Annotated in this window: 48 protein-coding genes, 2 tRNA genes and 1 other RNA gene (1 of these 51 running past the window's edge); 20 read left to right on the top strand and 31 right to left on the bottom strand. The window is 55.6% G+C overall.

Features of this window, described 5'->3' with window-relative positions; translation table 11 throughout:
- Window positions 1-30: 30 nt before the first annotated feature.
- The 7 genes from DWX58_RS00725 to DWX58_RS00695 all read right to left on the bottom strand — a co-directional run bounded on the left by DWX58_RS00725 (window position 31) and on the right by DWX58_RS00695 (window position 5,674).
- Window positions 31-1,368 carry an MATE family efflux transporter gene (locus DWX58_RS00725; RefSeq protein WP_279229843.1) on the bottom strand — a complete coding sequence of 446 codons (1,338 nt, stop codon included), beginning with the start codon at window positions 1,366-1,368 and terminating at the stop codon, window positions 31-33.
- A gap of 179 nt (window positions 1,369-1,547) precedes the next feature.
- The gene (locus DWX58_RS00720) at window positions 1,548-1,892 is read right to left on the bottom strand and encodes a YbaB/EbfC family nucleoid-associated protein (protein WP_118640896.1); all 345 of its coding nucleotides are present in this window, start codon (window positions 1,890-1,892) and stop codon (window positions 1,548-1,550) included.
- 28 nt (window positions 1,893-1,920) lie between these two features.
- On the bottom strand, window positions 1,921-3,690 hold the full coding sequence (gene dnaX, locus DWX58_RS00715; protein ID WP_118640894.1) for a DNA polymerase III subunit gamma/tau: 1,770 nt from the start codon (window positions 3,688-3,690) through the stop codon (window positions 1,921-1,923).
- Window positions 3,691-3,742: 52 nt separating this feature from the next.
- Window positions 3,743-4,007, bottom strand: an RNA gene (ffs, locus tag DWX58_RS00710) — signal recognition particle sRNA large type.
- A gap of 94 nt (window positions 4,008-4,101) precedes the next feature.
- Entirely contained in the window at window positions 4,102-4,734 is a 633-nt protein-coding gene (locus tag DWX58_RS00705; RefSeq protein WP_118640892.1) for a hypothetical protein, read from the bottom strand.
- Window positions 4,731-5,255, bottom strand: coding sequence for a hypothetical protein (locus DWX58_RS00700; RefSeq protein ID WP_118640890.1), 525 nt, complete (start codon window positions 5,253-5,255; stop codon window positions 4,731-4,733). The genes DWX58_RS00705 and DWX58_RS00700 overlap by 4 nt, the downstream gene beginning before the upstream one ends.
- Window positions 5,252-5,674 (bottom strand): hypothetical protein, encoded by a 423-nt coding sequence (locus DWX58_RS00695; protein ID WP_118640888.1) that lies wholly within the window; start codon window positions 5,672-5,674, stop codon window positions 5,252-5,254. Before DWX58_RS00695 ends, DWX58_RS00700 begins: the two co-directional genes overlap by 4 nt.
- A gap of 546 nt (window positions 5,675-6,220) precedes the next feature.
- Between DWX58_RS00695 and DWX58_RS00690 the strand changes: the two genes are divergently transcribed.
- Together DWX58_RS00690 and DWX58_RS00680 are read left to right on the top strand one after the other, a co-directional pair.
- Window positions 6,221-6,296: transfer RNA gene (locus DWX58_RS00690), tRNA-Ala, on the top strand.
- 1,494 nt (window positions 6,297-7,790) lie between these two features.
- Window positions 7,791-8,729: a site-specific integrase gene (locus DWX58_RS00680; RefSeq protein WP_158579175.1), complete on the top strand. Its 939-nt coding sequence runs from the start codon at window positions 7,791-7,793 to the stop codon at window positions 8,727-8,729.
- Window positions 8,730-8,767: 38 nt separating this feature from the next.
- Here DWX58_RS00680 and DWX58_RS00675 read toward each other — a convergent pair whose 3' ends face one another.
- Entirely contained in the window at window positions 8,768-8,971 is a 204-nt protein-coding gene (locus DWX58_RS00675; RefSeq protein WP_087387833.1) for a hypothetical protein, read from the bottom strand.
- A gap of 413 nt (window positions 8,972-9,384) precedes the next feature.
- Here DWX58_RS00675 and DWX58_RS00670 point away from each other — a divergent pair, with 413 nt between their 5' ends.
- From DWX58_RS00670 to DWX58_RS00660, 4 genes are all read left to right on the top strand, one after another.
- On the top strand, window positions 9,385-10,284 hold the full coding sequence (locus DWX58_RS00670; RefSeq protein ID WP_118640882.1) for a hypothetical protein: 900 nt from the start codon (window positions 9,385-9,387) through the stop codon (window positions 10,282-10,284).
- A 1-nt stretch (window position 10,285) separates the two neighbouring features.
- A complete protein-coding gene (locus tag DWX58_RS00665) occupies window positions 10,286-11,104 on the top strand; it encodes a hypothetical protein (RefSeq protein WP_147382206.1) in 819 nt (272 codons plus the stop codon).
- Between the two features lie 270 nt (window positions 11,105-11,374).
- Entirely contained in the window at window positions 11,375-11,566 is a 192-nt protein-coding gene (locus DWX58_RS15050) for a hypothetical protein (RefSeq protein ID WP_147382205.1), read from the top strand.
- Entirely contained in the window at window positions 11,517-13,082 is a 1,566-nt protein-coding gene (locus tag DWX58_RS00660) for a recombinase family protein (RefSeq protein WP_118640878.1), read from the top strand. Before DWX58_RS15050 ends, DWX58_RS00660 begins: the two co-directional genes overlap by 50 nt.
- A gap of 42 nt (window positions 13,083-13,124) precedes the next feature.
- Here the strand turns inward: DWX58_RS00660 and DWX58_RS00655 are convergent, their stop codons facing one another.
- The gene (locus DWX58_RS00655) at window positions 13,125-13,367 is read right to left on the bottom strand and encodes a helix-turn-helix transcriptional regulator (protein WP_087387841.1); all 243 of its coding nucleotides are present in this window, start codon (window positions 13,365-13,367) and stop codon (window positions 13,125-13,127) included.
- 130 nt (window positions 13,368-13,497) lie between these two features.
- Between DWX58_RS00655 and DWX58_RS00650 the strand changes: the two genes are divergently transcribed.
- The 8 genes from DWX58_RS00650 to DWX58_RS00620 all read left to right on the top strand — a co-directional run bounded on the left by DWX58_RS00650 (window position 13,498) and on the right by DWX58_RS00620 (window position 21,811).
- Window positions 13,498-13,953: an SLOG family protein gene (locus tag DWX58_RS00650; protein WP_118640876.1), complete on the top strand. Its 456-nt coding sequence runs from the start codon at window positions 13,498-13,500 to the stop codon at window positions 13,951-13,953.
- A 110-nt stretch (window positions 13,954-14,063) separates the two neighbouring features.
- Window positions 14,064-15,650: a class I SAM-dependent DNA methyltransferase gene (locus DWX58_RS00645; RefSeq protein WP_118640874.1), complete on the top strand. Its 1,587-nt coding sequence runs from the start codon at window positions 14,064-14,066 to the stop codon at window positions 15,648-15,650.
- Window positions 15,650-16,780 carry a restriction endonuclease subunit S gene (locus DWX58_RS00640; protein WP_118640872.1) on the top strand — a complete coding sequence of 377 codons (1,131 nt, stop codon included), beginning with the start codon at window positions 15,650-15,652 and terminating at the stop codon, window positions 16,778-16,780. The genes DWX58_RS00645 and DWX58_RS00640 overlap by 1 nt, the downstream gene beginning before the upstream one ends.
- A 4-nt stretch (window positions 16,781-16,784) precedes the next feature.
- Entirely contained in the window at window positions 16,785-16,970 is a 186-nt protein-coding gene (locus DWX58_RS00635; protein ID WP_118640870.1) for a hypothetical protein, read from the top strand.
- Window positions 16,963-17,565 carry a hypothetical protein gene (locus tag DWX58_RS00630; protein WP_118640868.1) on the top strand — a complete coding sequence of 201 codons (603 nt, stop codon included), beginning with the start codon at window positions 16,963-16,965 and terminating at the stop codon, window positions 17,563-17,565. The genes DWX58_RS00635 and DWX58_RS00630 overlap by 8 nt, the downstream gene beginning before the upstream one ends.
- A 12-nt stretch (window positions 17,566-17,577) precedes the next feature.
- Complete coding sequence (locus DWX58_RS00625; protein WP_118640866.1) at window positions 17,578-20,952, top strand: DEAD/DEAH box helicase family protein; 3,375 nt, start codon at window positions 17,578-17,580, stop codon at window positions 20,950-20,952.
- 25 nt (window positions 20,953-20,977) lie between these two features.
- Window positions 20,978-21,709 (top strand): hypothetical protein, encoded by a 732-nt coding sequence (locus DWX58_RS15045; RefSeq protein WP_147382203.1) that lies wholly within the window; start codon window positions 20,978-20,980, stop codon window positions 21,707-21,709.
- A 21-nt stretch (window positions 21,710-21,730) separates the two neighbouring features.
- Window positions 21,731-21,811: transfer RNA gene (locus DWX58_RS00620), tRNA-Ala, on the top strand.
- Window positions 21,812-22,187: 376 nt separating this feature from the next.
- Here DWX58_RS00620 and DWX58_RS00615 read toward each other — a convergent pair.
- The 14 genes from DWX58_RS00615 to DWX58_RS15040 form a co-directional block, all read right to left on the bottom strand.
- On the bottom strand, window positions 22,188-22,571 hold the full coding sequence (locus DWX58_RS00615) for a hypothetical protein (RefSeq protein WP_147382202.1): 384 nt from the start codon (window positions 22,569-22,571) through the stop codon (window positions 22,188-22,190).
- 101 nt (window positions 22,572-22,672) lie between these two features.
- Window positions 22,673-22,858: a hypothetical protein gene (locus DWX58_RS00610; RefSeq protein ID WP_147382201.1), complete on the bottom strand. Its 186-nt coding sequence runs from the start codon at window positions 22,856-22,858 to the stop codon at window positions 22,673-22,675.
- A gap of 10 nt (window positions 22,859-22,868) precedes the next feature.
- Complete coding sequence (locus DWX58_RS00605) at window positions 22,869-23,210, bottom strand: hypothetical protein (protein WP_118640860.1); 342 nt, start codon at window positions 23,208-23,210, stop codon at window positions 22,869-22,871.
- 16 nt (window positions 23,211-23,226) lie between these two features.
- Window positions 23,227-23,622 carry a hypothetical protein gene (locus DWX58_RS00600; protein WP_118640858.1) on the bottom strand — a complete coding sequence of 132 codons (396 nt, stop codon included), beginning with the start codon at window positions 23,620-23,622 and terminating at the stop codon, window positions 23,227-23,229.
- Window positions 23,623-23,649: 27 nt separating this feature from the next.
- Complete coding sequence (locus tag DWX58_RS15480; protein ID WP_118640856.1) at window positions 23,650-23,880, bottom strand: PF20097 family protein; 231 nt, start codon at window positions 23,878-23,880, stop codon at window positions 23,650-23,652.
- Window positions 23,877-24,272 carry a hypothetical protein gene (locus DWX58_RS00590; RefSeq protein ID WP_118640854.1) on the bottom strand — a complete coding sequence of 132 codons (396 nt, stop codon included), beginning with the start codon at window positions 24,270-24,272 and terminating at the stop codon, window positions 23,877-23,879. Before DWX58_RS00590 ends, DWX58_RS15480 begins: the two co-directional genes overlap by 4 nt.
- 9 nt (window positions 24,273-24,281) lie before the next feature.
- Window positions 24,282-24,920: a hypothetical protein gene (locus DWX58_RS00585; RefSeq protein WP_118640852.1), complete on the bottom strand. Its 639-nt coding sequence runs from the start codon at window positions 24,918-24,920 to the stop codon at window positions 24,282-24,284.
- A gap of 554 nt (window positions 24,921-25,474) precedes the next feature.
- Window positions 25,475-26,017 carry a TlpA disulfide reductase family protein gene (locus DWX58_RS00580; protein WP_118640850.1) on the bottom strand — a complete coding sequence of 181 codons (543 nt, stop codon included), beginning with the start codon at window positions 26,015-26,017 and terminating at the stop codon, window positions 25,475-25,477.
- The gene (locus DWX58_RS00575; protein ID WP_118640848.1) at window positions 26,001-26,879 is read right to left on the bottom strand and encodes a 4Fe-4S binding protein; all 879 of its coding nucleotides are present in this window, start codon (window positions 26,877-26,879) and stop codon (window positions 26,001-26,003) included. Before DWX58_RS00575 ends, DWX58_RS00580 begins: the two co-directional genes overlap by 17 nt.
- Entirely contained in the window at window positions 26,872-27,009 is a 138-nt protein-coding gene (locus DWX58_RS15810; RefSeq protein ID WP_279229842.1) for a CD1871A family CXXC motif-containing protein, read from the bottom strand. Before DWX58_RS15810 ends, DWX58_RS00575 begins: the two co-directional genes overlap by 8 nt.
- Window positions 27,006-27,683: a hypothetical protein gene (locus DWX58_RS00570; RefSeq protein WP_118640846.1), complete on the bottom strand. Its 678-nt coding sequence runs from the start codon at window positions 27,681-27,683 to the stop codon at window positions 27,006-27,008. Before DWX58_RS00570 ends, DWX58_RS15810 begins: the two co-directional genes overlap by 4 nt.
- Before the next feature lie 65 nt (window positions 27,684-27,748).
- Window positions 27,749-28,849 (bottom strand): HAMP domain-containing sensor histidine kinase, encoded by a 1,101-nt coding sequence (locus DWX58_RS00565; protein ID WP_118640844.1) that lies wholly within the window; start codon window positions 28,847-28,849, stop codon window positions 27,749-27,751.
- Window positions 28,843-29,592: a response regulator gene (locus tag DWX58_RS00560; RefSeq protein WP_347559141.1), complete on the bottom strand. Its 750-nt coding sequence runs from the start codon at window positions 29,590-29,592 to the stop codon at window positions 28,843-28,845. The genes DWX58_RS00565 and DWX58_RS00560 overlap by 7 nt, the downstream gene beginning before the upstream one ends.
- Entirely contained in the window at window positions 29,589-29,903 is a 315-nt protein-coding gene (locus DWX58_RS15040) for a hypothetical protein (RefSeq protein WP_147382200.1), read from the bottom strand. The genes DWX58_RS00560 and DWX58_RS15040 overlap by 4 nt, the downstream gene beginning before the upstream one ends.
- A 93-nt stretch (window positions 29,904-29,996) precedes the next feature.
- Here DWX58_RS15040 and DWX58_RS00555 point away from each other — a divergent pair, with 93 nt between their 5' ends.
- Window positions 29,997-33,137 (top strand): S-layer homology domain-containing protein, encoded by a 3,141-nt coding sequence (locus tag DWX58_RS00555; RefSeq protein ID WP_118640842.1) that lies wholly within the window; start codon window positions 29,997-29,999, stop codon window positions 33,135-33,137.
- A gap of 207 nt (window positions 33,138-33,344) precedes the next feature.
- Here DWX58_RS00555 and DWX58_RS00550 read toward each other — a convergent pair whose 3' ends face one another.
- Genes DWX58_RS00550 through DWX58_RS00540 form a run of 3 tightly spaced genes read right to left on the bottom strand, consistent with a single transcriptional unit; the run spans window position 33,345 to window position 35,928 of the window.
- Window positions 33,345-35,264, bottom strand: coding sequence for a heavy metal translocating P-type ATPase (locus tag DWX58_RS00550; protein ID WP_118640840.1), 1,920 nt, complete (start codon window positions 35,262-35,264; stop codon window positions 33,345-33,347).
- A gap of 48 nt (window positions 35,265-35,312) precedes the next feature.
- Window positions 35,313-35,534 (bottom strand): cation transporter, encoded by a 222-nt coding sequence (locus tag DWX58_RS00545; protein WP_118640838.1) that lies wholly within the window; start codon window positions 35,532-35,534, stop codon window positions 35,313-35,315.
- Window positions 35,535-35,565: 31 nt separating this feature from the next.
- A complete protein-coding gene (locus DWX58_RS00540) occupies window positions 35,566-35,928 on the bottom strand; it encodes a metalloregulator ArsR/SmtB family transcription factor (RefSeq protein ID WP_118640836.1) in 363 nt (120 codons plus the stop codon).
- 203 nt (window positions 35,929-36,131) lie between these two features.
- Here DWX58_RS00540 and DWX58_RS00535 point away from each other — a divergent pair, with 203 nt between their 5' ends.
- The 5 genes from DWX58_RS00535 to DWX58_RS00515 all read left to right on the top strand — a co-directional run bounded on the left by DWX58_RS00535 (window position 36,132) and on the right by DWX58_RS00515 (window position 41,818).
- Window positions 36,132-36,683: a nitroreductase family protein gene (locus DWX58_RS00535; RefSeq protein ID WP_118640834.1), complete on the top strand. Its 552-nt coding sequence runs from the start codon at window positions 36,132-36,134 to the stop codon at window positions 36,681-36,683.
- A gap of 91 nt (window positions 36,684-36,774) precedes the next feature.
- On the top strand, window positions 36,775-37,761 hold the full coding sequence (locus DWX58_RS00530) for an Ig-like domain-containing protein (RefSeq protein ID WP_118640832.1): 987 nt from the start codon (window positions 36,775-36,777) through the stop codon (window positions 37,759-37,761).
- 95 nt (window positions 37,762-37,856) lie between these two features.
- Complete coding sequence (locus tag DWX58_RS00525) at window positions 37,857-39,260, top strand: MBOAT family O-acyltransferase (RefSeq protein WP_118640830.1); 1,404 nt, start codon at window positions 37,857-37,859, stop codon at window positions 39,258-39,260.
- A gap of 15 nt (window positions 39,261-39,275) precedes the next feature.
- A complete protein-coding gene (locus DWX58_RS00520) occupies window positions 39,276-40,394 on the top strand; it encodes a DHHW family protein (protein WP_118640828.1) in 1,119 nt (372 codons plus the stop codon).
- Between the two features lie 89 nt (window positions 40,395-40,483).
- On the top strand, window positions 40,484-41,818 hold the full coding sequence (locus tag DWX58_RS00515) for an HD domain-containing protein (RefSeq protein WP_118640826.1): 1,335 nt from the start codon (window positions 40,484-40,486) through the stop codon (window positions 41,816-41,818).
- 50 nt (window positions 41,819-41,868) lie between these two features.
- Here the strand turns inward: DWX58_RS00515 and DWX58_RS00510 are convergent, their stop codons facing one another.
- The 5 genes from DWX58_RS00510 to DWX58_RS00490 all read right to left on the bottom strand — a co-directional run.
- On the bottom strand, window positions 41,869-43,257 hold the full coding sequence (locus tag DWX58_RS00510; protein WP_118640824.1) for a sodium:alanine symporter family protein: 1,389 nt from the start codon (window positions 43,255-43,257) through the stop codon (window positions 41,869-41,871).
- Between the two features lie 190 nt (window positions 43,258-43,447).
- On the bottom strand, window positions 43,448-43,804 hold the full coding sequence (locus DWX58_RS00505; protein WP_118640822.1) for a Smr/MutS family protein: 357 nt from the start codon (window positions 43,802-43,804) through the stop codon (window positions 43,448-43,450).
- Window positions 43,785-44,360, bottom strand: coding sequence for a DUF308 domain-containing protein (locus DWX58_RS00500; RefSeq protein WP_118640820.1), 576 nt, complete (start codon window positions 44,358-44,360; stop codon window positions 43,785-43,787). Before DWX58_RS00500 ends, DWX58_RS00505 begins: the two co-directional genes overlap by 20 nt.
- Window positions 44,357-45,961: an amidohydrolase gene (locus DWX58_RS00495; RefSeq protein WP_118640818.1), complete on the bottom strand. Its 1,605-nt coding sequence runs from the start codon at window positions 45,959-45,961 to the stop codon at window positions 44,357-44,359. The genes DWX58_RS00500 and DWX58_RS00495 overlap by 4 nt, the downstream gene beginning before the upstream one ends.
- Window positions 45,962-46,144: 183 nt before the next feature.
- Window positions 46,145-46,585: the 3' portion of an NAD-dependent protein deacylase gene (locus DWX58_RS00490; protein WP_118640816.1), read on the bottom strand. It continues 285 nt past the right edge of the window; only the last 441 of its 726 coding nucleotides appear in the window; its start codon lies off the right edge, out of view; the stop codon is at window positions 46,145-46,147.

The following is a 46,585-nucleotide window of genomic DNA, read 5'->3' as shown; positions in this document are numbered from 1 at the left end:
CCTGCCCCCCTTTCTTAATAGATTGGGGCCTTATGTCCGCCCGATTCCCTGTTCCTCCCGGCGGAACTCCCTCAGGAAGTAGTAAAGCAGCATGGAGGCCGAGACGACAAAGGCAATCAGGTCCGAGGTGGCCTGGGTCAGCTCCAGCCCCGTCAGGCCGAATTTGGCCGGGAGCAGGAACACCAGGGGAATAAAGAACAGTCCCTGCCGACTCACTGCCAGCAGAGAGGCCCGCCAATACTTCCCCACCGACTGAAACAGCATGTTGGCAAATACCAGCACTGCCCCCAAAGGCAGGGTGATACACTGGTAGCGGAAGGCCCGGGTGCCGATGTCGATGACCTGGGGATCGTCCCGGAAGAAGGCAACGATCTGAGGGGCAAACACTGCCCCCAGCGCGGCCATCACGGTCAGGATCACCGTGCAGAAGCGAATGGAAAACAGGGCCGCCTGCTTCACCCGGTCGTAGCGCCCCGCGCCGTAGTTATAGCCTACCACCGGCTGCATCCCCTGGCCGAAACCGATGATGGCGGAGAGTAGGAAGTTGAACACCTTAGTCACGATAGCCATGGCAGCCACCGCCGCGTCCCCGTATACCCCGGCGTTAAAATTCAGGGACACCGTAGACAGGCTGGACATGCCCTGGCGGAAGAAAGAGGGCATGCCGCTGGCAAATATGGTGAGATAGGTGCGTGGGGACCGGGATATGCACCGCGGAGACACCTTGATGTCGCTCTGGCCCAGCAGGAAAAAAGAAGCCAGAATGCACATACTGACACACTGGCTGAGCAGGGTGGCAAGGCCCGCTCCCCCGATGCCCAGGTCCAGCCCAAAAATAAAAATGGGGTCCAGCACCATATTCAGAATGCCACCGGTTCCCAAGCCAATCACAGATCGGTTGGCTTTTCCCTGCCAGCGCAGCAGATTGTTTAGCGAAAAGGCCACACACATCACCGGCGCGCCCATGAGAATATAGGTGGCGTAATCCAGGGCGTAGGGATAGATGGTGGGCGTGGCCCCCAGCAGCCACACCAGTTTATCCAGAAAGGCAAGGCCCAAAGCGGCCAGGGCGCTGCCGCAGGCAATGGCGGTCACCACGGCGCTGGAGGCATATTCCGCCGCCTGCTGTCCGTGGTTCTGCCCCAAAAGGCGGGAGGAGACGCTTCCCACTCCCATACCGATGGTAAACCCCACCGCCTGGATAATCGCCATGACGGAAAAGACAATGCCCACCGCGCCTGATGCGCTGGTGTTGATCTGGGACACAAAATAGGTGTCCGCCATATTGTAAATGGAGGTAATCATCATACTGACAATGGTAGGAACGGCTAATGTCAGTATGAGCCTGGGAACTGGTGTCTCCAGCATCCGTTTCCGCTGGTCTGGATGAAATTTCGTGTGGTGATGCAGCTGCATATACTTCTCGTTTTCTCTCTCCCAGTGTATATCTTCCTTTATTTGTTCAATCAGCAAGACTATTGTAACGCTAAATCAAAAAAGCTGCAAGCCATTCAAAAATGGCTTGCAGCTTTTTCCGCAATAAACACTCAGAAGGGCAGACCCAATCCGCCGGTGAGCTTGGACATGGTGTCCGCCGCGTCCCCGTCGGCCGCCCGCATGGCCTCGTTCACAGCGGCCACGATCATATCCTGGAGCATCTCCACGTCCTCGGGGTCCACCGCCTCGGGGTCAATGGTCAGCGCCTTGAGCTCATGCTTACCATTCACGGTGGCAGATACCACGCCGCCGCCTGCGGCAGCCTGATACTCCTTCTCCTGCAGCTCCTGCTGCATGCGCATCATGTCCTGCTGCATCTTCTGGGCCTGCTTGAGCATGTTCATGTTCATGCCGCCCATGCCGGGCATTCCCCGGCCGCCAAAGCCTTTTGCCATCGGTCAAAACTCCTTTTCCAGATTTCATTTATTGGATCACAATGTTATCGTACTGTTCCCCAAAGGCCAACAGCTCATCCAGCGCGTCTGCCGCGGGGACAGGCTCCTGGGGCTGCTCCACCGGACGGGATACCGGCTGGGCCGGTGCCTCAGGCTCCGGAGCCTTTCCGGTCACCACGCTCACCCGGGCCTGGCCGCCAAAGGCGGCCTCCGCCGCCTGCTTCAGGCCATCCAGCACCGCAGGCTTGTTCAGCATAGAACGGGTAAATTCCGTATCCACCCACAGAGTGAGTATGCCATTTTTCCAGACGCCGGTCACCTTGGCGGGGTTATTCAGGTAAGGGGTCACAGAGGGTGGCACCTTTCCCCGCAGTCCCGCCACAAAGGAGGGCCAAAAGGCCCAGTCCTCTCCCCCGCTGATGGCAGGGGCCTCCGCCGGGCGCTGGGGCTGGGAAGCCGGAGGTTCCGGCTCCTTCACCGGCTCAGGGGCCGCAGCCTTCTGCTGCACCTGAGGCCGGGGCTCCACATCCCAGGGCGGAACGTCCTCCGCCACAGGTCTGGAGGGCGCCGGAGCGGGTTCTGCCGCGGGCTTCCGCACCGGCGCAGGGCGCTGGGCCGATGCGGCCTGGGTCGCCGGGGCCGGGACAGCGGCGGCGCCGGCCAGACGTGCCTCCAGGTTCGCCACCCGGGCAGACAGTCCAGCAAAGGAGGCATCCAGGCTCTCATCACACATGCGGATGAGGCACAGCTCGGCATCCGTACGGCGGTTGCTGCTGCGGGCCAGCTCTGCCCCCGTTTTCTGCAGCAGCTCCAGCATCTGCAACAGCCGCTGGGCGGAGAGCTGCTCCCCCAGGGCGCGCATGGTTCCTTCGTCATAGCCTCCGGTGAGCAGCGCGCCACAGCCTCTGGGGGCCGTCTTCCGCAGCAGCAGGTCCCGGGCCAGGGCGGACAGCTCCCCCAGGACAGAGCCCACATCCTTGCCGTTTCCGTAGAGACGGCCCAGGGTCTCCAGCGCCCCGGCGGTGTCCCGCTTAGCGGCCTGCTCCATGAGGGCGGCGGTCTCCAGATTGCCCGCCAGGCCCAGTGTATTCAAAATTTCCTGTTCGTCCACCCGGTTCCCGCTTCCGGAGCACTGGTCCAGCAGGGACAGAGCGTCCCGAAGCCCGCCGTCCGCCAGCCGGGCCAGCAGCGTAGCCCCTTCCGTGGTCAGGTCAATGCCCTCCTGCTCCGCCACATACTCCAGCCGCTGGGCAATCTGTCCGGGCAGAATGCGCTTGAAGGAGAACTGCTGGCACCGGGACTTGATGGTAGCCGGCACCTTATGAAGCTCCGTGGTAGCCAGGATAAACAGCAGATGGGCGGGGGGCTCCTCCAGAATCTTCAGCAGAGCGTTGAAGGCGGGGGTGGAGAGCATGTGCACCTCGTCCACGATGTACACCCGCTTGCGCACGGCAGCGGGGGTGTACACCGCCTCATCCCGCAGGGCCCGGACTTGATCCACGCCGTTATTGGAGGCGGCATCCAGCTCCAGCACATCCAGGATGGAGCCGTTCTCAATGCCCAGGCAGGCGGGGCACTGGTTGCAGGGATTTCCGTTCTGAGGGTTCTGACAGTTCACCGCCCGGGCCAGAATCTTGGCGCAGGTGGTCTTGCCCGTTCCCCGGGTTCCGGTAAACAGGTAGGCATGGGACAGCCGATCGCCGGAAACCTGCCGCTTCAGGGTGTCAGTGATATGGGACTGGCCCACCACATCGTCAAATGTGCGGGGTCTCCACTTGCGATATAGGGCCTGGTACATCAAATCACCTCATCATTGTCTCATCTGTAAAAGAATTCGGCGCAAAGCAAGGCCGCACACCGACCTTTGAAGCGCACAATATGCCCGTTACCTGAACAGCCGGCTCAAAAACAGTACCCCCGCGGCACACGCGGTGGGCCGCTTAGTGCTGCTCGGTTCCCCGCCTGACACGGTTCACGGAGCCACGTTGCGCGGGACCGGTTTATCATCGCTGCTTATTCAGGTCAGACGACACATCCTGCGTCCGGGGGCCGGGATTCATCCCCGCTGTAGCGGATTGCGGGTACAGGGCACCGCTATCTCCCCAACTAGTGCGGCCTTACTTTGCGCCGAAACGTAAAGCAGGGCTTTCATATTGTACTACATCTCCCGCCAATGTTCAATGAAAATTTTTTATTTCTCTTCTCCGCCTCAGCTTGACAGGAGTCCCAGCTCCGCCAGCCGGTCCGAGAGCTTCGCGTACACCTCCAGCATCTCCCTCTGCGCCCCCTGGGGCTGGGATTCCAGCCGTACCAGATCAATCCGATGCATGATGTGACTGGCTACCGCCTGCTTTTCCACTGAAATGGCGTTGCAGATCAGATCCAGCTGCGCGTCTCCCTCCACAGGCTCCAGGTAGAGGAAAAAATAATCGTAAACGGTATCCCCCTCCTGCTCAATGGCCTGGGCCGGCAGCGTAATGTCCACCCCACAGCCCTTCCAGTCATCCTGAATGGGCAAGGTTGCCATTTGGTACAGTTCTTCCCCGTCATAGGAAATAGCGGTCACGGCGTGCAGGCTCCCGTGGGTCACCTGAAGGCGGAGAGAGGGGGCCGCGATCGTCTGCTCACTTCCATCCACCGCAAGTTCGTATACATAATGGGTGTCCACCGCCTGGAGCATGTAGGACAGCGGCTCCGCCCGCTGGGCCCGCGCCTCTTCACTCCGGGCAATGCGCAGCTGGCTCCAGGTAAAAAGCAGCCCCAATATGGTCCCCACAATCGTCACATAAAGCTCCAGCCGGCTCAGCGCCCGGAACCCATCTGTTTGTTCTCTCTCTTTCATATCGCTTCATACTCCATCATGCGCTTTTGCAGCAAATTATAAGCATCATAAGTATGGGCCCGATTCCACCGGTAGGACGCACCCACTTCCTCGATGGTGCCTCCGCCCAGAAGTCCATATGCCATTTTGCGGGCATCCGGCTCCATTCTTCCCAAATAATCGTAAAAGCAGACGCTGTTCTGGAAATCACTGTGGGGCGCTTGAATCAACTCCCCTCTGGTCAGCGGCACCTCCTCACTGATGGGTTGGTCCAGAGAATCCACTCTGTAGCGGGACATATAGATGTAGTCCCGCTCCTTGATCAGGCTGTCCCATATGATCAGATAGGCCCGCTTCCACCCATAAAAGGAGCGATGGGAAAACAGCTCCGGCGCATCCCGATACACAGACAAGAAGGCCGCCCAGCCGCACTGGTTCAGATCCGGATCGTCCTCCGGCAACCGCAAACGGTGACAGATATCCCAAATAAATCCATCGATCAGCCTGCACTCTCTGGCCGAAAAACCTCGTTTCCGTTTCATCGAGCCTTTCTCCCTCCTCGCCCCTTACTGCTGCGTACCAACTGCTCCACAGACGGCGGCTCCGGCAGCTCCTGACACCGGCCAACCCAGGCTCTGTGCGCTTCATTCCATTTCATTATGTAGACGGCCGGCAGCTCAATCTCCTCCGCCTGCAGAAGCCCAGCCAATTCCCGATGGGTCACATAGGCACTTTTTTCCGAAAAATGAATGTTTGGGGTTTCGTCCATCAGAAATACCAGAAAACGATAATCCGGGCTGGTTCGCACACAGACATCCCAACGTCCTTCCATTCGCTCTGTCATCGCTTTGTTCAGCGCAACCCGACCAGACGCCGAAATCCGAACCTGCGGAATCTCATCATTGCGCCGCAGCGGCGGAATATCCTGAAGAGTGTCAAAATTTACTTCAAATTCATCCATAAATATCCTTCCTCTCCCAAATTATATTTTCCAACATATTGTATCGACTTTTTATTCATTTACATAGATTGAATTTTCCCATGTTTTTACCTGTTTTTGTCCGAAATATGGTCTATAAGGCTAATTTATTTTTTCTTGCACGTGTTATATAGTAGAATATTACATTTTTCTTTAAATGGATTTTTTTGAATAAATATTCCATTTAATTACAATCTTTGAGTTGTTCTTTATTTCGCAGCTTCATCTATCGTTCCCTTTTCCACAAATCCGCCGTTATAACCATCTGCTTTATCTCTCACCTTTTTCACCCCTTATCGTAAATCATCTCAGCTGCTCTCTGTCTCTCTCCTGTCCATAATTTCACACTGCACCTGTCCAAAAATAAAATCAATGGAACAATCATTTTAGGGGCTTTACAATCTCAAAAAATCTGCTATAATAAAAGGGCTGTAAGTTATTCGGAATAATTGAATATGGGCCTATAGCTCAGTTGGGAGCGCAAGCTGTCCGCTGCACAGGCCCCGTAGAAAAAGTAAATAAACACATGGGGGCGTAGCTCAGTTGGGAGAGCGTACGGTTCGCATCCGTAAGGTCAAGGGTTCGAATCCCTCCGTCTCCACCAGAAAAGGCCGTGAAATCATAGATTTCGCGGCCTTTTTGCAACTTTTGAGAGATGTTTGTGGGCCTGCAGCCCGAGCATTTCAGCGTAAAATGGCAAAAATGCTCACCGTCCGGTTCGCATCCTGATTTATTGTACACACAAAACTCGATTTGCTTTCTCCTCATGCCTGTGTTATCCTAAATATGGCTCCAGTTCACGCTGTTACAGCACTTGCGTGGACGGGACTATTTTCCCCCGTGGGTTCCAGAGTGTCCCACGGGGTTTTCTTTTTCCGGGGATATGTTCCCGCCCTGCAAACGGGTCATACAGCGGTCAGACCCCGTAAAAAACACGGGGTTGGGCCGGAAACCCCGTAATAAACACGGGGTTTTGAGCAAAATCTCATCGACGAATTCTGAAATTTCTAACTTTTTCCGATTATTACGGGGCGGTTTCCGAAGATTACGGGGTTTTTGGAACTATTACGGGGTTGTGGAAATTATGACCCCGTGTTTATTACGGGGTATTTGATTTTAAAACGGAGAATTACGGAGAAAAAATGAGCATTACGGGGTATTTGAGAGGATTACGGGGTTTTTATGAATATAACCCCGTAATCTTCGAAGATTTCGGGGTACAGTCCCTGTCGCATGATTTCCCACAGCGCACACTCTCATATATCCCTACAACACACGCAGCCCCCTCTCCCTACGGGAGAGGGGGCGCTTTATTTTATCCGCTCATCTTCGTTCCCGGCAAATGAAATTTTGATGGCATCGACTTATTACATAATAAAGAATAGAGAGGTTTATTGATGAAAGGAGGTAAAAAATGGTCCTGTTCACAGGAGTCTGCTTTTTGCTGGCGTTCGTGGTACGTACGAGACCCGTCGCACGGCGAAAGGCAAAAGTGCTGTACATCCGCATTGACAACGCGGATGGTGGTCGAGCGAAAATGAAGTCGCATCCAACGCGGAAAGCGGGAGCGGCCGATATTCGCAAGCCACACCAAAAAAGGACAGAAGGTGCAAAGCAGAGTACCGGTCCACGGCGCGCGTACCAAATGGCCGGACGGCATTGGTATGCCACTGTGAGATCTCCTCCAGCGAGGGGAGGCCTCAGCGCCGTGGCATCGTACGACACTCCGCTTTCCGCATCGATGGAGGTTATATTTTGGAGATAAACCAAAATATAACCGACCATCGCGATATTTTTGAAAATTTCTTCTATATGAGTCGTTGGGCCATGCCCGTCGCACGTGCGACACCTCATATAGCGGATGCTATACGCATCCGAAAAAGTTCCGAAAAACCTTTGAAAATCACTTTCTGTCTACGGCGGAGCTGCCCGCGGGTTAGTCTTTCCCCCTCGCCGGTTTGTCAGGCGGGGTCAAAAAAAGGATGTTGAGAAACGCAGCGCAATCAGTTGAACGAAACGGCGGGTCGAAATCCCCGGCGCCGGAGGGCGCGAGATCATGGGGAGAAGTGCGCCCATCGGACAGAAAGGAGTTTTCTATATGGGAAGAAAAGAAGGCGGGAGCCTCTTTCATCAGATGATAAACGCGCCGGATGTGTTTATCTACAGCCATCGAACTGACAAGGATGGCAACGCCATGGCGGTCAGCGACCAGACCAGAAAGAATTATCAAAACTGGCTCCATAAGTCGGCGGACTATTTCAAAGGCCTGGGCATTCGCCGGCTCTCTGACATCGACAAGGAGAAAATACAGGCGTACGCCGATTATCTGAAAGCGAACGGCAAGACGGCGTCTACCATTCACAGCTATCTGTCGCCGCTCTGCAAGGCAACGGGCGTGGAACTGGCAGAAATCGAAAAGCCCATACGCCACGCCAGCGAGTTTATCCGCAGCAGCGGGGTCGGCAAGGCCGATGGAGGCCGTCCCGCCGAGCTGAACGCCATGATTGGGCTTCGGGAGGATGAGCTGCGCCAGCTGCGGGGCAGCGACATCAAAGAGCGGAACGGCAACACCAGTGTCATCGTCCGCCGGGGCAAGGGTGGTAAATATCAGGAGCAGAAGGTGCTGCCGGAGGATGTAGCGGCGGTCCGGAAGTTCTTCGACGGTTCCGAGCATAAGGTGTTTCGGATGCATGAATTTGTCAGCGGCTTTGACTATCACGGGCAGCGCCGCGAACACGCGTACAAAATGCTGGTATACTATACGGAGCGCCTGAGGACAGAGCCGGGGTATCGGAAGAAGCTCTACAAAGAACTGGCGGACCAGTGGCACCGCAACAACAAGAAACATCGGGACAAGCTGGAACCCCTCTCCTTCTTCGATAAGCCCTACATTTTGCGCGGCAAGAATCGCGCACTGGCCATTGCTCAGGGAAAACCTATCGTGCTGGACCGTCTGGCCCTGCGGGCAGTGAGCATTCTGCATCTGGCCCACTGGCGGGACAAGGTGACGGTGCAGAGCTACTATTTCAGCCGTTAAAAAATGTCGTCCCACCACAGCCGGGCAGGACGCCAATATCATTCCTCTTCTTTTGTATCGCGCTTATCCCGTTCCATGGTTTCGGAGATTGCCCGACGAACAAAGGTATTCAGGGATTCATTTTGGGATGCTGCGTGTGCTGCAATCACATCCTTTTCTCCCTGTGGGACGCGAATCTGCAGATTATCAAATTTTTGATGATACTTTTTGCTCGCCCGCAGTTGAGCCTCTGTTTGTGCCACAGCTACACCCCCTCATTCCTGTCATTTTCCGCTATATAAAGTATACTTGCTGCGGAGAATTCTGCCAAGATATATGTGTATGCACATATTCAACAAATCAACTGCGAAATATTTGGCGATATTGCACCCTTGATATGTGCATACACATATATTATGCTGTACTCAGAAAGCAAAACAGTACGGCAGCATAAGGGAGCGCCAACTCCCTTATGCCTGCGCAGGTGATTAGGCCACCTACACAACGGATGACTCCGCACCGCAGGGATAGTATACCCTTTTTTGCCGCATATGGCAAGAAGGACTACCCTTGCGGCAGGAGAAAATCCAATGCTCTGGAATCCTCCGGGTACCGTGTAGGCACACGCCTGCACGGTACTTTTTGTTTTCCAACAAATTAAAGGAGGAATTCCCTTATGAAAAACGAATCAGTAAACCCCATCGCCGTTGCTCAAAATCTTGTGACGGCAAAGACCCCCGAGGAACTGCAGGAGGCCATAAAGGCGATTCACTGCAACTGTCTGACCCAACCGGTAGATGCAATTCGCAAAATCGCCAAGCATCTGGAGACGGTCACCAAGGCAAATCTCATGGACCGTGTGCGTGAGGAAGTAAAGAACGGCGGCTGCGCAGAAAATGCTTCTGTGGCGCTGGAGGACGCAGAAAATCTCGTCAATCCCGTTCTCCCCGCCCCCATTTTCAGCGCCAAGGCCCGTCGGTTGTCGCTGGATGTGAAGTGTCTGTCCTCTCTGGGGGACTACTGCAATCAGCGGGTGCAGATGCTGGACGGTATTCAGCATCTCACTGGCGAGGAAGCAGAAGCCATTTCCGGGCGTCTGGCAGAGCGTCTTGGTGATTTGCTCATCTTCGAGGTGCTGGTAGATAACACCGACGGCGACAAGGTTCTGGCCCGTCAGGTTCGGCTGTGGCAGATGCTCCATGTGGCCCGCGAGGAGGGTCAGATGCAGCTGGCGCCCTATTTTCTGGCGCTGGACGAGGACGACAATGTGCAGTCGCTGCTGCCCTGCTGCATCCCCATGGGCGCCCCTGCCAAGGTGTTTTACAGCTGCGCCGGTATTCTCAAGGCGCTGGCTTATCAGAAGGATGTGTGGGAGTATGACGCTCTGGTGAACGCTCTGCATGAGAAGGTACAGACGGAGGTGCTGCAGCGCGTTAGCCGTGGCAAGGACGATGAGGACACGCGGCTGATGGAAGAACTCTTCTCCCTGCTGCGTGTGGTCGTGAACAGCCACAGCCCCGCTGTCTGGAATTATCCCCGCTTTGAAGAAATCAAGAAGAAGCTGGAGGGTAACTGATATGGATTTGATGACCTATCCAACCTTGCGTACCCTTTCCCGTATTCTGACCACCGCCCCTCAGGGGCGGCAGGTCGGCGCGGTACTGGACAAGATGCATAGTTGGCAGGCGACGACGCCTCACACGAATGCGATGCTGATTCCCACCCTTCGATATGAGGTCTATGAAGCATTGAACGCCGATGCGGCGGCGTTGGAACTGCGCTATATGGTATCCCCCGCCCTTCACGCGGCGCGGCACGCCGCCAATGTGCTGGACGAGCTGCGGGAGGGTACGGGATGTTATCAGCCCACCTGGGACGAGGAAACGCTTCAGACGTTTCCAGAGGAGACCCGGGAGCGTTGGCTGGACAGTTTTGAGCGCGACGAGGACGCTGAGGATTTGGTCATGGAGACGCTGGCTGTTCTCATGGCCCAGACGCACAATTATCCGCTTTCTCTGGAACTGACGCAGTATCTGGTAACATATACGCTGGCGGTGGAGCTGAGCAAGGTGCAGCCCGAGGCACATCCCCGCAAGGAGACAGCCCGCTGCATCAAACTGGCCAAGTATCTCACTCCCTGGGAGCGTCCTCACACCATCGACTACATCTGCCACAAAGACGGGGAGGTTTTCCTGTTGGACGGTGAGATCGACAAGGGTACCTGCGAGGACTATCTGGACGCCATCCGTCAGGCGGAGAAATCTGTGCCTCACGATGATTTGAATCGCTATCTCAGCGACCGCACCGCTCAGCCCTGCTTCGACTTTGAACTGGAAAAAGCGGTTCATATCTGGCTGGGCGATGAGTACAAGCGCCGGGGCGTTCCGGTGGAGTAAGTAAAACCGTTTGGGTGTTCCGCAAAGCGCCTTGCGGAACACCCATTTTGCTGCCTGATGCCGTTTGAAATTTTGGTGAGGTGCTTTTCTACCATAACTATAGGTGAGGAGAGTTTTCTCCATCACCATGAGCCGCAGAGACTTATACCAAAACAAGAATTCTAAATACAACCAACAACCCTTTCCGATTTATTCTATCTATCAATTAAAAATTCTCAACGTATTCTAAAGATTTGAAAATTGACCTTTCCTGCGGCGGAAAGGACGATTATGGAAAAGAAGCAACTGACCATTCAGGGGTGTCGTGTGCAGCTGGAATTTCCTGCACAGACGCCGGTGGACGTGCATACCCATCTCAGCACGATTTTGACGGAACTTGCCTTGGCGCAGGCGGAGAAAGGAGGTGAGACCCATGAAACGGGTGATATGTCTGTACCGGGTATCGACCATGAAGCAGGTTGAAGATAACGACCTCCCCATGCAGCGGGAGGCGTGCCGGGCCTTCGCGGCCCAGCATCCGGACTGGAAGATTATTGACGAGAAGTATGAAAAAGGCGTCTCCGGCTTTAAGATTCGGGGTAAGGACCGGGACGCCGTGGCAGAGCTGTTGGTAGACGCGGAGGGCGGAACCTTTGATGTGCTCCTGGTCTATATGATGGACCGCCTGGGGCGCATTGCGGATGATACGCCGGTTATCGCCAAAACCATTGCTTCCTGTGGCGTGGAAATCTGGAGCGTCATGGAAGGACAGCAGCATTTCGATACCCAAAGCGACCATCTGATGAACTACATCCGCAGCTGGGCGGCAGAGTGCGAGAGCGTCAAGACCTCCATGCGGACCAAAACCCGCCTGGCACAAATTGTTCTGGAGGGACGTTTCCGGGGTGGGAAGGCGCCCTATGGCTACCGTCTGGAAAAGCAGGGGCGCAAAAATGCCCGCGGACATGAGGTCTATGAGATCCTCGTGAACGAAGAGGAGGCGCCTGTGGTAGCGCATATCTTTGCGCTGTCGGCGCTCAACGGCTACGGCAGCCGGAAAATTGCCACGGCGCTGACGGAGGAAGGTTATCGGAACCGGAATGGAAAACCGTTTCATCCTTCCACCATTCAGAATATGCTGAAGAATGTGCTCTACACCGGCGTACTCCGCAGCGGAGAGTCCCGGTCGGAAGTCTTTCCCCATCTGCAAATTATCCCGGAAATGGTGTATAACCATGTACAAGCACAGATTCAGCAGCATCGCAGCGACTACGAGGGTTCCCGGCTTTCGCCGGTGGCGCGAAACGGTCAGGCGCTGCTCTCCGGCAATGTGTTCTGCGGCACCTGCGGCGGGCGGCTCATCTCCACCACAGTGCGGAGTACGCATCACCCTACCAAGAGCGAAAATCCCCGGGTGCCCATTTACCGCTGCTACAATCGCATTCAGCACAAGGAGCTGTGCGACGGACAAAGTACATATCGGGCAGATAGGGTAGATGCGGTGGTGGAGACAGCGGTCTGCCAGATTCTGGACCGTATCCGTGTCATCGACCAGAAGGACTATCTGAAAAAGCGCCGCCAACAGGAGCTGAACGCCGCCCGCGTCAAGCTGCGTCAGCTGGAGAGTGCGTATAACAAAGCCGTAGAGGAGCGTAAACAGCTGAGCAGTCATATGGTGGATGTACTGGAAGGCAAAAGCCCTTTTACAGCCGAAGATTTGAAGGAACGCATGGATGAAGCCAAGGCAATGGCGGAGGAATTTGCGCAGCAGATGGAGGCGCAGAAGGTGCTGCTGCGGGAAACCCAGTTGCGGCAGGAGGCTGTCGAGGAGCATTTTCAGCAGCTCAAGGGCTACGCTCAGGTTTATCAGGATGCGACCATGGAGGAGAAGCGCCGTATCGTTTCGGCCCTCATCGAGCGCGTGACCGTCTCTCGGGGGTATGAGATTCATATTCAGTTCCGTGTGGGGCTGGATGTGCTTGACAATTTGGATGACTAAACAGCAAGCCGCCGGTGCGTTGCACCGGCGGCTTTTTTGCATTTATTTGATTTCCTGCTCCAGAGCATCAAACTCCGGTGTGGAGAAAAATTCCCCCAGCGTGATTTCCAGACCATCACACAGCTTCTTAATGGTGACGGTACCCGGATTCTGGCTCTCACCGTTCAGAATGCTTTTGACCGTGGCCTGGGGTACAGCGGCAAGATTGCTCAAACCGTTCGGCGTCAGACCGCGTTCCTCGCACAATTGTTTAATTCGGAATACAATTGCTTCCCGTGTATCCATCGCCTACTCCTTAGTGACATATCGTCTTTTCCATATGATATGTCATCCCGGATTGGCATATTAGTGATGTTTCACTAACTCGAAAATTTGTGGTAATATAGTGATAAATCACTAATTTGGAGGTAGTACGATGGACAAAGAAAAGACCTGCTGTGTCACGGGGCATCGTGATATTCCAGCAGAACAAATGGACAGAATTCAGAAATTGCTGCGTCAAGAGATTCTGGCAGCTATTGAGGACGGCTACACCCATTTCATCAGCGGCTTCGCCGCCGGGGCGGATTTGCTCTTTGCGGACATTGTAGCGGAGCTGAAGGAGATCTACCTCATCACCCTGGAGGCGGCTATCCCCTACCCCGGACGCATGAAAACACCGGATGAAACCTTTCAAAGGCTCATCCGGTGCTGCGATACGGTGAAAATTCACTCCGATGTGTATTCCAAAGGCTGCTATATGCGCCGCAACCGCTATATGGTGGACCAATCTCAGCGGGTGGTTGCCGTCTACGACGGCCGGCCCACCGGCGGCACCGCCGTCACCGTGCGCTATGCCAGTGGGAAAGATGTGCGGGTGTTGTGGAGATAGCTGCCAATTAGCAACTCATTCTTGCGGTAAGCGCCATCATACGATAAAATGGAATATCATAGAAAATGCTCGGAGATTCTGTTGAAAACCGGGCGGCAGGAGGAACACATATGGTCACAGGCGCCATTAAGAATAAAGTGGATAAAATCTGGACGGACATCTGGGCGAGCGGTGTCACCAACCCGCTGACGGTCATCGAACAGCTGACCTATCTCATGTTCATCCGCTCTCTGGATGAAAAAGAGCTGGAGACTGAGGAATTTGAGAATCTGAGCGGCGAGAAGCTGGACAAGATTTTCCCCCAGTCCGCCGTGGGTCAGTCCATGCGCTGGAGCAAGTTCAAAAATGACGACCCCCGGGCGATTTACGACGTGATTTCCCAGCGGGTCTTCCCTGCCATCAAAAATATGAAACACGGCCACTTGCCTGACTTCAACCAGCAGGGCGAACTGGTGGAAATCGAGGAGGAGGCAAACGGCGAAGAAAATACCGCCTTTGCCCGCTATATGAGCGACGCCATGTTCCTCATCCCCACGCCCCAGGTGCTGCAAAAAATCATCACCGGTCTGGACGACCTCTATGAGCACGACCTGACGGGTCTGGATATGCAGGGCGATTTGTACGAGTATATGCTGAGCAAGCTGTCCACCGCGGGCCAGAACGGTCAGTTCCGCACCCCCAAGCATATTCGGGAGATGATGGTGGAGCTGCTGCAGCCCACGCCGGAGGACACCATCTGCGACCCAGCCTGTGGTACGGCGGGCTTTCTGGTGTCGGCAGCGGAGTATGTCCGGAGCCACTATGAGAGCACTATGACCAGCGAGCAGTGGGAGCATTTTGCCGGCCCCATGTTCACCGGCTTTGACACCGACCGGACCATGCTGCGCATCTCCGCCATGAATCTGATGCTCCACTCCATCAGCCGCCCGGAGATCGACTACAAGGACAGCGTATCCAAGCAGAACGAGATTCGGGACAAGTTCACCATGTGCCTGGCCAATCCCCCTTTCAAGGGCACCGTGGACGCCGAAAGCATCCACGACAATCTGAAAGCCGTCACCAATACCAAAAAGACCGAGCTGCTGTTTCTGGCCCTGTTCCTGCGGATGCTGAAAAAGGGCGGTCAGTGCGCCTGCATCGTGCCGGACGGCGTGCTGTTCGGCTCCTCCAAAGCCCACAAGGCCATTCGGAGGGAGCTGGTGGAGAACCATCAGCTGCGGGCGATCATCTCCATGCCCTCCGGCGTGTTCAAACCCTACGCCGGTGTGTCCACGGCGGTGCTGGTGTTCACCAAGACCGGCGCGGGCGGCACGGAAAACGTGTGGTTCTACGACATGAAGGCCGACGGTTTTTCTCTGGACGATAAGCGCAGCGAGATTGCGGACAACGACATTCCCGACATCATCGAGCGGTTCCACAATCTGGATAGGGAGGCCGACCGGCAGCGCACGGAGCAGAGCTTCTTTGTGCCGAAGCAGGAGATTGCCGACAATGACTATGACCTGTCCATCAACAAGTACAAGAAAGTGGAATATGTGCCGGTGGAGTATCCCTCTACGCAGGAAATTATGAAGGATATTGTCGCCACGGAGTCGGAGATTCAGAAGGGCATCAAATTGCTGTGGTCCGATTTGGAAGGAACCCCTTGGTCTGAACTGGAAGGAAAGACCTGGGCGGAGCTGGAGGGGATGCTGTGATGGCGAGATTGGACGAAATATTTCATTTGCAGATGGGAAAAACACCGTCTCGAAACAACGCTGATTACTGGACTGATGGACAGTATGATTGGGTATCTATTGCTGATTTAGGCACTTACTCCAAATATGTAGAAGCTACAAAAGAGAAGATTTCTGCGTCTGCTGTCCGCGAAAGTGGAATAAAAAGTGTTCCAGCTAACACCGTTATTATGAGTTTCAAACTTTCGTTGGGAAAAACCGCTATCACACAAGCACCCGTATATACTAACGAGGCAATCATGGCATTTATTCCAACCGGGAAATACGCAGTGTTACCGGACTATTTTTATCATTTGTTTTCTGCAAAGGATTGGACAAAAGGGACAAACCGTGCAGTTATGGGTACAACATTAAATAAATCAACACTTGGTGCAGTCACCATAACAGTTCCTCCCTTGGACGAACAGCGCAGAATTGCGGCGGTGCTGGACAAGGTCAGCGACCTGATTGCCAAACGCCGTCAGCAGCTGGACAAGCTGGATGAGCTGGTCAAAGCGCGGTTTGTGGAGATGTTTGGAGACCCACAAGATAACGAAAAAAACTGGAACATGAGAACGTTTAAAGAAATTTGTACAGTGCGACAGGGACTACAAATACCGATTTCCAAACGATTAACACATTTTGAAGAAAGCTGTTATGAATATATTACAGTTGCGTATTTACATGGAGTAAAGGATAAAGAATATATTAAGAATCCCAAAAGTACAGTTATATGCACTAAAGACGATATTTTAATGACCCGTACTGGAAATACCGGGATGGTAATTACCAATGTTGCAGGGGTGTTTCATAATAACTTTTTCCTTATTGATTTTGATCGAGATAAATATATCAAAGAATTCTTGGTTGAGTATTTAAATTTGGATTTAATACAAACAGAGCTCAAAAAACGAGCCGGTATATCAACAATTCCAGATTTAAATCATAGTGAATTTTATAAAATTGCAATATATGAACCCCCAATTGACCTACAAAACCAATTTGCTGCCTTTGTCAAGCAAATAGAAAAATCAAAAGCCACCATCAACCGCAGCCTTGAAAAGCTGGAAACGCTGAAAAAGTCGCTGATGCAGGAGTATTTTGGAGGATAGGTAAATGACACAAGAACAAGAAAAATATATGGAAGCCAAACATGACGCCCTCAAAGCCGCAAAATCATTTAATGAGTTAACCCCGCAGCAGAGGGAACAATTAGCAAAAGAACTTTTGGGCGCAGAAGTTTTTGCTGCAATGTGCAATATGATGCGGCAGTATTTTGTTGGAGGAACGTCTAATGGATGAAATTATTCTTCACGATTTTGAGGAGCCAAATCCTGATTGCCAATTTAACTATCTACTTGATACTGCGGCAGTCAATCGGTTTGCAGAACACAGAGACTGGATTGATATAGCAGAGAAATCACTTGAATTGGGGTTTCATTACTATAAAACAGCCAATCAAGATTATGAATTATCCGGTCGAGGCGCTAAAACTTACGACGCAAACTGTATACCCCATGTCAAAATCACTGACAATTTTAGGGCAAAAATGATAGCATTTGACGAGATACTAAAGCGTCTAAAAGTTAAACGTTTATCAAGTATAGCGTCCCTCATGAAAGGCCACTGGCTTTTAGACGGCACATATCGAATCCTCGATGATAAAAGCAAAGTGGGCGAGATGACAAAAGAAATATTTCAGTTTGATGAAAAAACTAGAGCAGAAAAGCCTTTTGCCCAACACTATGATGCTATGTCGGCAGAAGCTGCCATGTATCATGGATGTACTCTGGTGAGTGATGACAAGAATCTACGAAATATCGTTAATAAATATTTTCCCGAAAGAGCGATACCAACGAAAGACTTAATTGATTATATCCAGGCGCAATTAAGATAAGGAGGTCACACCATGACCAACTTCTCCTTCCTCCAATGCAAAACCGAATACGCCCTCTTTGCCCCGGCGTGCGTGGAGGCGGAGAAGATTTTTGCCTCCGCTCCGGCACTGTGCGCCGTGGGGTGCCGCAAGGCGCTGGAGCTGGCGGTGAAGTGGGTCTATGCCGCCGACACCACTATGAAGCTGCCCTACAAGGACAATCTCCAGTCCCTCATCCACGAGCCGTCCTTCCGCTTTGCCGTGGACTCCAACACCTGGGGCAAGTTTCCCTTCATCATCAAGCTGGGCAATCTGGCGGTACATACGGAGCGCAGCGTGCAGAAGAGCGATGCCCTGGCGGCGCTCCGGGGCCTCTTTGAGTTCGTGGAGTGGATCGACTACTGCTATGGCAGCGACTACCAGGAGCGCAAGTTTGACCCCTCCCTCATTCCCTCCGAACAGGTGGAAGTGGACGCCGCCAAGGTCAAGGAGCAGGAGAGCCTACTGGACGAAAAAGAGGCCCAAATCGAGGCATTGCGCAAGCAAATCGAAGAGATGGCCGCCCAGTACACGGCAGCCAAGGAGCAGCACCAAAAGGCACGCACTTTCCAGCCGGAGGACCTCTCCGAGTTCAAGACCCGGAAAATCTACATCGACGTGGATATGAAGCAAATGGGCTGGAAATTCGACGGCCCCGACGCCAATGTGCGGGAGGAGTACGAGGTGGAGGGCATGGCCGGCGTGCCGGGTCAGCCCGGCTACTGCGACTATGTGCTCTTCGGCAAGGACGGTCTGCCCCTGGCGGTGGTGGAAGCCAAGCGGTCGAGCAAGGACCCCAACATCGGGCGCAAGCAGGCGGTTTTATACGCCGATTGCTTGGAGCGGAAGTTTGGCCGCCGCCCCATGATGTTCACCACAAACGGCTTTGAGACCTATTTCTGGGACGACCAGAGCGGCCCTCAGCGGAAGGTCAGCGGCATTTTCAGCAAGGACGATTTGCAGAAGCTGATGAACCGCCGGGAGGAGCGGCAGAACCTGGACGACATCCCCATCGACGACAAAATCACCGACCGCTACTATCAGAAAGAGGCCATCCGGGCCGTCTGCGGTCAGGTACAGAAGGGGTTCCGAAAGCATCTGCTGGTCATGGCCACCGGCACCGGCAAGACCCGGACAGCCTCCAGCCTGACCGATGTACTGAGCCGGGGCAAATGGGTCACCAACATCCTGTTTCTGGCCGACCGCACCGCTTTGGTGAAGCAGGCCAAGGACGATTTCAAGAACTATCTGCCCGATATGTCCCTGTGCAATCTCTGCTCCAACAGGGATGACCGAAATGCCCGCATTGTGTTTTCCACCTATCCTACGATTTTGAACGCCATTGATGATACGAAATCCAAGGACGGGCGGCAGCTTTTCACCCCGGCCCACTTCGACCTCATCATCATTGACGAGAGCCACCGGAGCATTTTCAAGAAATACCGGGCGATTTTCGAGTATTTTGACGCCCTGATGGTGGGCCTCACCGCCACGCCCAAGACCGACGTGGACCGCAACACCTACGACTTTTTCGAGATGGAGCACGGCGTGCCTACCTACGCCTACGACTACGAGACGGCGGTCCATCAAGACCATGTGCTGGTGCCCTACTACAACTATGAGGTCAAGACCAAGTTTCTGGAGGAGGGCATCACATACGACGACCTGTCCGAGGAGGACAAGGAGCGCTATGAGGATGATTTCATCGAGGATGGCATGATGCCGGAGTTCATCCCCTCGGCGGCACTGAATAAGTTTGTGTTCAACGAGCTGACGGTGGACACGGTGCTCCAGGATCTCATGGAGCGGGGCATCCAGGTGGCCGGCGGCGACCGACTGGGCAAAACCATCATCTTTGCTCAGAACAAGCGCCACGCGGAGTTCATTCTGGAGCGGTTCAACAAGCTCTATCCCCATTATCACGGGAAGTTTGCCCAGCGGGTTATCTGCGATGATGCCTACGCCCAGACTATCATTGACGACTTCAAGCAGGCGGAGAAGGAGCCTCACATCGCCGTATCCGTGGACATGATGGACACGGGCATCGACGTGCCGGAGTGCGTCAATCTGGTGTTTTTCAAGAAGGTGCGTTCCAAGGCGAAGTTCTGGCAGATGATTGGCCGAGGTACCCGGCTGTGCAAAGGACTCGCCTGCATCGACCAGATTGACGGGGAATACACAGACAAGCGCCGTTTTCTGATTTTTGACTACTGTGGCAACTTTGAGTATTTCCGGGAGCACAAAGAGGGCTATGAAACCCAGGAGACGAAAACTCTGTCGGAGAACATCTTCGGCAAGCAGGTAAAAATCGCCATGGCCCTCCAGGAGAGCGCCTTTGCCGGAGAGGACTATCAGGCGTGGCGGGATGAGCTGGTACAGTCCTGCCATGGGCAGGTTGCTGAGTTGCAACCGGAACTGATTTCCGTGAAGCTGCGGATGCAGTATGTGGAGAAGTTCAAAAAGCCGGAGGCGTTTGCCTGCATCAGTGAGAGCGATAAGGGTGAGCTGCTGGAGCATATTGCGCCCCTGGTTCGGCTGAACGACACCGATGAGTTTGCCAAGCGCTTTGACAACTTCATGTATGGTCTGATTCTCGCCAGCATGGAGCAGCTGCCGGCGTTTCGCTATGCCCAGCGGCAACTGCGGGACACCGCCGCCCTTCTGGAGCGCAAGGTCAGCATCCCTCAGGTGAAAAATAAGCTGGATGTGATTCGGGAGGTTCAGGGCGACACCTTCTGGGAGGCGAGCGATATCCTGCGCTTCGAGTGGGCACGGAAGGAACTGCGGGATCTCATCAAATTCCTGGATGAGGGCGGCGGAGAACAGAAGCGCATCGTCACCAAGCTCACCGACCCGGTCATTGACCGGCAGGAGGGCTCCCCTCTGGATGCCGCCTATGACTTTGAGGACTACCGTGCCAAGGTCAACCGCTATGTGAATGAGCACGGGGACACCTTGGCCATTTACAAACTGACCCACAACATCCCGCTGTCCGTGGGCGACTATCAGGAGCTGGAACGAGTGCTGACCAGTGAGCTGGGCAACAAAGAGGACTATGCCCGTGAGTTTGGCGACACACCATTTGGACTCCTGGTACGAAAAATTGCCAAGCTGGACCACGACGCAGCCATGCAGGCCTTTTCTGCATTTATCAATGACCAGTCTTTGAACCAGAACCAGATTGCTTTCCTGCATAAAGTCATCAATCATATTGAGCTGAATGGATACATGGAAAGCGTAGCGGTGCTGACCAAGCCGCCCTTCGATAAACCCATTAGCTTCTTGAAACTGTTCGATGCCAAAACCCGGGACTCCATCGTCGAGGCCATCAATCAGGTGCGGGAAAACGCCGTGGAAGTGACGGCGTAGTTTATCATGTTTATTGGAGATAATTATGAGCCGCAAACACAAACATACTCATCCACGCACCATCAAATTAAATGCCACATTTCACGCGCCCAAAGCTGGGACCTATAAATACGAAGGGAATATTTACTCAAAGAAATTCAGAATTTTGGGCGAAGATGGGGATGCAGTCCCACTGGAAAACATTCATATTGAACTGAGCCGTAGCCGAGAATCATGCGAAAGAAAAGGCGCTAAAATCCTTTGTAATATTCCACATATGCAGACCGCGTCATTATCGCCGAACGAAGCCTTGCTCACTTTTGATTACGTGTATGCGGTAGATACTAACACAAAATGCGTAGATGGAAGCTGGCTGTCCGCTGGATGCGTATGCTACCTTGCCAGCTGCCAAAAAATTGAGACACAGTATAGACATGAATTCTCATTAATACGGCAGGTTACCTCTACAAATACATTCTGTCGGTATCAAATGGAGCAACACGTTTGGAACGACACAATCGCTTTTATACAAACAATCGTACCTTCTGACTGTACTGTAGCTCTTGTTGTAGATTGTGACCTGGAAAACATTCAGAAATACAACGAACGTTTACTAAAAATCAGAGATGCTGCATATCTTCCTGAGAATTTCACATTAATCTACGCTTCAGCAGACAACAAGGATACTATTGCAAATAAAATGATTTCCTTTTGTGATTCCTGTGCAAAAGAAGCTTTAGCCAAACTAATATCTCAAAAAAAGCAAGAGAGCGAGTAAGCGTTTCCATATCTATCTTCCGGGCCTGTGCAACGCCCATCCCGGGAGAGCGTACGGTTCGCATCCGTAAGGTCGTCGGTTCGATCCCGATTAGGTCCACCAAGAACGGAAATCGCCGCAGTGAAAACTGCGGCGATTTCTCATTTGACCATAAAAATACCACAGACGGATTTCTGTTTTGACCACTCGATGGGCACTTCCTTTCGGGAGTGCCCGCTTTTTGTTTACAGTCCCACAATTCCTGAGTCCCCGACGGCACAGAAGCGATTTGCTGATCCCAGTTCTCGGAGTTATCATTCAAGGCAGAGCAAACCGGCCCAAGAAAAGTCTCAGGCCGGTTCATGTATTTATGGTGCATATTATTTTTGCTGGGTAAAGGACATAAGCATTGACTTTTGCTTTAATTATAATATTTTCTCTAAAATGATATAATTAAAATGGCCTATGATAAAATGACACCCCATTGACCAGTTTCATTTCAGTCCCAAGCATTGAATACGATCTCGCCCACCGTTTGCGGATTCCAATAGCGGATCTGCTCCAGTTCTTCCGGGCTCAGCTCCCCGCACAGGCCGCTCCAGTCCTGGTTCAGCTCGGCAAGGCTCAGAAAGCGCGCCGGGTCTTCCGACAGTTGGAGCCATTCCGGCTGGCCAGCCAGAACAAATCCGCCGGAGGCATCCCGCTGGGCAAAGGCTGCATAGGGGTAATGGACGTTTCGCAACACAAAGATGGACTGGCCATATCTGCTGATTTTGGCAGAATAGAAGTTTCTTGGGTATGTATCTGTGTCCAATTCTGTCACATTCCCGCCATTTTCCATGGCAATGGAGTAGCACATCTGGCAGAACGCTTTTTCGTCCAAATGCGGCGGCGGAGCGGTGTCTGTGCCCCAAAATCCTGTAATTCCTTTCGGAAGTATCATTTTCATCGTCCTCTATTTGCGGTTGTGTTCTTGAACATTCTTCAAACAAGCCTTTTTGTGATAACCTCATCCACCGGTTCCAGTTCCTTCTCCAGTACACATTGCAGATCCCACAGCATTTGGGGTTCTTCTTCGCCCTCAACAGTCAGTTTCCCTGTAGACTCCCAGCGGCAAAGAATTCTGTAAAGAGTGAGGGCTTCGTGCTCATTTAATTCAATCTTCATCATTCTATCTCCATCAGCGCATTAGGTCATCTATGTAGTTACCGTCAAGGTCAAAAATCGCGGTATAAATTGCCACAAAATCGCCCTCATCATCATAGATGTCCATACTGAACGCAATGCAGAGCAAGGGCGTGTCATACATATAATTTTTCTCAAATGCGGCAATTTTCCGCTTAAACTGATAGGTTTTCGCCACACTCCGGTAATCTGCTCGCATTTCTTTCTGAAAATCCTCCGGATTATCATCGTACCAATTTTTCAGGTACCTCATCATGCACTGCTTGGTTTTCTCAAATATCTCATACTTTTCAAGGTAATCATCAAACGGCAACCCGTTCAGCAACATCTCGCTCATGACATACAATTCTCCTTTAGTCTCCCAGGCCGGACAATCCGTATCCATGCTCCATGGCTACATCACATACATGACCCAATTTATCCGCAAAACGCCGGATCTTTGGGAAGGACAGGCCATATTGCTGGATCACTCTGTTTTCTTCTGTGCCGTGTTCCTCAAGCCACTTGACGATGGATTGCGAAAAAGTCTTGATTGCCGGAACCTGGTCCGCTTCCAGTTGGATTTCCCTGTATGGATCGAATTGATAATAGTATGTATAGTTTGTGAGTTCGTCTCTGATATCGTACAGGAAGTGGCCTATTTCTTCCGGTTCTGATACCTCGTGATCTTCCATCCTTTTTTCGGGGTCCATCGACGCAATCTCAAACGCATGGTTAAGGTCTTTGGCTGCATATATGTCAAGTGCCATAATTTCTTTGCTCCTCTCAGTCTGTGTTTATTCCTTACTGTCTACCCACATCAGGACCTTTCTGCACCTGGGGCAGTGCCACGCCGGGCACTCCGCCAGGGTCGACGGAATGGTAATGGTCTGCCGGGTGAGCAATCCCGCAATTCCCTTTTTCCTCTTCTCTGTCTCTGAGGTAAACTCATACCAACTTTCAAAACCAGCACCAACGCACCCCGCTGTGCCTTGCTCCATCTCAGCGCCACAATCTAAACAGTTCATAGTTCAATGCCCTCGCTTTCCGGCTCCTCAAACGGCAGCCTGATCGGATAAAAGTCCAGCACAAAGTGCTCCTCATCCATTTTTGTATTTGGATGGCAGTCTGAGCGGCCAAAGGTCACATCCCCGATCCGGTGGGTGAAGTCCTCCGCGCAGCTTCCAAAGGCCACATACTGACAGCCGCAATATTCCAGGTATCCGTTCTCGTCCAGCTCCAGCGGCATAGTCTCAAAGGGCTTTTCAATATCCACCCCCAGGGAGTCCAGATAGCGGGCCACCTCAGGATAAGCCGTCTTCACCCTGGCGCAGTAGTTTTGGCAGTAGCCGCAGTTACAGAGGCTCTCAGGGCCACGACTACTGTAATAGGCTCTTGTTTTTTCAATATCTGCTTCCATAGCCTTTCCTCACACCAGAAGCCACTTCTGACCGTCCGGCATTTGGCGAAGGTTTCCCGGTATCCGCTCCAGTACTTCCCCGGTATCATAATCCCGCACCAGAACCTCCTCCCGGTAGTCCGGGTCCTCATACCAAGCCGAAGTATACAGCCTGTTTCCTTCCAGAAACTCAAAAAACTCATGGTCCTCTATCGCAAAGTCCCTACGTTCCGGCCAGATGATCTGAAACTGATTGTCATGGGCTGACCGGGTCAGCATAAGCGGTGAGGCCTCCAGCATGAGATTGTAGCAGTCCTCCACAATCGAGAGAGGCAGCACTGCCAGCGGCTCAGTGGTTTCCTCTGCTTCATGGAAGGTCAGAAGACGAATCTCTTCCTTTGGAAAATCTACCATCAGCAGTACCACCCGCCCGTCGTGATACACCGGTCTTCCAAGATATTGCCCCGACTTTGTGCGTACCGGCTCATAGACCATGCCCTCCGGGCAGTGGACCAGGACAAGCCGGTTTTTCGCAATGGGATGACCGCTGCGGAACAGCTCCTCTGCCTCGTATAAATCGTTGCTGACATAGTCGGCACCCCAGTACCATTTGCTGCTGCCAGGCAGCGGCTCCAGATTGGTAATCCCATTTGTGATGATGCACTTCATATCATATCCTCCGGCTATATCTTGATGAAGTTCTGAGATTATATCACAGTGAATGGAGGATGCTCATGAACATTCTCTTAAGGTTTCTTAATCTTTGGGCGCAAAATTCCTCCTTTTGTTTAAAGTCTCCCAATTCCTGAGCCGTGTACAGCACAGAAATGACTTGCTTAATCCTGTCCATAGAGGTACAATGCATAGCGGAATGAAAAACGCTCCCCGTCTCTGTCGGCGAAAGACACCGGCAAGGGCTGGGGAGCGTTTCTGACCGCAGAAATACTACAGACGGATTTCTGTTTTGACCGCTCAAAGGGTGCCCCTTCTCAGGAGCACCCTTCTTTTGTTTGTGTGGCTCAATTTTTGAGCTAGGGCTATCCTAGCCTCTTGAACTACTATAATTCTCTTCCCTATGCGGGATTGACTTTGGAATGATACCCAGAACCACATTGTGGGGCAAGGGTCTCTTTTTATCCTTACATTTCAATTGATCAATAAAGCCGCCAGAAGCAGCATCTTTTTAGTATGCTTCCGGCGGCTTTTTCACCCCGTCAACGCTTTTATTTAATGTTGCGGATCTGATCAATCCTGCTTTGCAGAGTGTCCATCTGGTCTTTCACGTTTCCAATCAGGGGAGCACCAATGATATTTCCTTCGCCGTCCACCACATAAGTGGTAGGATAGCCGGTAATATCAGCGATAAAATCTTTATAAAAATCATGTTCTGGATCAGGAGAAATATTCTGATAGGTTACACCCTTCTCTTTCAAAATGCTCTTGGCCAGTTCCAATTGCTCCTCATTTTCACCTGAATCCGCCCCAACGCCGATCAAATTGATATTATCCTTCTGAAACTCCTGATACATTTCCTCCAGTTCGGGCATTTCTGCAATACAGGTACCACAACCATTGTTCCAGAAGTTAACAATGGTGACATCGTAATCTGCAAAAATATCATTGGTGATGGTATTACCTTCCGTGTCCGCCTCCGAAAATTCCGGGAATGGGGTCTTGGACACCAGATCCTGCTTCTGAGAGCCGCAGCCCGTCAAAACGGCTGCACTCATTGCCAAAAGCAGGCACAGACTAACAATTCTTTTCATATGCTTCTACCTTCTCTCTGTCTGTTGATTTCAAGGAAAAAGTCCTGCTGATCGCCTGATGGGGGCAAGTGCGGATACAATCCCCGCACCGAATACATTCTGCATGGTTCGGTGTGCGGAATACATCCACATCCATGTTGCACACCTTGCCGCAAGCACCGCAGGAAGTACATCTGTCTGCGTCAACATGGAACCGGTAAAGGGACACCTTGTTCAGCAGGGCGTAAAACGCGCCCAATGGACAGATCCACTTGCAGAACGGGCGATAAAAAAACACAGAAAGCACCACAATGCCAAGCAAAATACAGCTTTTCCATGTGAACAGTTCTCCAAGGCTGGCACGGATACCCGCATCAGACATGGACAGTGGGATGCCGCCTTCCAGGATACCGGCCGGACAAATATATTTACAGAAAAACGGATCGCCCAGTCCCACCTCATTCACAATCGTCATGGGCAAAACGATTACGAACACAACCAGAATGACATATTTGAGGTAGGTGAGGAAATGCAGCTTTTTTGTGCTGAATTTTTTGGTTGGAATCTTATGCAGCAGCTCCTGAAACCACCCAAACGGGCACAGGAAACCGCACACGACACGTCCCAGCAGCACCCCCATCAAAATTAAGAATCCTACGATGTAATAGGCAAACTGGAATTTTGAAGAGCCGATTACAGCCTGCAAAGAACCAATGGGACAGGAGGCGGCAGCCGCGGGGCAAGAGTAGCAGTTCAGGCCGGGGACGCAGACAATTTTGGAACTGCCCTTGTGAATCTTCCCCTGAAAAAAGTTCAGGAAAAATGGGTTGGAGGCAACAGTCGCTGCCAGATGGAATTTCCAGCGGTGTTTATTCTTAGCCAATGCCTACACACTCCAAGCACAAATTGATCCCCTTACTCAAAACTGTTGCCGCCTCTCCCCGCAAAATGCCGGCTCCGATCATAACCATTGCTGCCGCCAGAAGAAATAAAGGGGCTTTGCGAAGGTTCATCCCATCACCGCCATCCCACCGCTTTCACCATCGGCTCCGCTGGCCATCTCTTTTTGCATCTCCACAAAGCTGGCTGCGGAATCTGCAAGAGCTTCGCTCTCTACTGCGGAGCTCCATGCCGAGAGGAAGGAGGCGTTCACGCACCAGGAGGACGCATTGGGCTGTCCCTCGATCATTTCCGCGTAATTGCCGACGGCAACCTTCAGGGAATCGTTGTAATGAATCACAGGAAACGGCGCGCCCTCAAACTGTTCGTTTCCATCCTGGCTTTTGGTGCAAACCAGAATTTCCGCCCCGTTTTCCTTTACCCCCTCGTAACCGTCAACCAACGCCTGATAGAACGACTCTGCCCCAGGGTCGTCCGGGTCAAGGAAAACAAACAAGGTGACATCTGCCATCTGCTCCCGGGTAAACTCCTCTCCAGAGAGGGTTGTGGTAGAAAACTCCCCAATAGCACCCGCTTCCGTTTTACTTGCGGCGGGAACACTCTGCTGCTGCTCATACTCGTCCGCCCACTCCTGGGTGACCCAACCCTTGTCCACCGCGTCCTCAACGGTCAGGCTTCCATTTTCAATGGCCTGCTCGACCTCGTCCAGACTGGGTTTCTGGCTGCCGCAGGCTGCCAGGGACAGTGCACATGCCAACGCCAACATAAGAATGGTCAACCGTTTCATAAAAAGAACTCCTTCTGCTGTTTGATTTGCAGAAGGAGTATAGCATATCCCATATAAAGCCGCTGTTAAGACGAAAAGATGATCTCAAATATACTGCCGCAAGGCTGATTGGCGCGAACCATGATTTTGGCATGATGGCGCTCCAAAATTTTTTTGCACACGGCAAGCCCTAATCCGCTCCCGCCAACAGTCCGGCTTCTGGATTGATCCACCCGAAAAAACGGTTCAAACACGGTGTTGCGGTAATCTTCCGGGATGCCTTCCCCCTGATCGGCGACCCACACCTTCAGAAAATCCCGCTCCTGTCGGAACGTGATGGAGATCACCGTTTGTGGCGGGCTGTATTTCACGGCATTTTCCAGCAAGTTGTAAAAGACCCGCTCCAGCAGATTGTCCTGCCCCAACACAAAACATTTCGTTTGCTCAATCTGGATCTTTATTTCTTTTTCACCCGCCACTCCGGACAGTTCCTCCGCTACATCGCAGAGCAGCGGATACAACGGAACGGGGCTTGTTTTCTCCAGCGGCAAATCTTTGCTGAACCAAAGCAAATCCTCGATCAGCTTGGACAACCGTTCCAACTGCAGGCTCATGGCGGTCACCATTTCCTGCGTTTCGGGATTTTGACGTTCGGACAGAGCAAAGACATCCAGCTTTGCCCGCATGACGGTCAAAGGCGTCCGCAGCTCATGGGCAGCATTGGCGGAAAACTCTTTTTGCAGAAGGAACGACTTCTGCAAATCTGTCATCATCTGGTTGAAGGATATGGTCAGCTGTCGGATCTCATCCGCACTTTGCGGAAGGGCAATCGGCTCCCCCAGGTTTTCTATGTTCCGCCGCTGCACTTCGTTTGATAAATCCCGAATGGGCTTAAGCACATATCCCGCCGCAAAATAAGTAGCAACGCTTCCAACAAAAACAATGAAAACAGTAGCGATTACGGTTTTCTGCTGAAAAACTTGATAGTATGCATTGCCTATGGGCTCAGCGGGCTCCAACGGCAGAATGGGCGTTGAATTCTCATCCATCGCAGGCACCACAGTAACAGCTTTCATCATATGAGCCGCCGACACATTGGACAGCAGCGTCAATGTGACGCAGGAAACCAGCAGAAACAGACTGGCAACCAGGGTAAACCGGATCCGCAGCGGAATCTTTTTCAGCATAAAAGGTATCCCTCCCCGATTCTCGTTTGAATGGGGTCGCGCCCCAAGGGGCTTTTCAGTTTTTTTCGCAGCGCGGACAGATGTACCCGGACGGAGTTGCTGAACGGATCTGCATCCCCATTCCAGACGTGTTCAATCAACTCCTGCTGGGTGATCAGGCGTCCCTGATTCAACAGGAAATATTCCAAGATAGCGAATTCTTTTGTTGTAAGGCTGATGGGTACTCCGTTGATTTCCATGGTTCGATTCAAGGTATTCAACGTGATTTCCTGATAGGTCAGGCAGCTGGACTGCTGGACAAATTTTCGGTTTAACAAAACGCGGATACGCGCTTCCAACTCAGCAAAATGGAATGGCTTGGTCAAATAATCGCTGGCTCCCAGTTCAAAGCCGGACAGCTTGCTGTCCAATTCGGAATTGGCTGATAAAATCAACACGTTTGTTTGAGGCCGTTCCCTCCTCAGTTCCTTCAAGATGGAAAAGCCGTCCTTTCCGGGCAGGTTTAAATCCAATACCACCAGATCGTATTCTTCATCCAGTGCCATTTGGCAGCCCGTTTTTCCGTCATTCGCCTGGTCGACGGCATAGCCTTTTAACGTTAACCCCTTGGCAATATCTTGCAGTAATTCTGTTTCGTCCTCAACAATTAAAATTCTCATTGATAAGATTTCTCCACATTGAATGAGTTCCAGTATTTCTTTTGAAATATCAGGCACATTGTAACAGAAAAGTTTCTCGTTCACAACGTCACCCAACTGGAATAAAAGAAAACATATCTGCTCCATGCGCCAGTCTCCATGTCATCGCCTTTCTGTTCGCTCTTGCGAACAGAAAGATAACAAAGAAAACGGGCGATATATACCGTATTTTTGGCATATCCAGCCTGTTTTTTACCAAAATGCCCGTTTTTGTGCTGTGCGCAGCCTAAAAAATGGGCCATTTTAGGGGTCAAAAAGGAGAATAGCGGAACGAACTTTTTGTGATACAGTAATAGTAAGAAGAAGGATGCACCATTTGGTGCGTCGGAACAGAACAGGGAATCGGAAAGGGCCATGGCCCTTTCCCGGTATGGGGAACCCCATACCGGGACCGCTCCGCCCCGGGAAACACAAAAAGGCGGCCCGCCGCCGCGAAGAGGAGGTACTGTATGAAAAAACGGATGCTCAGTCTATTGACCTGCCTGGCGCTCTGCCTGAGCCTGCTGCCCGTCACGGCGCTGGCGGCGGATGGAACTGCCGACTGGGCCGCAGATGCGGTGAAAACGCTGAACACAATCTATACCGGCAGCGAAAGCGGCCCGTTTTCCAACAGCACGGGTGAGATGACCGAAGGGGATGCCGCAATCATTGCATCAAGCGCAGGCTGGACAACGGCCAAGGTAACTTTGGGCAGTACCACGCCGCTTTCCCGCGGCACGGCCTGTGAAGTGCTGGTGGATGTGTTCGAACTGCCGGTGCCGAGCGGCACAAGCGCTATCCAGTACCTGTATGACCAGAACATCATCAGCAGCAAAGCGAATGGCGATCTGGCAGAAAACGACCCGGTGAGCAAAGCCGAGTTCGCCGTGCTGACCTACCGAGTGCTCAATTTCGTGGGCGGCGGCCTGGGGTCCAGCGTGGCAGAACTCAAGCCCGGCACGGAGGAGTATTTCGCCTGGATGTATCTTGCCGTGCGCAAGTGTGTGCCCTTTGAAACCGCAGAGGGGCAACTGAGCGGTCAGATGTCTAGTACAGAATTGGCTACCTCGGTATGGGATGCAAGTGCAAATGACGGTGAAGGCGCATGGGTCGACCAGCCAAAAAAAGGTGAAGATCTCTGGAACGCCTGGGCCGCAAGATTGCATAGCCTGCTGCCAGAGAATGTAGAACCTGAATTTAAGCCTACATACAATATGGCGGAAAACACTACCCTCCTTGAAGCCGCAAAGATGATGGTAAACGAGTATATGAAGGCCGGCGGTTCGGCTACTATTTTCTCCGATGTTCAGCCTGACGATTGGCATTATGACGGCATCATGTATCTTGCCAACCAGAATATCGTCATCGGCCACGGCGACGGCCAATTCGGGCCGAATGATACTCTGCCCCGGTTCCAGTTTGCTTTGCTGCTGTCCATTATGGATGGAACGATCGAGAGTACAGATACAAACCCTGATCGCATATATAGGGCAGTTATCCATGTGCTTGATAAGGAATACATGAGTGGCACAAAGCCAACTGATGAAGACTGGGATTTTAACAGTGATATTAAGTGGGGTGCAGCCACTAAGACCACCCGGGAGGAAGCCCTTGCGGGCATCCTTATGATGATTAAAGGATTTCCTTTTGATGAGATGGAACGCGTTAATACCGCTATTCTGGATCGCTTTACCGACAAAGGTCAGAGTCAGATACCGACTGATAATTTCAAGCTCATTCTGGCCTATGCCGTCAGCATGGGCCTGCTCAGCGGCACCAGCGAAAATAAGCTATCTCTCACGGAACCTGTGACCCGCGCCCAGGTGGGTGTATTGGCCTACCGCACGCGGATCGGTCTGGACTCCAGCAAGATGAAGGATTACAAGGACAATGTCACCTATGTGTTCCCCGTTTCCGGCTCCGCTGCCGCATCGCCTGTCGTAGCTTTGCCGATGGCGAGAACCGGTCAGAATGTTACCCTGACCCTGCGGGAGGACTGGCGGCTGACCTCCGATCTGGACTTACAGGTTCCGGCGGATACGACCCTGACCATTGTTGGCAATGGCCACCACATCTACGAGATGGGCGGCAAGCTGACCAACAGCGGCAGCGGTACGGTCACCTTTGCGGAGGGCACCGCCCTCTATCCTGCCGCGGGTGATGAGAATATCAACAACATCACTCCCGAAGGCATCTGGGACGCCAAGGAGTCCAACGCCCTGATGGTGCTCCGCGCCGGGGAAGATGGTGACGTTTACTATAAGGTGAAGATTGATCAAACCCCCGGCGGCACCATCACCGTGGACAAGCTGGTGGCCAAAGCGAATGAGCAGGTCACCGTGACCGCCGCGCCGATCGACGGCTATGGTGCGGGACGCTTGGCGGTGCAGAGTTACGGCGATGGTGGCACCTTGGACACGACTCACTACTTTTTTGGGGGTTCCTCTTCGCGTTCCTTCACCATGCCCGACCGTGATGTCACCATCTCGGTGAACTTCGGGGAAAAGCCCGCCGCCCCCTCCTTCTCCCCTGTGGGCGGCGCCTATACCTCCCCCCAGAGCGTGACCATTGCTTCTCAGACTGACGGAGCCGCGGTCTACTACACCACCGATGGCAGCACCCCTACCAGCAATAGCATCCGGTATAATGGCCCCATCACCATTGACAAAACCACCACCCTCAAGGCCGTCGCAGTGAAGGGCGATGTCCATAGTGACGTGACCACCGCTGCCTACACCATCAGCACCGGCGGCGGTTCTACTGGCGGCGGAAACGGTGGCTCCAGCGACCCCACCTACTCCGTCACCCTGCCCGGCAGGGTGGAGGGAGGCACGGTCACCGCCAACAAGCGCTACGCCGAAAAGGGCGAGACCTTCCACTTCACCGTCACCCCCGACGAGGGCTGGGAGCTGGACACCCTGACGGTCACTGACCGCAGCGGCAAGAAATTGGAAGTGACCCACAAGGGCGGCGGCGTGTACGCCTTCCAGATGCCCGCCGGACAGGTGGAGATCGAAATCTCCTTCCGGGAGGTCAAACCCGAACCCCTGCCCTTTACCGATGTGAGGGAGGACACATGGTATTCCGAGGCGGTGCGCTATGTCTATGAGCACGGCCTCATGGCGGGCACCGGTGCCGCCACCTTCGGCCCCGACGTCACCACCAGCCGCTCCATGATCGCCACCATCCTCTGGCGCATCGCAGACAGCCCGGTGGTGAACTACGCCATGAACTTCTCCGACGTGCCTCAGGGCCAGTGGTACTCCGAGGCGGTCCGCTGGGCTGTCAGTGAGGGCGTGGTCTCCGGCTACGGCGACGGCTCCTTCGGCACCAACGACCCCATTACCCGGGAACAGTTTGCCCTCATGCTGTGGCGGCTGGCCCAGAACCAGGGCTATGACGTGTCCGTGGGCGAGAGCACCAACATTCTCTCCTATACGGATGTTTCGGAGGTCTCTGAGTACGCCATTCCCGCCCTCCAGTGGGCCGTGGGCGCAGGCATCATCAGCGGCACCGGCGACGGCTCCACCCTCTCCCCCCAGGGCCAGGCTACCCGGGCTCAGGCCGCGGTGATGCTCATGCGGTTTTGTGAAAAATATGTGACCTGGTAACCTTCCCAGGCGTTCAAAAAGTCCCCGTTTCATTCCCCGCATTCCCTGCAGAACAGGGGATGCGGGGATTTTTCTTTCCTGGGAGGCGGGCGGCGGCTCCTCCGGCTCCCCCCGCCTATTTGGAACGCAAACGCCGTACAAATGAAGAAGTCCGTTTTTCGAAGGGTTCGAAAAACGGACTTCTTTGTTCTGCTGCAAACGCTCTGCTCAGGACTTGGTTTTCCGCAGCATACGGCTTGCATTCAGAATGGCCAGCACCGACACACCCACATCGGCAAAGACAGCCATCCACATGTTGGCCATGCCGAAGGCGGACAGGATCAGCACCAGGAACTTCACCCCCAGGGCGAAGACGATGTTCTGCCGCACAATGCGCAGGGTCTTCCGGGCGATGGACACAGCCACCGGGAGTTTGGTGAGGTCGTCGTCCATGAGCACCACGTCCGCCGCCTCGATGGCGGCGTCGGAGCCCATGGCTCCCATGGCCACCCCCACGTCCGCCCGGGAGAGGACCGGCGCGTCGTTGATGCCGTCCCCCACAAAGACCAGCTGCTCTCCGGGCCGCTTTTGGACCAGCAGCTGCTCCACCCGCTCCACCTTGTCTCCGGGGAGCAGGCCGGCGTGGACCTCGTCCAGCCCAAGGGCTTTCCCCACCGCCTGGCCCACGGCGGGAGCGTCGCCGGTGAGCATCACCGTGCGGCCCACGCCCTCCGCCTTCAGCATCCGAAGAGCCTGAGGAGCGCTCTCCTTGATCTGGTCGGCCACCACCAGGCGGCCCAGGTACTGTCCATCCGCCGCCACATAGACCACCGTGCCCGCCGGTTCCCCGCCTTCCGGCACCGCCACGCCAAACTCCTTCATCAGCTTCCCGTTGCCTGCCAGCACGGTCCGGCCGTCCACCACGGCCCGGACGCCCCGGCCGGGGAGCTCCTCCGCCTGGGTGACCCGGCTGAAGTCCGCCTCCGGGCAGGCCTCCTGGATGGACCGGGAGATGGGGTGGGTGCTGAAATGCTCCGCCAACGCGGCCAGTTCCAGAAGCTCCTCCCGGCTGCCCGCGGCCGCCTCCGCCTCGGTCACAGCAAAGCGCCCCTGGGTCAGAGTACCCGTCTTGTCAAAGACCACGATGCCGGCCTGGGCCAGGGCCTCCAGGTAGTTGCCGCCCTTCACCAGAATACCCTGGCGGGAGGCTCCACCGATGCCCCCGAAGAAGCTGAGGGGGATGGAAATGACCAGAGCGCAGGGGCAGGAGACCACCAGGAAGATAAGGGCCCGCTGAATCCACATGCCGAAGGTTCCCAGCCCCAGCAGCGGGGGCAGGAAGGCTAGAGCCAGGGCGGCAAAGACCACCGCCGGGGTATAGTAGCGGGCAAACTTGGTGATGAAGTGCTCCGCCTTGGCCTTTTTGGAGGCGGAGTTCTCCACCAGCTCCAGAATCTTGGACACGGTGGAGTCCTCAAAGGGCTTGGTGACCCGGATGCGCAGCACCCCGGAGAGGTTGATGCAGCCGCTGACCACGTCCCGGCCCTCCCCCACCTCACGGGGCATGGACTCGCCGGTGAGGGCGGCGGTATCCAGGGTGGAGCTGCCCTCCGTCACCACGCCGTCCAGGGGGATGCGCTCTCCGGGTTTTACCAGAATGGTGTCCCCCACGGAGACCTCCTCCGGGTCCACCTGCACCAGCTGGCCCTCCTGCTCTACATTGGCATAGTCGGGACGGATGTCCATGAGGTCGGAGATGGAGCGGCGGCTGCGGTCCACCGCCACACTCTGGAAGAGCTCCCCTACCTGGTAGAAGAGCATGACCGCCACGCCCTCCCGGTACTCGCCGCAGCCGAAGGCGCCCACAGTGGCCACCGCCATGAGGAAGTTTTCGTCAAAGACCTGGCCGTTTTTGATGTTGCGGATGGCCCGCCACAGCACATCCCAGCCGATGATAAAATACGGAATGAGGTAGGGCACCCACCCCGCCAGGGAGAAGGCGGGCTGGCCCGTCTCGCTCACATGGCTCACCGATACAAAGGGGATCCCCACGGGCAGCCAGATGCGCCCGCCCCACAGGGACAACCCCAGCAGCAGGGCAAAGCTCACCAGAATCCGGCCCAGCATCTTTTTCTGCTTTTTGGTCATAACACGCCTCTCCTCCGTTCCGGCGCGCGTCCCCGAGGGAACAGCGCCTTATTTCAGCACAATCTCGCAGTCCGGCTCCACCTTTTTGCAGACCTTCACCGCCTGGCGCATGATCTCCTCCAGCCGGTTCTCCTCCGCCTCGATGGTCAGCTTCTGGGTCATGAAGCTGATGCTCACGTCCTGCACGCCGTCCAGCTTCCGGATGGCGTCCTCCATCTTGGCCGCGCAGTTGGCACAGTCCAGATCTCGCATTTTATAGGTCTTCTTCATAACGTTTTACCCCTTTCCAATCTGAATCCGCTTATTGCTCCGTAATGTGCTCCATGCCCTGGGACAAAATCCGGATGACGTGCTCGTCGGCCAGGGAATAGTAGACGGTCTTCCCCTCCCGGCGGAACTTCACCAGCTTGCTCCCCTTCAGCACCCGCAGCTGGTGGGAGACCGCGCTCTGGGTCACCTCCATGAGCTTAGCGATGTCACACACGCACAGCTCCCCCTCCAGCAGGGCATACAAAATTTTCACCCGCGTGCTGTCGCCGAAAATTTTGAACAGCTCCGCCAGATCGTACAGCGTCTCGTCCGCCGGCAGGAGACTCCGCACCTGCTCCACCGCATCCAGATGAACCTGACTCTCCTCACAGCAGGGCAAATCCCGTGGTTCCATAGGTTTCTCCTTTCTCAATATATGAACATGTATTCATTTGTTGATTCGAATATACTCCTGACATTCCATTCTGTCAAGAGGAAAATGCGTCGAAGTCTGGTATTTTTCCTTTTGGGCTGGTATAATGCAAGTTATCCTTTGGGACACAGTTTAGTTTCATTGTCTGCAACGGGTACCATATTCAGGAAGGAGTCTGATTTTGGATGAAGAATATGGATTTGCTGAATTTGCTGTTGGACCGGCGCAGCTGTCGGAAATTCCGTCCCGAACCTCTGGACCGGCCCACTCTGGCCGCCATTGTGGAGGCGGGGCGCTACGCCCCCAGCGCCATGAACGGTCAACTGTGCCGCTTCTATGTCATCACCGATCCCCAGATGCTGCAGCGCATCTCCGATACGGTCAGCCGCCGCCTGAAGGGCTTTGAGGAGAAGGACTGCCGCTACGGCGCCCCTGCCCTGGTGCTGGTGACCAATCAGGAGAGCAATGGCTGCGCTCTGCAGGACGCCGCCTGCGCCATGGAAAACATGATGCTGGCTGCCAGTGCGGTGGGGGTGGGCTCCTGCTGGATCAACCAGCCCTATCACCTGCGGAAGGACGAGGAGATGCAGGCGCTGCTCACTGAGCTGGGTGCCCAGTCCGGCGAGTTCCCCTGCTGCTCTCTGGCCCTGGGTCTGCCGGAGGGCCCCCTGTTCCCCGGACGCCGGGAGCACACCGGCAATGGGGTGACTTGGGTAACCGGCGAAAAAAATAGTTGAAAAAAGTGGGAACTTTTTTTCCGGGCCTGCGTCAAACCCTCTGACAAACGAAATGTGCTGAATTGACTCAGCTCGGAAAAGGAGTTTTACCATGAAAAGACGTGCATTCGCCCTGGCGCTGGCCTGCGCCCTGTCCCTGGCTCTGCTGACCTCCTGCGGAGGAAACAGCGGCAGCGGTTCCTCTGTGTCCGGCAGCGGCTCCAACCTGTCCGGTAGTTCCTCCTCCAGCCAGGATGGCTCTGACGTGTCCACCCCCGGCTCCTCTCAGATTGACGGCTCCCAGAGCGAGGGCAGCCAGTCCTCTGGCTCTGCCAGCTCTCAGCAGCCTGATGTCTCTCAGCCCGAGCAGACCAAGCTGACCCTGAACCGCACGGAGTTCGCCCTGTTCACCACCGGTTCCTCCTTCCGTCTGAAGGCCGCCGGCGCTCCCGAGGGTACCACCGTCACCTGGAAGTCCAGCAATGACAAGGTAGCCACCGTGGGCGAGGACGGCACCGTTACCTACGTGGCCGCCGGCAACGCCACCATTACCGCCACCGCCGGCGACCTGACCGCCACCTGCAAGGTGTACTGCAAGGCCGAGGATAAGCCCGAGCAGCCCGACAACGGCGGTTCCTCTTCCGGCGGCTCTTCCAGCTCCGGTTCCGGCTCCTCTTCCGGCGGCTCCTCCAGCCAGACCGTGGATCTGAAGGCCTTTGCCGACACCGTGATTGCCGACTACGAGCTGCCCTTCATGTCTGCAATGGACAGCACCATGCTGACCAATTACCTGCCCGGCCTGTCCGACCTGTCCGCCCAGCTGGCGGCCTACACCTGCCAGATGTCCCCCTCCCCCGCCGGCGACCTGGTGCTGGTGCAGGTGAAGGACAGCAAGGATGTGGCCGCTGTGAAGTCCATCTTCCAGGCCCGCATTGACAACATGGTGGGCACCGACGAGAATCCCGGCGCCGCCTGGTATCCCGAGCCCATCCGCATGTGGAAGGAAGATTCCCGCATCGTGTCCAACGGCAACTACGTGATGCTGGTGGTCTGCGGCGACTGCGATTCCATCGTGAAGGACTTCAACGCCCTGTTTTAATTTGATTCCCTGTTCCACATACTAGTTAAGCGCGCGTTTTACATCTCAAACGGCGGACGAGCGAGTCGTCCGCCGTTTCTATGAGGAGGCTTCCCATGGTTTTTTCCACCCCCATCTTTTTATTCTGTTTTCTGGTCCTGACCCTGCTGGTCTATTATCTGGTCCCCCGGGGTCTGCGCAATGTAGTACTGCTGTGCTCCTCCCTGTTCTTCTATTTCTGGGGCGAGCGGATCTTCGTTCTGATTATGCTCCTGTCCACCGCCATCGACTACACCCACGGTCTTCTGGTGGAACGGTGCCAGAAAAATGGCAACGACAAGGGCGCCCGGTGGGCGGTGGCCTCCTCGGTCATCTTCAATCTGGCCCTGCTGTTCTTCTTCAAGTACTGGGACTTTATTGCCTCCTCCCTCCAGGCCGTCGGTCTGACCTTTATGCCGGTGCTGAACACCCACTTACCCATCGGCATCTCCTTCTACACCTTCCAGACCATGAGCTACACCATTGACGTCTACCGCGGGGACGCCCGGGCCCAGCGCAACATCATTAACTTCGGTACCTTCGTCACCCTTTTCCCTCAGCTCATCGCCGGCCCCATCATTAAGTATAAGGATCTGGGCGACCAGATCGACAGCCGCACCTACTCCTCCGAGCGTTTCGCCAGCGGCGTGCAGATTTTCATGGTGGGCCTTGGCAAGAAGCTGCTCATCGCCAACAACGTGGGTATGCTGTGGGACACCTACAAGGCCATGGCTCCCGGGGACCTGACCGTGGCTGGGGCTTGGCTGGGTGTGCTGGCCTTCACCTTCCAGATTTACTTCGACTTCTCCGGTTACTCCGATATGGCCGTCGGTCTGGGCCGGATGCTGGGCTTTGAGTTCCTGCCCAACTTCAACTACCCCTATATTTCCAAGAGCATCACCGAGTTCTGGCGGCGCTGGCACATCTCTCTGTCCACCTGGTTCAAAGAGTATCTCTATATCCCCCTGGGGGGCAACCGCTGCTCCAAGTCCCGCTGGATGTTTAACCTGCTGGTGGTGTGGGCCGCCACCGGCATCTGGCACGGCGCCAGCTGGAACTATCTCATCTGGGGTCTCTATTTCTTCGTTCTGCTCATGATCGAGAAGTTCTTCCTGCTGAATCTGCTGAAAAAAGCTCCCGCTCTGGTGGGACACGTCTATACCCTGTTCTTCGTACTGGTCAGCTGGGCCATCTTCGGTCTGGAAAACTTTACTCAGCTCACCGCTTACCTGAAGGTCATGTTCGGTCTGGGCGGCGTGCCCCTGATCAACGGGGAACTGGGCTACTATCTGTCCAGCTACCTGCCCATCCTGTGCGTGGCCGCCCTGGCCTCCACGCCTCTTGGCGTGAGCCTGTACCGCCGGGGCAGCGTCCGGGTGCAGCAGGTGGTCTGCACGGTGCTGGTGGTTGCCGGACTGGTGGTATGCACTGCCTATCTGGTGGACGGCACCTACAACCCCTTCCTCTATTTCCGCTTTTAAAGGAGGCGTAGTACCATGACCAAAAAATACAGCATTTTCCTTACCGTTCTGTTCTGCGCCTTCATCGGCGGGGTATTTCTCATCAGCCTGCTGCTGCCCAAAAAAGAGTTTTCCCCCCTGGAAAACCGCTATCTGGAAAAGCCCCCCAAGCTGAGCCTGGAGACTGTGTCGGACGGCACCTTCATGGAGGACGCGGAGGACTATGTCTCCGACCACATTGTGGGCCGGGACTTCTGGGTGGCCGCCAAGGCCTGGAGCGAGCGCCTGAGCGGCAAGCACGAAAACAACGGGGTCTACTTCGGCAAGGAGGACACCCTCATCAACCGGGTGAAGGACCCGGACATGGACAAGCTGAACAAGGACATGGGCTATGTGGACTCTCTGGTGAGCAATGCCACCATCCCTGTCTACTTCGGCCTCATTCCCACCTCCGCCGCCATCTGGTCTGACCGGCTCCCCGCCGGGGCCCCCACCGCGGACGAGCAATCCATCATTGACCAGCTCTACTTCACCACCGGGGCCAATACCGTGGACCTGTATTCCGCCCTCAACGAGCACAACGACGAGGACATCTACTACCGCACTGACCACCACTGGACCAGCCTGGGGGCGTTCTACGGTGCCAACGCCCTGCTGGAGGCCATGGGAATGGAGCCCCTCAATCTGGACGACTATCAGAAGACCACCGTCTCCGACCAGTTCTACGGCACCACCTTCTCCTCCTCCGGCGTGCGGTGGGTGAAGCCCGACTGCATTGACACCTACGTCCCCGGGGACGGCGTCACCGTCACCTCCTACTTTGGGGGCAATCCCTCCCAGGGCTCCCTCTACGTGGACAGCTACCTGGACGTGAAGGATAAGTACTCCTACTTCCTGGGCGGCAACCAGGCTCTGTGTGTCATTGAGACCGAGCACACCGACGCCCCCAGCGTGCTCATCGTCCGGGATTCCTACTCCGACTCCCTGGCTCCCTTCCTCACGGAGCGTTTTTCCGAGATCCACCTCTTCGACCTGCGCTACAACAAGACCAGCCTGAAGAGCTATATCGAGGAGCACAACATCGACAATGTGGTGGTGCTCTACTCCTTCTCCAACTTCGTTACCGACCAGAACCTGTTCCTGCTTGGGCAATAAATAAGTTCAAGGCGGAGGCGCTCGTGCGCCTCTGCCTTGTTTTTTTCCCAAAGCTCTGGTACTATGGCAGAGAACAAGGAGGTGGAGGTATGACCCAATTTGACCCAAGGGCGCTGCGGGTGCTGGAGCGGCTCAAGGCAGCCGGGCACCAGGCGGTGCTGGTGGGCGGCTGCGTACGGGACGGGCTGCTGGGCCTTGCCCCTCACGACTATGACGCCGCCACCTCCGCCCTGCCCCGGGAAATTCTCTCCGCCTGCCGGGAGTTTCGGTGCGTGGAGACGGGAATTGCCCACGGCACCGTCACCGTTCTGTGTGAGGGGCTCCCCGTGGAGGTGACCACCTTCCGCCGTGAGGGGACCTACTCCGACCACCGCCACCCTGACCAGGTGGCCTTCACCACCAGCCTGGAGGAGGACCTGAAACGGCGGGATTTCACCATCAACGCCATGGCCTGGGGGCCGGAGGGGCTGACCGACCTCTTCGGCGGGCAGGAGGACCTGAGAACGCGTCAGGTGCGCTGCGTGGGCTGTCCAGACCTCCGCTTCCAGGAGGACGCCCTGCGCCTGCTGCGGGGACTGCGGCTGGCCGCCCAGCTGGACTTTTCCCTCCATCCGGACACCGCCGACGCCATCCGCCGAAACCCGCCCCAGCTCTCCCATGTGGCCTGGGAGCGCATCTCCGCCGAATTTGTCCGTCTCATCTGCTCCCCCGCAGCGGGTCGGATTCTGCTGGATTTCCCGGAGGCCACCGTCCAGGTCATTCCCGAGTTGGGGCCCTGTGTGGGCTTCGACCAGCGCAATCCCCATCACCGCTACGACGTCTACACCCACAGCGTCAGGGCGCTGGAGGCGGTCTCCCCCATTCCCGCTCTGCGGCTGGCCGCCCTCCTCCACGACGTGGGCAAGCCCCCCTCCTTCTCTCTGGACGGACAGGGCGTGGGCCACTTCTACGGCCACCCCAAGGTGAGCGCCCGGCTGGCGGAGGACGCCCTCCTCCGCTTGCGGTTGGACAACCACACCCGGGAGCGGGTTTTGCTCCTCGTCGCCCGCCACGACCTGCCAGTGGAACCTACCCGGCAGTGGGTGGGCCGGTGGCTGTCCCGGCTGGGGGAGGAGGCCTTCTTCCAGCTTATGGAGTTGAAGGCGGCGGACGGTCTGGCCTGCGGCACTCCCGCTGACGGACGTGAACAGGCTGGGAAGGAGGCGGAGGCACTGGCCCGGCAGGTGCTGGGAGAGCGCCCTTGCCTCACCCTGAAGGAGCTGGTGATAAACGGCCGGGACGCCATGGCCGCCGGACTGAAGGGTCCGGACATCGGCCAAGTTTTGCGCGCCCTGCTGGAGCAGGTGGCGGAGGGCACGCTGCCCAACGAGCGGAGTGTTCTCCTCCAGCGGCTGGAACAGCTGGCCAAGGCGAAAAAAGATTAAAAAAATCCCTCCGGAGCATCCGGAGGGATTTTTCTGTGCGGATAAAGGGTTCAGGACAGGCGGTTTCCGCTGAAATACCGCTTGGTCTCCCTGGCCACCACGCCGGACAGGGCTAGCAGAGCGACGAGGTTAGGAATGGCCATCATGCCGTTGAGGGTATCGGAGATGTCCCACATCAGCTTGCCGGACCCGGTGGCGCCCACAATGCACACCAGCACAAAGACAACCTTGTAAATCAAATTGACCGCCTTGCTGTCGTGGGTCAGGTAGCCCCAGCACCGTTCGCCGTAATAGCTCCAGCTCAGCACGGTGGACAGAGCAAAGAAGAGAAGGCTCACCTGGATGATGGTGCCGCCCAAGGTGCCGGGGAGGATGGTATTGAAGGCAGCCACCGCTGCCGCGCCGTTGGAGCTGTAAGTCGCCAGAGCCTCTTCCCCCAGCTCCAGGCCGGAGAGAACCACGGTGAGGGAGGTAATGGTGCAGATGACGATAGTGTCGATAAACACCTCAAACACGCCCCAGATGGCCTGGTCGCCGGGGTCCTTGTTGGAGGAGGCGGCGTGGGCAATGGGGGCAGAACCCAGGCCCGCTTCGTTGGAGAACACGCCCCGGGCAAAGCCCTGGCGCATGGCCACCACAATGGCGTAGCCGAACACGCCGCCGCCCACAGCCTCAAAGCTGAAGGCACTCTTCACGATGAGGGCCAGCGCGGCAGGCACCTCCGTGATGCGCAGGGCAATGACCACCACGCCGGCGGCAATATAGAAGATGGCCATAAAGGGCACCATGTAGGAGGTCACCTGGCCGATGCGCTGCACGCCGCCCAGAATGACGATTCCTGCCACCACCGCAAGCCCGATGCCGGTGACCAGGGGATCCAGGCCGAACAGGCCATTCATAGCCCCGGCAATCTCACTGCACTGAGCGATGTTGCCGATGCCGAAGGAGGCCAGGCCGCCCAACAGGGCGAAGATGACCGCCAGCCACTTCCAGTTTTTTCCCATGCCCTTCTCGATGTAGTACATGGGGCCGCCCTTGTGCACGCCCTTCTCATCGGTGACGCGGAATTTCAGCGCCAGGGCAATCTCAGAATACTTGGTGCACATGCCGAAAAAGGCGGACACCCACATCCAGAACACCGCGCCCGGGCCGCCCACAAAGATGGCTCCGGTGACGCCGGCAATGTTGCCCGTACCTACCGTGCCCGCCAGGGCGGTGGTCACCGCCTGGAAGGGGGACAGGTTGCTGCCGTGGTCCGCGTCCGACTTGCGGAACAGCGAACCCACCGTATTTTTCATAATGTAGCCAAACCGCCGCACCTGTACCCATCCGGTGCGGAAGGTGAGGAAAATGCCGGTCCCTACCAGCAGTGCCAGCATAATGGGGCCCCACACAAAGCCGTTGACCGCTTTGTTAATGGCAGTAATCGTCTCTAACATATCCTCGCTTCCTCTCCCTACTCATTTCTCCCGCTTCCTGCGTCACACTGCAGATTCCTGCCCGCAGTCCGCTGATTAGAGACAATTATACCTGATCGCATGCACAAAATGCAAGTTTTCGGTCTTTGTCCTTCATTTTTCCGTCTGTTTGCACAACTTTTCCACTTTACTGCAATAGTTTTTTATTGCTTTATAGCAAAATAAAGGTCACACCGTTGTTGTGCCGCTCCAGGTCCGGGTCCCGCCGCAGGGCGCCGCAGCGCCGGAAGGCAGCCAGAGTACCGGCATAAAAGATGGAAAACTCCTCTCCGGGAATAAAGTCCGCAATCTCCCCCCGGGTCTTCAGCCGCCCCAGGTACTTCCGGCTCTCCACCCGGATGCGGCCTCCCGTCCCCGAGGAGCCATAGCCGTGGATGATTTTCAGCGCCCGGAAGCCCAGGCTGCGGCTGTGGTGGATCTCAAAGGTCAGCTGGCGGATGGCCTGGTCCACGGTGGGCAGGCCATGCTCCAAATTGACCTCCCTCAGCTCACCAGTCCGCCCCGTCATCGTCCAGCCCCCGCTCCGCCTGGCGGAAAGCCCGGCTCAGCCGCCAGATGATATAGAGATCGCTGACCCCGTCAAAAATGAGGGCCAGACCAATGAGCATAATCAGGGTGGCGAAGGTCCCAAAGGGGTTGATTAAAACGAGAGCACCCAGGGCTACCGTCACCGCGCCCAGGGCCAGGTCCAGCCACCACCGGGACCACCCCTGCTTCATCAGGGCCGCCGCCCCCTGAAGGTCCACCACACCGTGGAAGATCAGAATGGCGCCGAAGATATACTGGATCAGGACCACCACCGACTCCGGGCTGGTCATCAGCCACACGCCGATGGCGCACAGCACCACCCCGGGCAGCAGGAACACAACAGGGTAGCCTTCCCGCCGCCGGGCGACCCAGCCCAGCAGATATATGACTCCGGTGACAAACACCGCAAAGCCCAGCAGCATACACAAAAGGCGCACCGATTTGCCGGGCCACCACACCAGAACCAGCCCCAGCAGGATGGTCACCGCCGCGGCAGCAATACTGCTGCGGCGCTGTTCATTCAGTATGCTTTTCATGCGCTCGGTCCTCCTTCGTTCTCGGACTGATAAATGGTTTCCCCAGCCTTTATGGTCTCCAGCACCTGGATTTCCCGGATTTCTTCCGCCGGGACGGCCAGGGGATCGGCAGACAACAGCACCAGATCCGCCCGCTTGCCCGGGCGCAGGGAGCCCTTGCGTTCCTCCTCAAAGTACTGCCAGGCGGCGTTGACTGTCACCGCCCGCAGGGCCTCCAGGACGGGAATCCGCTCGTCCTCGCCCAGCAGGCGCCCGCTGCGGGTCAGCCGGTTGGCGGCGCACCACACCGTCTCCAGCATATCGGGCTTGATGACGGGGGCATCCTGGTGGAAGGTGAAGGGGATATTCTGAGCCAGGGCGCTGCCGGCAGGGCTGATGTGCTCCGCCCGCTCCAGGCCGAAGTTTTTCACATGGATGTCGCCCCAGTGGTAGACATGGGCCACGAAAAAGGAGGGGATGACTCCCAGCTTTTTGACCCGCTCCAGCTGGTCCCTGCCCAGCAGCTGGGCGTGGATCATCACCGGGCGTGGCGGGCACTTGCCCTCCTCTGCCGCCCGCTCCAGGGCGTCCAGATACTGCTGGGCCGCCCGGTCCCCGTTGCAGTGGGCCAGCAGCTGCATGTGCCGCTCTCCCGCCATACGCACCCGCTCATAGACCTGCTCGTCAGTGAGGGTGGGATATCCCCGGTAGTCTACCTCCCCGGCGTAGGGTTCCCGCATCCAGGCGGTACGCCCCTGGGGAGAGCCGTCCAGGAAGATTTTAAAGCCGCCCAGCTTGAAATTGCGTCGGTAGCCTCCCACATAGTCGGCAAACTCCTCCGTCAGAGCCGGGTCCGCCCCGTCGGCATAGGCCACCACATCCAGCTTCAGCAGCTGATGCTCCAGCAGCTGGTGGTAAAGGGGCGCCAGCTGCCGGGGGAACATGCCCTCCTGAACGGTGGTAATACCCCGGGCGGCGTACTGCTTCTGGGCGGTGGAGAAGGCCTCCAGGAATTTGGATGCGTCGCTCATGGGCGCCCGGCCCAGCAGGGTAAGAAAGGCGTTCTCCTCCATATAGCCGGTGAGCCGCCCCTCCCCGTCCCGCTCCATGACGCCGCCCTCCGGGCAGGGGGTGTCCTCCCCCACGCCCAGCTGCTCCAGGGCCAGGGAGTTAAAGACCCCCACGTGGCCGGAGGCATGCTGGATGACCGCGGGATTCTCCGGGCAGGCCCGGTCCAGGGCCCAGCGGTCGGGCGGCGCGCCTTCCACCAGGTTGTTCTGGTCATAGCCCGCCCCCATGACCCACGTTCCGGGCTTGGCTCCGCTGTCCCGGACAAAGTCCGACATGCGCTTGCAGATCTCCTCCTGGGTGACGCACTCCCCCAGAGGGGCCTGAAGCAGGGCGTTGGCACAGGCGGCCAGGTGGCTGTGGGGGTCCACAAAGGCGGGCATGAGGCACCGCCCCTCCAGATTCATCTGCCGGGCGTCAGGGCCCGCCAGGGTCTTGGCCTCCTCCAGCTCTCCCACATAGAGGATGTTCTCCCCCTCGGTCACCAGGGCCTGGGCATACAGAGGCTCTTCCATGGTGAGAATGGGTCCACCGTAATAAAGTGTCCGTGTCATAATGTTTCTCCTGTCCGGGTCCATTTTGGGCCCCTCAAATACTGGTACCAGATTACCCCGTCTCTTGCTATCCTATCCTCTGCACACGGTTTTTACCATTATAGCATAACCTCCCCCGCCCCACAATCTGCATTCTGCCACGGAAAAGGCCGCCCCACCAGGGGACGGCCTCAGGGATCGGATTCAGCGGACTTTGATGCTTCCCAGCACCTGTCCGATGGGGGCGGAGATGAGCAGGTCAGCGTGGGTGTCGTAGGGCGTGGGGCTCTTATTGATGAGCACCAGCCGGTGGCCCCGGTAGTAGTGTACCAGACTGGCGGCGGGGTACACCGCCAGGGAGGTTCCGCCGATGATGAGCATATCCGCATTTGCGATATCGCTCACCGCCCCCTCCAGCACCCGGCCGTCCAGGGACTCCTCATAGAGCACCACATCCGGCTTCACGGTGCCGCCGCAGGAGCAGGTGGGCACACCCTGGCTGTTTTGGATAAACTCCACCGGGTAGGGCTTGCCGCAGCGCATGCAGCGGTTGCGGTGGACGCTGCCGTGGAGCTCCCACACCCGCTTGGAGCCCGCCTTCTGGTGCAGACCGTCGATGTTCTGGGTGACCACCGAGCGCAGCTT

It is taken from the genome of Pseudoflavonifractor sp. AF19-9AC, from assembly GCF_003478995.1.
In the GTDB taxonomy this organism is placed as follows: Bacteria; Bacillota; Clostridia; order Oscillospirales; family Oscillospiraceae; genus Lawsonibacter.
Note: the sequence above shows the minus strand (reverse complement) of the source record. Positions and strands in the feature narration are given on the sequence as shown.

What these genes read in the sequence shown, in the direction of transcription:
- DWX58_RS00600 (WP_118640858.1), bottom strand. Translation starts at nt 23,622, where the DNA reads ATGGCACTTGACATATATGCAGCCAAAGACCTTAACCATGCGTTTGAG.
- DWX58_RS00680 (WP_158579175.1), top strand. Translation starts at nt 7,791, where the DNA reads ATGGGAAGAAAAGAAGGCGGGAGCCTCTTTCATCAGATGATAAACGCG.
- DWX58_RS00640 (WP_118640872.1), top strand. Translation starts at nt 15,650, where the DNA reads ATGGCGAGATTGGACGAAATATTTCATTTGCAGATGGGAAAAACACCG.
- DWX58_RS00545 (WP_118640838.1), bottom strand. Translation starts at nt 35,534, where the DNA reads ATGAAGAAGACCTATAAAATGCGAGATCTGGACTGTGCCAACTGCGCG.
- DWX58_RS00495 (WP_118640818.1), bottom strand. Translation starts at nt 45,961, where the DNA reads ATGACACGGACACTTTATTACGGTGGACCCATTCTCACCATGGAAGAG.
- DWX58_RS00695 (WP_118640888.1), bottom strand. Translation starts at nt 5,674, where the DNA reads ATGGATGAATTTGAAGTAAATTTTGACACTCTTCAGGATATTCCGCCG.
- DWX58_RS00725 (WP_279229843.1), bottom strand. Translation starts at nt 1,368, where the DNA reads ATGCTGGAGACACCAGTTCCCAGGCTCATACTGACATTAGCCGTTCCT.
- DWX58_RS00515 (WP_118640826.1), top strand. Translation starts at nt 40,484, where the DNA reads ATGACCCAATTTGACCCAAGGGCGCTGCGGGTGCTGGAGCGGCTCAAG.
- DWX58_RS15045 (WP_147382203.1), top strand. Translation starts at nt 20,978, where the DNA reads ATGAGCCGCAAACACAAACATACTCATCCACGCACCATCAAATTAAAT.
- DWX58_RS00705 (WP_118640892.1), bottom strand. Translation starts at nt 4,734, where the DNA reads ATGAAAGAGAGAGAACAAACAGATGGGTTCCGGGCGCTGAGCCGGCTG.
- DWX58_RS15050 (WP_147382205.1), top strand. Translation starts at nt 11,375, where the DNA reads ATGGAAAAGAAGCAACTGACCATTCAGGGGTGTCGTGTGCAGCTGGAA.
- DWX58_RS00520 (WP_118640828.1), top strand. Translation starts at nt 39,276, where the DNA reads ATGACCAAAAAATACAGCATTTTCCTTACCGTTCTGTTCTGCGCCTTC.
- DWX58_RS00645 (WP_118640874.1), top strand. Translation starts at nt 14,064, where the DNA reads ATGGTCACAGGCGCCATTAAGAATAAAGTGGATAAAATCTGGACGGAC.
- DWX58_RS00590 (WP_118640854.1), bottom strand. Translation starts at nt 24,272, where the DNA reads ATGGAAGCAGATATTGAAAAAACAAGAGCCTATTACAGTAGTCGTGGC.
- DWX58_RS00630 (WP_118640868.1), top strand. Translation starts at nt 16,963, where the DNA reads ATGGATGAAATTATTCTTCACGATTTTGAGGAGCCAAATCCTGATTGC.
- DWX58_RS00605 (WP_118640860.1), bottom strand. Translation starts at nt 23,210, where the DNA reads ATGAGCGAGATGTTGCTGAACGGGTTGCCGTTTGATGATTACCTTGAA.
- DWX58_RS00580 (WP_118640850.1), bottom strand. Translation starts at nt 26,017, where the DNA reads ATGAAAAGAATTGTTAGTCTGTGCCTGCTTTTGGCAATGAGTGCAGCC.
- DWX58_RS00650 (WP_118640876.1), top strand. Translation starts at nt 13,498, where the DNA reads ATGGACAAAGAAAAGACCTGCTGTGTCACGGGGCATCGTGATATTCCA.
- DWX58_RS00570 (WP_118640846.1), bottom strand. Translation starts at nt 27,683, where the DNA reads ATGAAACGGTTGACCATTCTTATGTTGGCGTTGGCATGTGCACTGTCC.
- DWX58_RS00655 (WP_087387841.1), bottom strand. Translation starts at nt 13,367, where the DNA reads ATGGATACACGGGAAGCAATTGTATTCCGAATTAAACAATTGTGCGAG.
- DWX58_RS00665 (WP_147382206.1), top strand. Translation starts at nt 10,286, where the DNA reads ATGGATTTGATGACCTATCCAACCTTGCGTACCCTTTCCCGTATTCTG.
- DWX58_RS00535 (WP_118640834.1), top strand. Translation starts at nt 36,132, where the DNA reads ATGAAGAATATGGATTTGCTGAATTTGCTGTTGGACCGGCGCAGCTGT.
- DWX58_RS00510 (WP_118640824.1), bottom strand. Translation starts at nt 43,257, where the DNA reads ATGTTAGAGACGATTACTGCCATTAACAAAGCGGTCAACGGCTTTGTG.
- DWX58_RS00670 (WP_118640882.1), top strand. Translation starts at nt 9,385, where the DNA reads ATGAAAAACGAATCAGTAAACCCCATCGCCGTTGCTCAAAATCTTGTG.
- DWX58_RS00525 (WP_118640830.1), top strand. Translation starts at nt 37,857, where the DNA reads ATGGTTTTTTCCACCCCCATCTTTTTATTCTGTTTTCTGGTCCTGACC.
- DWX58_RS00500 (WP_118640820.1), bottom strand. Translation starts at nt 44,360, where the DNA reads ATGAAAAGCATACTGAATGAACAGCGCCGCAGCAGTATTGCTGCCGCG.
- DWX58_RS00555 (WP_118640842.1), top strand. Translation starts at nt 29,997, where the DNA reads ATGAAAAAACGGATGCTCAGTCTATTGACCTGCCTGGCGCTCTGCCTG.
- DWX58_RS15480 (WP_118640856.1), bottom strand. Translation starts at nt 23,880, where the DNA reads ATGAACTGTTTAGATTGTGGCGCTGAGATGGAGCAAGGCACAGCGGGG.
- DWX58_RS00635 (WP_118640870.1), top strand. Translation starts at nt 16,785, where the DNA reads ATGACACAAGAACAAGAAAAATATATGGAAGCCAAACATGACGCCCTC.
- DWX58_RS15810 (WP_279229842.1), bottom strand. Translation starts at nt 27,009, where the DNA reads ATGAACCTTCGCAAAGCCCCTTTATTTCTTCTGGCGGCAGCAATGGTT.
- DWX58_RS00720 (WP_118640896.1), bottom strand. Translation starts at nt 1,892, where the DNA reads ATGGCAAAAGGCTTTGGCGGCCGGGGAATGCCCGGCATGGGCGGCATG.
- DWX58_RS00530 (WP_118640832.1), top strand. Translation starts at nt 36,775, where the DNA reads ATGAAAAGACGTGCATTCGCCCTGGCGCTGGCCTGCGCCCTGTCCCTG.
- DWX58_RS00625 (WP_118640866.1), top strand. Translation starts at nt 17,578, where the DNA reads ATGACCAACTTCTCCTTCCTCCAATGCAAAACCGAATACGCCCTCTTT.
- DWX58_RS00565 (WP_118640844.1), bottom strand. Translation starts at nt 28,849, where the DNA reads ATGCTGAAAAAGATTCCGCTGCGGATCCGGTTTACCCTGGTTGCCAGT.
- DWX58_RS15040 (WP_147382200.1), bottom strand. Translation starts at nt 29,903, where the DNA reads ATGGCCCTTTCCGATTCCCTGTTCTGTTCCGACGCACCAAATGGTGCA.
- DWX58_RS00540 (WP_118640836.1), bottom strand. Translation starts at nt 35,928, where the DNA reads ATGGAACCACGGGATTTGCCCTGCTGTGAGGAGAGTCAGGTTCATCTG.
- dnaX (WP_118640894.1), bottom strand. Translation starts at nt 3,690, where the DNA reads ATGTACCAGGCCCTATATCGCAAGTGGAGACCCCGCACATTTGACGAT.
- DWX58_RS00700 (WP_118640890.1), bottom strand. Translation starts at nt 5,255, where the DNA reads ATGAAACGGAAACGAGGTTTTTCGGCCAGAGAGTGCAGGCTGATCGAT.
- DWX58_RS00550 (WP_118640840.1), bottom strand. Translation starts at nt 35,264, where the DNA reads ATGACCAAAAAGCAGAAAAAGATGCTGGGCCGGATTCTGGTGAGCTTT.
- DWX58_RS00505 (WP_118640822.1), bottom strand. Translation starts at nt 43,804, where the DNA reads ATGACGGGGCGGACTGGTGAGCTGAGGGAGGTCAATTTGGAGCATGGC.
- DWX58_RS00585 (WP_118640852.1), bottom strand. Translation starts at nt 24,920, where the DNA reads ATGAAGTGCATCATCACAAATGGGATTACCAATCTGGAGCCGCTGCCT.
- DWX58_RS00660 (WP_118640878.1), top strand. Translation starts at nt 11,517, where the DNA reads ATGAAACGGGTGATATGTCTGTACCGGGTATCGACCATGAAGCAGGTT.
- DWX58_RS00610 (WP_147382201.1), bottom strand. Translation starts at nt 22,858, where the DNA reads ATGATGAAGATTGAATTAAATGAGCACGAAGCCCTCACTCTTTACAGA.